Below are 55,771 nucleotides of genomic sequence, written 5' to 3' on the forward strand. Positions count from 1 at the left end.
GTTAGCTCGGGGGGCACATAACCCTGTGGCCGCTGGTTCAAACCGGGCCCCCGATACTGCACCGGAGACGGCCCCGGAGACAACCCACTCCGGGCCCTTCTCCGTTGCTGGGGGAAATCCCCAAGAACCGGTGGGCGCAAGCGGTTTGAGAGGTCTCTGTGTCGGGAAGTCGACAAACCTCCGAAGTGACTTCACTGGCTGCGGTATACCAGGTGTACGCGGGTTGCGGGTGGTGCGACGATGGGGCTTATGGGGGACATGACGAGGCTCAACGGTCCACCGGGGACCGGGGTGAGCCGGACCGGAGAAGCGGGCGCCGGCGACGCGGCGGCACTGAGCGTGCTCGGTGCCCAACTGCTGCGCCGCGGCGACCTGGACGGTGCCGAGCCGCATCTGCGCGCGGCCACCGCCGCCGGCGACCGCGCCGCGGCGAACAACCTCGGAGTGCTGCTGCACCAGCGCGGCTACCCGGACGAGGCGGCCGGCTGGTGGCGTATCGCCGCCGTGGCCGGATCGGCCGCGGCGGCGCACGCGTTGGGTCGGCACCACCGCGAGCGCGGCGATGAGCCCGCGGCGCACTACTGGCTGCGGCAGTCCGCCGAGTCCGGTCACGCGCTGGGGGCGTACGCGCTCGCCGATCTGTTGGAACACCGGGGCGAGGAGGGAGCCGAGGAGTGGTTCCGCTCCGCGGCCGAGCGGGGGCACCGCGAGGCCGCGTACCGGGTGGGGCGGATCGTGGCCGAGCGCGCGGGTCTGGACGCCGGCCGCGGCACCGGTGAGGGACGTGCGGATCTCCGTGGCGGCGCGGGGGCGCCCGCGGATCTCCGTACGCCCGCAGCCGATGGCGAGGAGCCGGACGAGGACGCCGAGAGCGCGGCCGAGCAGGCCGAGCAGTGGTATCTCCAGGCGGCAGCCCGCGGGCACCGCAGGGCGGCGCTGCGGCTCGGCGCGATTCTGGAGCGGCGCGGCGAGCTGAAAGAGGCCGGGCGCTGGTATCTCACGGCCGCCAAGGACGGCGAGGCGCGGGCCGCCTGCGCGCTCGCCTTCCTGCTGCGCGACGCGGGTGACGAGGAGAGCGCCGCGGTGTGGTGGAAGCGCGCGGCCGAGGGCGGGGACGGCGACGCCGCCAACGCGCTGGGCGCGCTGCACGCCGAGCGCGGCGAACGCCAGGCCGCCGAGCGGTGGTACAGGGTCGCGCTCGAAGCCGGCTGTGACAACGGTGCCTTCAACCTCGGGCTGCTCTGCGCCGCGCAGGGCCGCATCGCGCAGGCCGAGCAGTGGTATCGCAGGGCCGCGTACGCGGGGCATCGCGAGGCCGCCAACGCGCTCGCCGTGCTGCTGCTCCAGCGCGGCGACGGCGACGGCGCCGAGCCGTGGTTCTCCAAGGCCGCCGAGGCCGGGAGCGTGGACGCCGCGTTCAACCTCGGCATCCTGTACGTGGGCCGCGGCGACGACCGCACGGCGCGCACCTGGTATGAGCGCGCCGCGTCCGCCGGACACGCGGAGGCCGCGCTCCAGGTGGGCATCGCGCTGCTGCGGGAGGGCGAAGAGCAGGAGGCCGAGCGGCAGTTGAGGTGCGCGGCGGGCGGCGGCAGCGTCGAGGGAGCGTTCCGCCTGGGGTCGCTGCTGGAGCGGCGCACCCCGCGCGAGCAGCCGGCCGCAGGCCAGCCCTCGGGAGGCGCACGCGCCGAGTACGAGGAGTGGTACGAGCGCGCCGCCGAGCAGGGTCACCGCAGGGCCCAGGTCCGCCTGGGCATGGTGGCCGCCTCCCGGGGCGAGGTCGTGGACGCGGCCCGCTGGTATCGCGCGGCGGCCGAGGCGGGCAGCGCGCACGGTGCGTTCAACCTCGGGCTGCTGCTGGCCCGCGAGGGCGGCGAGCCGGAGGCGGCGCTGTGGTGGCGGCGCGCGGCGGAGGCGGGGCACGGGCGTGCCGCGCTGCGCCTCGCGCTGATCCACGCGCGTCGCGGCGAGCTGGCCGAGGGTCAGCAATGGTGCGCGCGCGCCGTGGAGTTGGGCCCGGCCGAGGTGGCCGAGCGCGCGGCGCGGCTGCGTGAGGCGCTGGGTACGGAGCTGACGGCGTAGGGGAGGTGCGCACGGGGCGACTCGTGCGCACCTCCCCGCCGGTCTCCGTACGGCCCCGCCGGTCTCCGCGCGGCGTTGCGCACGAGGTGGCAGTGGCGCATCGGCACGGAATTTGCACTGGTCGTCGGCCTGTGGTTAAAGTAGAGACACATCAACGGCGCGGGGTGGAGCAGCTCGGTAGCTCGCTGGGCTCATAACCCAGAGGTCGCAGGTTCAAATCCTGTCCCCGCTACTGATGACTGGGGCCCGGATCTTCGGATCCGGGCCCCAGTTCTGTTTGCGGACCGTGCGCCCGCGGCCTTCACGGCTTGTGGCCGACGGCCTCCGCGTACAGCTTGCGGTCCACGAGCCGCTCCTCGGGGAGCGGGCGTCCCGTGGTGACCCCGGCGTCCTTGTACGCCTTCTGCAGGCGGGCCGTCGTGCCCTTGCGGATCTCCCAGTCCACGCGCAGCGACGGCACCGAGGTGAGCACCTTCGGGTCCTGCTTCAGCAGCCGCGAGAGCTCGGCGACGAAGGCGGGATCCTTCTTGTAGTCGCCCTTGAAGTAGGTGTTCACGGTGCGGATGTAGCCGCGCAGCAGGGCGACCCCGGCGTCCACGTCCTCGCCGAGGAGGTTCGGGCCGTAGAGGGCGCCGCCCAGGGGTTCGCCGACGGGCTGGCCGCCGAGGAAGGCGTACCGGCCGTCGCCGTGCACCTTGCGCCAGACCGGGTCGAGCAGCCAGGCGGAGTCGGCGCCGCCGCCCTTGAGCGCGGTGAGGACGTCGGAGGAGCCGAGCTGCTGGAAGGTGACGGACTTCATGTCCGCGCCGTGCCGGGCGAAGATGCGGTCCATCGGGTACGCGATGACCGAGCCCTTGCCGATCATCGTGCCGATCTTCCGGCCCTTCATCCTCGCCGAGGCGGCGGTCTCGCCCTTGCGCAGCTTCACCCACAGCCCGCTCTTGGAGGACGGGTCGGGGGAGAAGTTGCCCGCCACCCAGCGGATGTCGAAGCCGCCGTTGATGCCGTTCACGACCGCCGCCTCGGGGGCCGCCCACAGGGCGTCGATCTCTCCCTTGGCCAGCAGCGGCAGTGCCTCGGGGGTGGGCAGCACGCGGATGTCCACGTCCAGGCCCTCCTTCGCGAACTCGCCCTTCCGCACGGCGAGTCGGAGCGGGGCCACGTACTCGGCGCTCAGGGTGCCGGTCGCGATCGTGAGCCTGCGCTTCTTCTTGAGCGGGCGCGGGGCCGGCGCCCCCTTGTCGCAGCGGGCCGGGGCGCGGTCGCGGGCCAGGTCGGCCGGGTCGGTCCAGGACCGCTCGCCGCAGCCCCGTACGGGGGTGATCTCGCGGGGGGCGGTGCTGATGGCGCCGCCGCCTTCACCGGCGGCGCTGCACCCGGCGAGCAGGAGCAGCGCGGCCAGGGCGGCCAGGGCACGAGGGCGCACGAGTACCTCCGTAGGGCAGGGGTGGCTTCGGTACGGGGCCGGCTTCCGTAAGGCGGGGGCGGGGCTCAGGACTGGCCGCGGCCGCGGTCGCGCGGGGCCCAGGGGGTGAGGAACCGGCCCGCCAGGCGCACCAGTTCGGAGAAGAGGACGCCCAGCAGCGCGACGCAGACGATGCCCACGAACATCACGTCGTTCTGGAACAGCGCGCGCGAGTCGAAGATCAGGTGGCCCAGCCCGTCGGTCGCGGCGATGGACTCGGAGGCGACGATCACCAGCACCGCGACGCCGGCCGCGATCCGCGCGCCGACCAGCACCGAGGGCAGCGACGCCGGGAGCAGCACGTGCCGGAACATCTGCCAGTGCCCGGCGCCGAACACCCGCCCCGCGTCCCGGTGTCCGTCGGGGACGGCGAGCACCGCGGCCATGGTGGAGATCCACACGAAGAAGAAGACCGTCGCGGCGACCAGCGCGATCTGCGGGCCCTCGCCGAGTCCGAACATGTTCAGGAAGATCGGCAGCAGCGCCAGCTTCGGCACCACGTACAGCGCGTCCAGCATGGGCTCCAGCGCGGCGCGCACCAGCGGCAGCGAGCCCATGAGCAGGCCGAGCAGCCATCCCGACGAGGTGCCGAGCAGGTATCCGGCGAGGACGCGCTTGAGTGTGGCCCACGTGTCGGGCCACAGCTCGCCGTCCGCCGCGCGCTGCCAGCCGTCCGCGAGGATCGCCGAGGGGGCGGGATAGACGCGCGCGTCGATCCAGTTCCGGGTGGCGGCGAGCTGCCACAGGAGGATCAGTACGAGGGGTACCGCGAGGGCGAGGGTGAGTTCGAGCGCCCGGCGCCTGCGGTACGTCCGCTCGGGGGCGGTCTCGGCGGGGCCCGGCCGGCGTACGAGAAGGGACTGCTGACCGCCTGCCGCCGCGCCCTTCGCCGGTTCCGTGGTGTCCGTGCTCACGTGGTGGCCTCCGTCCGTGCCGCCTGCGTGCGTACCGCGTCACCGACCTCGCCGCGCAGGAGCTCCCACAGCTCGTCCTTGAGCGCGGTGAACCCCGGGGCCGAGCGGACCTCACCGGTGCGCGGGCGTCCGAAGGGAGGGCGCCGCTCGGCGATGATCCGCCCGGGGCGCGCCGACATCACCAGCACGCGGTCGCCGAGCACCAGGGCCTCTTCGAGGCTGTGCGTGATGAACAGGGTGGTGGTGCGGGTGGACTGGGTGAGCGCGAGCAGCTCGTCCTGGAGGATGGTGCGGAGCTGGGCGTCCAGGGCCGCGAACGGCTCGTCCATCAGCAGCAGTTCGGGCTCGACGGCGAGCGCCCTGGCGATGGCCACGCGCTGCCGCATCCCGCCGGAGAGCGCCGCGGGGTAGGCGCCGGCGAACTCGGCGAGCCCCAGCCGCTCCAGCCACTCGCGGGCCCGCGCGTCGGCCTCGCGGCGGCGCACCCGCCGCACGTCCAGGCCGAAGCGCACGTTGGCCTGCACCGTTTTCCAGTCGTAGATCCCGTAGTCCTGGAAGATCATGGCCGCGGGATGCCGCGCCTCGGTGCGTACGGTCAGCTCGCCGCCGGAAGGGCGCAGCAGGCCCGCGGCGATGCGCAGCAGCGTGGACTTGCCGCAGCCCGAGGGGCCGACCAGGCAGACGAACTCGCCGGGCGCGACGTCCAGTTCCAGCGGCCCGAGCGCGTCGAGGCGCCGGGAGCGCCGCCCGAAGCTCCGGGTGAGCGCGGTGGCGCTGAGCTTCGGCCGGCCCTCCGGTCTGTCGGATGCGGTGTCGCCTGAGGTGTCCATCGCCGGGACGATATGACGACCCGTCAGCTAAGGGAAGAGGCGTGCACGGGCGCGGCAGCGGGCGGGGTACGGGGCGGTGCCGGACGCGAAAAGGGCCCGCACCTCAGGGGTGCGGGCCCGACGCCCCGTACGGGCGCGTGCGGTCGGTCGGGTCAGGAGCCGCGGCAGTCCGGGCAGGTGCCGCGGTAGGTGACCTCGGCGTCGGCGATGGCGAAGCCGTACCGCTCGGCCTCGGGGAGGCTGGCGATGGGGTCGCCCATGGGGTGGACGTCGCGGATCGCGCCGCACTTCGAGCACACGAGGTGCTGGTGGGAGTGGCGGGCGTTGGGGTCGTACCGTTTCGCGCGGCCGTCCGTGGCGACCTCGATCACCTCGCCGATGGTGACCAGCTCGCTGAGCGTGTTGTAGACGGTGGCCCGCGCGATCTCCGGCAGTTTCTCGGACGCGCGCGCGTGCACCTCGTCGGCGGTGTAGTGCACGTGGTCGCCGTCGAGCACCTCGGCGACGACTCGCCGCTGCGCGGTGAGCCGCCAGCCGCGATCGCGGAGTCGTTCCAGCAGGTCACTCATGCCCTCAGGATAACAAGTCCGGTCCATAGGCAGAACCCGTATGGGATTCGTCTTCATCTTGACTTGGACAATGTCCAATGTAGGATCGTGTTCGGCGTAGCCAAGGACAGGCTTGAGGCACAGGAGGCGCACGTGACGGTGCAGGAAGAGACCACCGGACCGCTGACCACGGAGGCCGGCGCTCCGGTTGCCGACAACCAGCAGACCCAGACCGCCGGTGTCGGGGGCCCCGCGCTCATACAGGACCAGCTGCTGCTGGAGAAGCTCGCGCACTTCAACCGCGAGCGGATCCCGGAGCGGATCGTGCACGCCCGCGGCGCGGGTGCGTACGGCAAGTTCACGGTCACCGGGGATGTGACCAAGTACACCCGCGCGAAGTTCCTCTCCGAGATCGGCAAGGAGACCGAGGTCTTCCTGCGCTTCTCGACCGTCGCGGGGAACCTCGGCGCGGCCGACGCCGTGCGCGACCCGCGCGGCTTCGCGCTGAAGTTCTACACCGAGGAGGGCAACTACGACCTCGTCGGCAACAACACCCCGGTGTTCTTCATCAAGGACGCCATCAAGTTCCCCGACTTCATCCACACCCAGAAGCGCGACCCGTACACCGGTTCCCAGGAGCCGGACAACGTATGGGACTTCTGGGGCCTGTCGCCGGAGTCCACGCACCAGGTGACCTGGCTCATGGGCGACCGCGGCATCCCGGCCTCGTACCGGCACATGGACGGCTTCGGCTCGCACACGTTCCAGTGGACGAACGAGTCCGGCGAGGTCTTCTGGGTGAAGTACCACTTCAAGACCGACCAGGGCATCAAGAACCTCACCCAGGCCGAGGCCGACAAGCTCGCCGGTGAGGACCCCGACAGCCACCAGCGGGACCTGCGCGAGGCCATCGAGCGCGGCGACTACCCGAGCTGGACCGTCGGCGTGCAGATCATGCCAGCGGCCGACGCGGCGAACTACCGCTTCAACCCGTTCGACCTGACCAAGGTGTGGCCGCACGAGGACTACCCGGTCATCGAGTTCGGGAAGCTGGAGCTCAACCGCAACCCGCGCAACATCTTCGCCGAGGTCGAGCAGTCGATCTTCTCCCCGCACCACTTCGTGCCGGGCATCGGCCCCTCGCCGGACAAGATGCTGCAGGGCCGCCTCTTCGCGTACGGCGACGCGCACCGCTACCGCGTCGGCATCAACGCCGACCACCTGCCGGTGAACGAGCCGAAGGCGGCCGAGGCGCGCAGCCACGGCCGGGACGGCGTGATGTACGACGGCCGGCACGGCGGCGCGAAGAACTACGAGCCCAACAGCTTCGGCGGCCCGTTCCAGACGAACCGCCCGCTGTGGGAGCCCACCGCGGTCTCCGGCGTGACCGGTGACCACGAGGCGCCCTCGCACGCCGAGGACGACGACTTCGTGCAGGCGGGCAACCTCTACCGGCTGATGTCGGAGGACGAGAAGAAGCGTCTGATCGACAACATCTCCGGCGGGCTCTCGCAGGTCTCGCGCGAGGACATCGCGCAGCGCGCGATCGAGAACTTCCGCAAGGCGGACGAGGACTTCGGCAAGCGGCTGGAGGCCGCGGTCCAGGCCCTGCGCGGCTGACGAGACACCGCTCGCCGAATGAACCCGGAGGGACCGGAAGCCCGCGCGGCTCCGGTCCCTCCGGTGTTGTCACACCGCCATCTCCTCGGCGCGCGGCGCACGCTCAGTGGCCCCGGCCCAGCAGCGCACGATGTCGCGCACCGACACGATGCCCACCGGTTCCTTCTCATCGAGCACGATCAGGTGCCGGAAGCCGCCGCGGGTCATGGCGTCGGCCGCCTCCTGGAGCGTCCAGCTTCGCGCGGCGAAGACCACGTCGGTCGTGGTGTGGGACTCCGCCGTCTCGCGGTCCGGATTCTGTCCGGCGCCGAGGGAGTTGAGGATGTCGCGCTCGGTCAGTATGCCGAGGTTGCTGTCGTCGGGGTCGAGGACGACGGCCGCGCCGACCCGGCGGGCCGACATCAGCTCTGCGGCCTGGCGGAGGGTGTGGGCGGGGCCGATGGTGAGCACCACGGTGCTCATGGCGTCAACTACGCGGGTGGTCATGGCCGTTGGCCACCTCCTAGACGGGCTTGGCGGAACTGCTCCTGCTGGACCAGCGAGGGGGCTGACCAGCGGTTCGGCTGGAGAAGCAATTCACAAGCGCACAAGCGGTCGAGCCTTCATGTTCACACCTGGCCCGGGCCACAACAAGGGGCGCGCGAATCGCCCGGCCGCGAACGGCGGGATACGCGCGCCCCTGGAAGGTGAATGGCCGTCAGTCGCCGGGCGCTCGGAGGCAGTGCGTGCGCCCCGGGAATCGGGTTCGCGTCAGGCCGTCAGATAGCCGAGCAGCCTGTCGTGCAGCAGGCCGTTGGAGGCCGCGGCGTTCCCGCTGTTCGGGCCGCGGTTGCCGTCCAGGCCCGTGAAGGTGCCGCCGGCCTCCTCGACGATCACCGCGTTCGGCGCCATGTCCCAGAGCGACAGCTCCGGTTCGGCGCACATGTCCACCGAGCCCTCGGCGACCATCATGTACGGCCAGAAGTCGCCGTAGCCGCGGGTCCGCCAGCAGTCCCGGGTCAGGTCCATGAAGCCGCCGAGCATGCCCCGCTCCTCCCAGCCGGTCAGCGAGGAGTACGCGAAGGAGGCGTCCTGGACCTCGGCGACCTGCGAGACCTGGAGCCTGGTCGCCTTCTGGAGGCTGCGGCCCGTGTAGGCGCCGCTGCCCTTCGCCGCCCACCAGCGGCGGTTGAGCGCCGGCGCCGAGACCACGCCGACCACCGGCCGGTCGCCGCCCTCACCCAGCTCCATGAGGGCGATGAGGGTGGCCCAGACCGGGACGCCGCGCACGTAGTTCTTGGTGCCGTCGATGGGGTCGATGACCCAGCGCCGCGGGCCGTGCCCCTCGGTGCCGAACTCCTCGCCCAGCACCGCGTCCCGGGGTCGGGTGCGCTGGAGCGAGGTACGGATCAGCTCCTCGGCCGCCTTGTCGGCCTCGCTCACCGGCGTCATGTCGGGCTTGGTCTCGACCTTGAGGTCGAGAGCCTTGAACCGCTCCATGGTCGCGGCGTCGGCGGCGTCGGCCAGCACGTGGGCGAGACGCAGATCATCGTGGTAGTCCAGCATGTGCGAACAGTATCGATCCGCCAGGGGCGCAGCCACAGCAGACGGGGCGTGAGGCGGTCCTGCGGGGGCCGACGGAGTGCCATGGGCATGCCCATTCGGGAAGTGCGTGACGTATTGACACCGCCTGGCGGTGCGTCAATTCTGTCCGGCACCCCAGCCGTCGGGTACGGGAGGCGACGATGCCGACTGCGCGCGAGTCCCTGCTCGAAGCCGCGCACTCCGCGGTGGCCACACAGCCCTGGACGAGTGTGCGGATGGTGGACGTCGCCGCAGCCGCTGGGGTGTCCCGGCAGACCCTCTACAACGAGTTCGGCAGCAAGGACGGCCTGGGCGCCGCCCTCGTCAACCGGCTCGTCGAGGGCTTCCTGGACGGCGCCGCGCGCTCGGCCGTCGAGGCGGGCCGCCGCGGCGCCGACCCCGCCACCTGCTGTGCGGCGGCCGCCGCGTGGATGCTGCGCACCGCGCGCGGCGAGCCCATCGTGCGGGCCGCGCTGACCGGTTGCTGGAGCACCCGCATGCCGCTGCCCGCCTCGCCGCAGCACTCGCCCTCGGGGAGCGCGGCCGCCCCGCCGGGTGAGCCGGGACGGCTGGCCGCCGTGCTGCGCGACCGTACGGTCTCCGGGCTCGCCTCCGGCGGCGCCCCGCTGCCGCCCGCGCTGTCACCGGCCGCGCTCTCGCCCGCGTACGACGCCGGGCTGCGGGTCGCACTCTCGTACGTGGTGGCGCCCGCCGACGCCCCGGACGACGAGACCTGCGGGCGGGTCGGCGACGTCGTACGGGCGCTGCTGGCCGCGGACGGCTGAGCGCAACGGGCCGCGGCACACGCGCCGCTGAGGGACGGTCAGTGCGCTCCGCCGGAGAGCTGGAGCCCCACCACGCCCAGGATGACCAGCGAGATGGAGACCAGCTTGAGCGCGGACACCACGTCGCCGAGGAAGATCATCCCGTAGATCGCGGTGCCGGCCGCGCCGATGCCGGTCCACACCGCGTACGCGGGGCCGACGTCCAGGCGCTTCAGCGCGAGGGTCAGCAGACCGAAGCTGCTCAGCGCGAAGACGCAGAACAGGACCGTCGGCCACAGCCTGGTGAAGCCGTGCGACAGCTTGAGACAGACGGCGAAGCCGGTCTCGAGGAGTCCCGCGAAGACGACCAGGAACCAGGCCATGGTTGATGTGCCTCCCGTTGGGTGCTGCTCGTTTGTGTGAGTATGCACTTAACGCGGGGACGTGGCGGGTCAATCCCCTTCGCGGCGTTCGCGCGTCGCCAGCAGGCGGCGCAGCGAGTGCAGCCTCGCCGGGTCGGCGTGGCCGTCCGCGACCCACTGGTCCAGCGCGCAGTCCGGCTCGTCGTGGCTGCACGCGCGCGGACACCCCTCGGCCCCCGGCTCCAGGTCCGGGAACGCGTGGATGACGCGCGCCGGGTCCACATGGTTGAGCCCGAAGGACCGTACGCCCGGGGTGTCGATGACCCAGCCGTTCGCGCCGTCGGGGGAGGGCTCGTCCTCGGTGTCCTCGGCGTCCTCCGCTTCCGGCGGGTCGGGCAGCGGGAGCGCCAGCGCCGAGGTGGTGGTGTGCCGGCCGCGCCCGGTCACCGCGTTGACGTGCCCGACCGTGCGGCGGCGCTCCGGCACCAGGGCGTTCACCAGGGTGGTCTTGCCGACCCCGCTGTGACCGACCAGCGCGGTGCTGCGGCCGTACAGCAGCGCGCGTACCCTCTCCGCCGCTTCGCCGTCGTCCAGCTCGGCGCGGCTGGTGACCACGGTCCGCACGCCCAGCGGCTCGTACGCCTCCAGCATCGGTCCCGCGTCCGCCAGGTCGGACTTGGTCAGCACCAGCAGCGGCTCCAGGCCCGCGTCGAAGGCGGCGACCAGGCAGCGGTCGATCAGCCGCGGGCGCGGCTCGGGGTCGGCCAGCGCGGTCACGATGGCGAGCTGGTCGGCGTTGGCGACGACGATCCGCTCGTACGGGTCGTTGTCGTCCGCCGTCCTGCGCAGCGCGGAGGAGCGCGGCTCCACCCGCACGACGCGGGCCAGCGTGTCCTTGGCGCCCGTGAGGTCGCCGACCAGGGCGACCCGGTCACCCACCACGACGCCCTTGCGGCCGAGTTCGCGCGCCTTCATCGCGGTGATCGTGCGGCCCTCGACGAGGCAGGTGATCCGCCCGCGGTCGACGGTCACCACGAAGCCCTCGGCGGCGTCCTCGTGCTTGGGGCGGGTGTGGGTGCGCGGACGGCTGCCCTTGCGGCTCGGGCGTACCCGGATGTCGTCCTCGTCGGTGTGCTTGCCGTAGCGGCGCATCGCGGGAGCCCTCTCAGGCTCTCTCTCCGGCCGGACTCGGCACCGGCGAGCCGTCCCCCGCACCGTCGTCCCCGGCCCCGCCGAGCATCCCGGCCCACAGCTCGGGGAAGTCGGGGAGGGTCTTGCCTGTGGTGGCGATGTTCTCCACGCGCACGCCCTCGACCACCAGGCCCAGCAGCGCGCCGGCGGTGGCCAGCCGGTGGTCGTCGTACGTGTGGAAGACGCCGCCGTGCAGCGGGCGCGGGCGGATGCGCAGGCCGTCCTCGGTCTCGGTGACGTCGCCGCCCAGGCCGTTGATCTCCTTGGTCAGCGCGGCGAGCCTGTCCGTCTCGTGCAGCCGCAGGTGCGCGACGCCGCGCAGCACGGACTCGCCGTCAGCGAGCGCGGCCACGGCGGCGATGCCCGGGGTCAGCTCGCCGACCTCGCTCAGGTCCACGTCGATGCCCTTGATCCGGCCGCCGCCGGTCAGGGTCAGGCCGCGGTCGTCGAGCTCGCAGGAGCCGCCCATCGCGGTGAAGATCTCGCGCAGCGCGTCGCCGGGCTGCGTCGTGTGCTGCGGCCAGTCGGGGATGGTGACCCGGCCGCCGGTGATCAGCGCCGCGGCGAGGAAGGGCTGCGCGTTGGAGAGGTCGGGCTCCACGGTCAGGTCGCGGCCCAGCAGCGCGCCGGGGGTGACCCGCCACACGTCGCGCTCGCCGCCGTCCTCGGGGGCGTCGACCTGGGCGCCTGCCTGGCGCAGCATGTCCACGGTCATCCGGATGTGCGGCAGCGAGGGCAGGGCGCCGCCGGTGTGCCGGACCTCCACGCCCTGGTTGAACCGCGGCCCGGACAGCAGCAGGGCGCTCACGAACTGGCTGGAGGAGGACGCGTCGACCTCCACGGCGCCGCCGTCCAGCGAACCGCTGCCGTGCACGGTCATCGGCAGCGCGCCGCGCCGGTCGTCCTCGACGCGGGCGCCGAGCGCGCGCAGGGCGTCGATCACGCCGTGCAGCGGGCGCTCGTAGGAGCGCGGGTCGCCGTCGAAGCGGACCGGGCCGTCGGCCAGCGCGGCGACCGGCGGGAGGAAGCGCATCACGGTGCCCGCGTTGCCCACGTCGACGGTGGCCGGGCCGTAGAGCCCGTCGGGGATGACGCGCCAGGACTCGCCCGCGCCGCCGGGGGTGCCTGAGGAGGGGGCGGGCGAGGAGTTGGAGGACACCGTCTCCTCGATGTCCGCACCGAGCGTGCGCAGCGCGTCCGCCATCAGCAGGGTGTCGCGGGAGCGCAGCGGGCGGCGCAGCCAGCCCGGCTCGGAGGCGAGCGCGGCCAGCACCAGGCCGCGGTTGGTGACCGACTTGGACCCGGGCACGGTGACGGTCGCGTCGACGGGGCCTGACGCGAGCGGAGCGGGCCAGAGAGCTGCGGCTTCGGTGTGGTCGGTCATGCCGCCCACTTTAGTGGTTCGGCCGGGGGCACCATCTTGATCAAATACGGCGAAATACCGTCGAAACATGGCACTGATAGCGGGCCGGGCGCGCTGTGCGCTGCGCCCGCGGCCCGCACCGGCCGGCCTCCTCGGGGCCCGACTCAGAGCCCGAGCAGCCAGCGTCCCCCGCCGAGCAGCGAGCACAGCGCCACCGCGTGGAAGAGCAGCAGCCAGGCGGCGGCGGGGAGGTGGGTGAGCCGGGCGAGCTGGTCGGCGTCCGAGTCGGGCGCACCGTGGCCGCCGCGCATCCCGCGCGGGCGCCGCTTGCGCTGCAGCTCGAAGACCGGCCGTACGCCGCCGAGCAGCAGGAACCACACGACCCCGTACGCGAAGGCCGCCTGCACCTCGGCCCCCGTCAGCCAGGAGACCAGCAGGAAGGCGCCGCCGGCGACCACGACGGTGAGCACCCCGTAGGCGTTCCTGATCATGACCAGCATCAGGAGGAGCAGGGCCGTGGCGCTCCACAGCAGCAGCGTGATGTGGTTCGCGGCCAGCAGCCAGGCGCCGCCGAGGCCCAGGAGCGGCGGCGCCGTGTAGCCGGCGGCCGCGGTGAGCACCATGCCGATGCCGTGCGGCTTGCCCCGCGAGACGGTCAGGCCCGAGGTGTCGGAGTGCAGTCTGATGCCGTCCAGGCGGCGGCCCGAGAGCAGCGCCACCAGCCCGTGGCCGCCCTCGTGCGCGATGGTGACCGCGTTCCGCGAGAGCCGCCATATGCCGTGCGGGATCACGGCGGCGAGGGCCACCAGGCCGGTGATCACGACCAGCCACTGGTCCGGGTCGGGCTGGGTGCCGAAGACCCGGTCCCAGATGTCGGTGATATTCGCGGTGTCCATCGCTTCCTTGTCTCCCGCCGCCGTCTGCCGGCCGTTCCGTTGCCGTGCGCGCCGCCCGTTGCCGTCTGTTGCTGGAGCGCCGCCGTGCCCGCAGGTGTTTCTCCGCGGCCCCGCTGCACCGGGGACGCTTCCGTACGCGCGTCCGGTTTCCTGCCCTCCCGGGACGCGCGCCGTGGCAGTGTGGCAGCTATGTGCGGGAGGTTTGCAGCGAGCCGGCGGCCGGAGGAACTGGCCGAGCTGTTCGCGGTGGAGAAGTGGGAGCCCGACGAGGCTCCGGCGCAGGACTGGAACGTGGCGCCCACGAAGGAGGTGTACGCGGTCCTCGACCGCCCTCTCAAGGGCTCGGGCGACCCGCGTCCCGTCCGGCAGATGCGGCCGCTGCGCTGGGGGCTGGTCCCCTCGTGGGCGAAGTCACCCGACATGGGCGTGAAGATGATCAACGCACGCGCCGAGACGGTGCACGAGAAGTCCTCGTACCGCAAGCCGTTCACCGCCCGGCGCTGCCTGCTGCCGGCCGACGGCTACTACGAGTGGGTCACGGCGAAGGGCGAGCTCGCGCTGGAGCAGGAGGGCAGGAAGAAGCGGCCGCGCAAGCAGCCCTACTTCGTGACCCCGGCGGACGGCTCGGTGATGGCGATGGCCGGGCTGTACGAGTTCTGGCGGGACAGGACCCTGCCCGACGACCACCCGCGCGCCTGGTGGGCGACCTGCACCGTGATCACCACGGAGGCCGAGACCACCCCGCTGGCCGGTGCCCCGCGCGAGGGCGGCCCGCAGGCGCTGGCCGACATCCACCCGCGCATGCCCCTGATGCTCACCCCGGACCGCTGGAGCGACTGGCTGGACCCGGCGCGCACCGACCCCGAGGAGCTGCGCGGCCTGCTGGTGCCCCCGCCGCCCGGCACCCTGCGCGCGTACCCGGTCTCCACGGAGGTCAGCAACGTGCGCAACAACAGCCCCGAGCTGGTGCGGGAGCTGGACGGTCCCGAGGTCGGCACGCTGTTCTGAGCGGAGCCGCTGTGCCGGGGCCGTCGTGCCGGACCGCCTTGTTGGGATGCGCGGCGCCGTGTCGCGTCGGGGCTCCGGTGGGTGAACTCCCGTACGGGGCACGGCAGGATGCCCCCATGAGCGACCACAGCGACCACACCGGCACCCCCAGCAAGCAGCTCGTGAGCACCCCCGCCGGGGACGCGCGGATCACCTGGCACTCCGCGCGGGAAGCGCGCGCCGTCCTGGCGCTGGGCCACGGCGCCGGCGGCGGCATCGAGGCGCGGGACCTGCGGGCGCTCGCCGCGGCGCTGCCCGCGCGCGGGTTCACCGTCGCGCTGGTCGAGCAGCCCTGGCGCGTGGCAGGCAAGAAGCTCGCGCCCGCGCCGAAGACCCTGGACACGGCGTGGAGCGCGCTGTGGCCCGCGTTGCGCGGGGCCGGCCTCCCGGTGGTCGCCGGGGGCCGCAGCGCCGGAGCCAGGGTGGCCTGCCGTACGGGGGCCGAGCTGGGCGCCCACGCGGTGCTCGCGCTCTCCTTCCCGCTGCACCCGCCGGGCAAGCCGGAGAAGTCCCGCGCCGAGGAGCTGACGGGGACCGGGCTGCCGGTGCTGGTGGTGCAGGGCGGGCGCGATCCGTTCGGGAAGCCGGAGGAGTTCCCCGCGCTGCCCGCGGACGACGGGCTGCTCGAAGTCCCGTACGGGGACCACGGTTTCGCGGTGCCCAAGAGCGCGGGCGTCACCGAGGAGGAGACCCTCGCGGTGATCACCGAGGGGGTGGGGGAGTGGCTCGGGAAGCGGTTCTCCTGAGGTGGGAGGCCGCGCGGGAGGCCGTGGTCCCGGGGTCTCCCGGGGCCGGTGTGAGCACGGGTGGCTCAACTCACCACCGGGGCGCGGGAGACGGACGCGGGGTCAGGGAATGCGCCACCGCGTGCCGGTGTTGTCGCCCACAGCAGGACGAGCACCACGTACGTCGCGATCGGGGCCACGGTCGGGACGAGCAGCCACGATGAGCACGAGATGAGGGAGCCGCCCGTATGGGTTCTGTCGCTTGCCCGCAGCGTCCCCAGGCCGCTGACCTGGACTGGGCCACGCTGGCGCTCGCCGGTGGCGCGATGTTTCCGGCGGCACGGACAGCGGATCGTCGTCTATTCTCCGATTCGAGCGGTTCCGCGACCGGAGCCGCAGTGACATCGGAGGAGGTGGGTCCGGTCGCCGGGACCGAGGACGGCACAGGCGCCGAGCAGGAGACCGAGGCGGAGACCGAGGCGCAGCGCAGCGCGCGCTTCGAGAGGGACGCGCTGAACTACCTCGACCAGATGTACTCGGCCGCCCTGCGCATGACCCGCAATCCGGCCGACGCCGAGGACCTGGTGCAGGAGACGTATGCCAAGGCGTATGCGTCCTTCCACCAGTTCCGCGAGGGCACCAACCTCAAGGCGTGGCTGTATCGCATCCTGACCAACACCTTCATCAACTCCTACCGCAAGAAGCAGCGCGAGCCGCAGCGCAGTGCCGCCGAGGAGATCGAGGACTGGCAGCTGGCGCGGGCCGAGTCGCACATGTCGACCGGACTCCGCTCGGCCGAGGCCCAGGCGCTCGACCACCTGCCGGACTCCGACGTGAAGGAGGCCCTCCAGGCCATCCCCGAGGAGTTCCGCATCGCCGTCTATCTGGCGGACGTCGAGGGCTTTGCCTACAAGGAGATCGCCGACATCATGGGGACACCCATCGGCACGGTGATGTCCCGGCTGCACCGCGGACGCCGTCAGCTCCGCGACATGCTGGAGGGCTACGCGCGCGACCGTGGCATGGTCCCGGCGGGCGCCGGCGGCCGTGGCGAAGCGCCGCACGACCGGAAAGGCTCGGACCAATGAGTTGCGGAGAGCCGCACGAGACGGACTGCTCTGAGGTCCTGGACCACCTGTATGAGTATCTCGACCGCGAGATGCCGGACAGCGACTGCGAGAAGTTCAAGGAGCACTTCGACGAGTGCTCGCCCTGCTTCGAGAAGTACGGCCTGGAGCAGGAGGTCAAGAAGCTGGTCAAGCGCTGCTGCGGCCACGACGACGTGCCCTCGGACCTGCGGGCCAAGGTGATGGGCCGGATCGAGACGATCCGCGCCGGCCAGCCGGGCCCCTCGGAGGACGAGCGGGACCCGCGCCCCGAGGCGTCCGGCGAGGGCGAGGCGGCCGGGGCCGGGCACGTCGAGGCCGAGCACGCCGAGGCGGACCGCCCGGCGCGCTGACCCTGGGTGACGGCGAAGCGGTCGCACAGGTGCCTCAACTCCGGCCGCTTTTCCCGTGATCCACCCGCGCCTCACCCGATCGTGTGAGGCGCACCCCTCCCTTACGGGGTAATGCGTTCATGCGCCCACGCCCCTGAACCCCGCCGTCATATCCTCCCCACCTGCTGTACGGGGAGGAGGCTCACGATGCGTGCACGACGGGCGGGGCTGCCGGGACGGGCGCGCGCCGCCATCGCGGGCGCCCTCTGCGCATGGGCCTGGTGCGCGGCGCCCGCCGTCCTGGACTTCCGGCACACCGAGTGGTCCGTGCTGCTCCCCGTCGCGGGGCTCTACGCGCTGTGCGAGTACATCCCGCGCTGCCCCCTGATGGGCCATCGCGTGCCGAGCAATGTGGGCGCCTTCTTCCCCATGCTGCTGACCGGCGTGTTCCTGCTCCCGCCCGAGGCCGCGGCGCTGCTGCCGCTGCCCGGCGCCCTGCTCGGCACGGTCGAGCGGCGGCACGCGGGGGCCCGCAGGCTGTGGCACACCGCCCAGCTCGGCCTCGCCGCCTGCGCGGCCGCCCGCGCGCAGACCCTGCTCAGCGGCGGCGCGGCGGACCTCAGCGGGCCGCGGGCGCCCGGCGCGCTCCGCGACTTCCCCGGCGCGCTGCTCGCCGCCGCCGTCGCCGCGCTGGTCTTCTGCGCCGTGGTCACCGCGCTGGACGGCGCCATCCTGGTGACCGCCGAGCGGCGCCCCGTCCGCACGGCCTGGCGCGGGCAGATGCTCAGGGCCGCGGTGCCGCATCTGGTGCACGGCACGGCCGGGCTGATGATGGCGGTGCTCTGGCGCAGCCCGTACGGCCCCGTGGCCGCCCTGTTCGTGCTGCTGCCCATGTGCATCTGCTGCTGGATCTTCGCGCAGTACCACCGCGAACGGGTCGCGCACCAGGCCACCATCCGCGCCCTCGTACAGGCCGTGGACATCAAGGACCGCTACACCCGCGGGCACGGCGAGCGGGTGGGCCGGGCCTCCGCGATGATCGCCCGCGAGCTGCGCATGGGCGAGGACCGCACCGAGCTGCTGCGGCTCGCGGGGATCCTGCACGACGTGGGCAAACTCGGCGTCCCCACCCGGGTGTTGCGCAAGGACGGACCGCTCACGCCCGAGGAGCGCCGGGTGATCGAGCTGCATCCGGAGTACGGCCACGAGATGGTGCGCGGCATCGGCTTCCTCGACGAGGCGCGCTCCGCGATCCTGCACCACCACGAGCGCCTGGACGGCAGCGGCTACCCGTACGGGCTCTCCGGGGGCGACATCCCCGAGGTGGCCCGCGTGGTGGCCGTCGCCGACGCCTTCGACGCGATGACCTCCACCCGCAGCTACCGGCGCGGCCGCCCCGTGCCGGCGGCCGTCGAGGAGCTGCGGCGGTGCGCGGGGACGCAGTTCGACCCCCGGATGGTGCACGCGCTCGCCGACGCGCTGGACGCCTACGGCTGGTCGCCCGCCGTCACCGCCGACCCCGAGCCGCTGCCGCCCCCGCGCGAGCCCGCGTCCCAGCACGCCGAGGAGTACGCGCAGGCCCCGGAGACCACCGGGCGGAAGGCGTGAACATGCTGGTCGGCGCCGTGTACGGGGCGGCGGCCTCGCTCACCGTCGTGGCGCTCTCGTTCACCGCCTGGCGCGGCCTCGAACAGCCCCGGCTGGCCCTGGCGTTCGGCCTCGTCATCGCCGTCGGCGAACTGGTGCGGGTGCGGCTCCCCGGCACGGGCCCCAGCGACCGCCCGGGCGGCCCGGCCACGGCGGGACCCGTCGGCACGGCGGGCGCGCTCGCCTATGCGCTGCTCGGCGAGGTCGCGGGGGAGCCCAGCACGCACGGCAGCCTCCAGTGCGTCGCCGTCACCGTGGTCGCCGCGCTCGCCGGTCTTGCCCCGCACCTGGCCGTGGCGCGGCCCGAGCGGCGCGGGCCCGCGCTGGACCACGCGGTGCGCGGCGTGCTGTCCGTGGGCTTCGCCGCCACCTGCTTCCAACCCCTCTACAACACCGGCACCTTGGACCGCTGGTTCGGCATCGGCCCGTACTACGCGCTGGCGCTGCTCGCGGTGACCCTGCTCACCGGGCTGTGCGACGCGGTGCTCGGCGCCGTACTCGCGGCCGGCCGTACGGGGCGCAGGTTCGGGCCGCTGCTGCGCGATCAACTCGGGGCCCGGGTGGGCGTGGTGCCCGCCGTCTCCGCCACCGGCGCCGTGCTGGCGCTGGCCGTGGCGGTGGTCGGGCTCTGGGCGCTCCCGGTGTTCTGCGTGCCGCTGCTGCTCACGCAGTTCTCCCTCCGCCGCTTCGCCGGGGTGCGGGCCACGTACCGCCAGACCATCGCGTCCCTCGCCCGCGCCACCGAAGTGGCGGGACACACCCCGCACGGGCACGCGCGCAGGGTGGCGGCGCTGAGCGTGGCCACCGGGCGCGAGCTGGGCCTGGGCGAGCCCGAGCTCACCGTGCTGGAGTACGCGGCGCTGATGCACGACATCGGCCAGCTCTCCCTCGTCGACCCCGTGGAGGGCGGCGCGACGGAGCCGCTGGAGGACTCCGAGCGGCGGCGCATCGCGCTGCTCGGGGGAGCGGTGGTGCGTCAGACCGGTGTCGCCTCCGAGGTGGCCCTCGTGGTGGAGCGGCAGGCCGATCCGTACCGCGAACAGCCGCTGCCCGCGCGGATCGTGCGCGCGGCGAACGCGTACGAGGACATGCTCTCGGCGGAGCCGGGGAAAGGAATAGAGGGTTCGCTGCGCGTGCTGGAGCGACTGCGGCTCGACAGCGCGTGCAGCTACGAACCACGGGTGGTGGAGGCGCTCGCCCGCGTCGTGTCACGGGGTGCGGATGCCTGACCGCCGGGTAGTGAGCGAACGTCCCGGTGGGCATGGTTGGATGCGAAGAGGGGAACCGCGGAAAGCGCGCGCAACAGGACACACGCAGCACATACGCAGCACACAGCCGTACGACGGCGGCCGGCGGCCGCGGGCGCACGGCCACGGCGGTCGAGCAGGCGAGCACGGCAACAGGCGGGAATCAGGCGGGAACATCGTGAGGATCTTCGGCAAGGTGCGGCACCGGCCCTCCGCCTCCTGGCGGCAGGCCACGGACCGCGCGTTCACGCTCATCGGCGACGGGCGCTACGAGGACGCGGGCGCGCTGCTCACCCGTGCCGCCGATCTGGAGCCGTGGCTGTCCGAGTCCTGGTTCAACCTGGCGCTGCTGCACAAGTTCCGGCACGACTGGGAGCAGGCGCGGGCCGCCGGGCTGCGCGCGGTCGCGCTGCTGGACCGCGAGACCGGCGCCCCCGACTGGTGGAACGTGGGCATCGCGGCGACCGCCCTCCAGGACTGGCCGCTGGCACGGCGTGCCTGGCAGGCGTACGGGCTGCGGGTGCCGGGCCAGGCGCAGAGCGCCGCGGCTGCGGCCGAGCCCAGCGGGATGCAGCTCGGCAGCGCCGCCGTACGGCTCTCCCCCGAGGGCGAGGCCGAGGTCGTCTGGGGCCGCAGGATCGATCCCGCCAGGCTGGAGATCCAGAGCATCCCGCTGCCCTCCTCGGGGCGCCGCTGGGGCGAGGTGGTCCTGCACGACGGCGTGCCGCACGGTGAGCGCACGACCACGGCCGGTCCCTCCTACCCGGTCTTCGACGAGATCGAGCTGTGGGCGCCGTCCCCGGTGCCGACCTGGGTCGTGCTGCTGGAGGCCGCGAGCGAGGCCGACAGGGACGCGCTGGAGCGGCTGGCGGCGGACGCGGGCTTCGCGGCCGAGGACTGGTCCTCGTCCGTGCGGCTGCTGTGCCGGTCCTGTTCGGAGAGCCGGATGCCCACCGACGAGGGCGACGGCTCGGCCCACCTGGACCCGCACGACCACAGCAGGCCGGGCCAGCCGGGACCGCTGGGCCACATGACGGCGGGCGGCCCCGGGCAGGTGTGGGTGCCCGAGCGCGAGTGCGGGCTCGCGGCGCCGGCCTCGCTGGTGCGGGGGCTGCTGGACGGCTGGGTCGCGGACAGCCCCGACACCCGGGAGTGGCGCGACCTGGAAGAGGTCTGCTGAGCGCACACGGGGCCTGCGGCAGACCCGGCGCCTTCCGGCGCCCCGTACCCTGTAGGGCGACGATTCTTCAATTCGCTGGTCGGTTCTCCGGCCGGTCAGGTCAGTGGCAGGAAGGCGTACGGCGGCATGGTGCGGCAGCAGGAGAAGAACGCGGGCGTCGGCGAGTTCATCGACGACACCCAGGACTGTGAGGCGCGGGAGACCGCGCACCGGGAGCGCGGCACCTCGCGGCCCATCACCGTCGTCGGCAACCCGGTGCTGCACAAGGAGTGCAAGGACGTCACCGAGTTCGACGCGGAGCTCGCGGCGCTGATCGACGACATGTTCGCGAGCCAGCGCACGGCCGAGGGCGTGGGCCTCGCGGCGAACCAGATCGGCGTCGACCTCAAGGTCTTCGTCTACGACTGCATGGACGACGAGGGCGTGCGGCACGTGGGCGCGGTGTGCAACCCGGTGCTGGACGAAGTCCCCGCCGAGCGGCGCGTGCTGGACGACTCCAACGAGGGCTGCCTGTCCGTGCCGACCGCCTACGCGCCGCTGGCCCGGCCCGACTACGCCGTGGTGCGGGGCCAGGACGCCGAGGGCAAGCCGGTCGCCATCGAGGGCACCGGCTACTTCGCGCGCTGCCTCCAGCACGAGACGGACCACCTGTACGGCTACCTCTACATCGACCGCCTCTCGAAGCGCGAACGCAAGGACGCCCTGCGCCAGATGGCCGAGGGCACGCCCCGCTATCCCACGGTCCCCAACGAGTGATCGCCGCGCTGCCCGGCAGCGCGAAGAGCCCGGGACCCCCCTCCGGTCCCGGGCTCTTCCGCGTCTCAGGAGGCGCCGGCCGTCAGAACTCGTCGTCGAAGGAGACCGAGCCCTCGACCGCCACCTGGTAAGCGGAGGCGCGGCGCTCGAAGAAGTTGGTCAGCTCCTGGACGTTCTGCAGCTCCATGAAGGAGAAGGGGTTGTGCGAGCCGTAGCGGACCGGGAAGCCCAGGCGGGCGAGGCGCTGGTCGGCGACGGCCTCCAGGTACTCCCGCATGGACTCGGTGTTCATGCCGGGCAGCCCCTCGCCGCACAGGTCGCGCGCGAACTGGAGCTCCGCCTCCACGGCCTCCTCCAGCATCGCGGTGACCTGCTTCTCGAGCTCGTCGTCGAAGAGCTCGGGCTCCTCCTGCCGGACCGTGTCCACGACGTCGAAGGCGAACGACATGTGCATGGACTCGTCGCGGAACACCCAGTTGGTGCCGGTGGCCAGGCCGTGCAGCAGGCCCCGCGAGCGGAACCAGTACACGTACGCGAAGGCCCCGTAGAAGAACAGGCCCTCGATGCAGGCCGCGAAGCAGATCAGGTTGAGCAGGAAGCGGCGGCGGTCCTCCTTGCTCTCCAGCCGGTCCATCTCCTCGACCGAGTCCATCCACTTGAAGCAGAACTGCGCCTTCTCGCGGATCGACGGGATGTTCTCGACGGCGGCGAACGCCTCCACCCGCTCGTCGTGGTCGGGCAGATAGGTGTCCAGCAGCGTCAGATAGAACTGGACGTGCACGGCCTCCTCGAAGAGCTGCCGGGAGAGATACAGCCGCGCCTCGGGCGAGTTGATGTGCTTGTAGAGCGTGAGCACGAGGTTGTTCGCCACGATCGAGTCGCCGGTCGCGAAGAACGCCACCAGCCGGCTGATCATGTGCTGCTCGCCCGGCGTCATCTTGGCGAGGTCGGCCACGTCGGAGTGGAGGTCGACCTCCTCGACGGTCCAGGTGTTCTTGATCGCGTCCCGGTAGCGCTCGTAGAAGTGCGGGTAGCGCATGGGGCGCAGGGTCAGCTCGAAGCCGGGGTCGAGCAGATTCTGCGTACCGGTGGTGGTCGTGTCGTCGGCGGTCGGCATTACTGGCAGGCCTCGCAGGACTCGGGGTTTTCCAGGGAGCAGGCGGCGGCTTCCTCGTCCGCCTGCTGGACGGGCAGGGTGGGCGCGGCGGTCGGGGCTGAGTCGCCGGCCGCGGTCCGTGTGCCGCCGCCCGCCGCCTGCGCGATGCGCGTGGCGGGACGCGAGCGCAGGTAGTACGTGGTCTTGATGCCCTGTCGCCAGGCGTACGCGTACATCGAGCTGAGCTTCCCGATGGTCGGCGCGGCCATGAACAGGTTGAGCGACTGGCTCTGGTCGAGGTACGGGGTGCGGGCCGCGGCCATGTCGATGACGGCGCGCTGCGGGAGCTCCCACGCGGTGCGGTACAGCGCGCGCACCTCCTCGGGGACCCACTCCAGGTCCTGCACCGAGCCGTTGGCGTCCCGCAGGGCCTCCAGCGCCTGGCCGTCCCACAGCCCGTGCCGCTTCAGCTCCTCCACCAGGTACGCGTTGACCTGGAGGAACTCACCGCTGAGGGTCTCGCGTTTGAAGAGGTTGGACACCTGCGGCTCGATGCACTCGTACACGCCCGCGATGGACGCGATGGTGGCCGTCGGCGCGATGGCGAGCAGCAGCGCGTTGCGCATGCCCGTCTGAGCGATGCGCGCGCGCAGCGCCTCCCAGCGCTCCGGCCAGTGCGGCGCCGCGTCCGCGTAGTGGTCGGGGTGCAGGACGCCGCGCGCGGTGCGGGTGTGCTCCCACGCGGGCAGCGGGCCGTGCCGCTCGGCGAGATCGGCCGACGCCTCGTAGGCGGCGAGCATGATGCGCTCGGAGATCCGCGTGGACAGCTCGCGGGCCTCGGCCGAGTCGAAGGCGAGCCGCCGCCGGAAGAACACGTCCTGCAGCCCCATCAGGCCCAGACCGACCGGCCGCCAGCGGGAGTTGGAGGCTCCGGCCTGGCCCGTGGGATAGAAGTTGATGTCCACCACGCGGTCCAGGAAGGCCACCGCGGTGCGCACGGTCGCGTCCAGGCGCTCCCAGTCCAGCTCGCCGTCCTCGTCCAGGTGCGCGGCGAGATTGACCGAGCCGAGGTTGCACACGGCGGTCTCGGAGTCGTCGGTGACCTCCAGGATCTCGGTGCACAGGTTCGAGGAGTGCACCACACTGCCCGGCTCGGCGGTCTGGTTGGCCGTGCGGTTGGAGGCGTCCTTGAAGGTCATCCAGCCGTTGCCGGTCTGCGCGAGGGTGCGCATCATCCGCGAGTACAACTGCCGCGCGGGGACGCGGCGTACGTACCGCTCCTCGGCCTCCGCCTTCCGGTACGCCGCGTCGAACTCCTCACCCCACAGGTCCACCAGCTCCGGCGCGTCAGCGGGGGAGAACAGCGACCATTCCGCATCGGCCTCCACACGGCGCATGAACTCGTCCGGGATCCAGTGCGCGATGTTGAGGTTGTGGGTGCGCCGGGCGTCCTCGCCGGTGTTGTCCCGCAGCTCCAGGAACTCCTCGACGTCCGCGTGCCAGGGCTCCAGGTAGACGCAGGCCGCGCCCTTGCGCCGGCCGCCCTGGTTGACCGCGGCCACCGAGGAGTCGAGGGTGCGCAGGAACGGCACGATCCCGTTGGAGTGCCCGTTGGTGCCGCGGATCAGCGAACCGCGGGCGCGGATGCGGGAGAACGGCAGCCCGATGCCGCCCGCGTGCTTCGAGAGCCGCGCGACCTGGTGATACCGCTCGTAGATCGAGTCCAGCTCGTCCAGCGGGGAGTCCAGCAGATAGCAGGAGGACATCTGCGGGTGCCGGGTGCCGGAGTTGAACAGCGTGGGCGACGAGGGCAGGTACGAGAGCGAGCTGGTCAGCCCGTACAGCTCGGCCACGTCGTCGAGGGCGCGCTCGGAGTCGTCCTCGGCCAGACCGCAGGCCACCCGCAGCAGGAAGTGCTGCGGCGTCTCGATGACCTTGCGGGTGGTGGGGTGCCGCAGCAGATAGCGGGAGTGCAGCGTACGCAGGCCGAAGTAGCCGAACCTGTCGTCCGCGCCGTCCGCCACCGCCCGCTCCACCAGCGCGTCGAGCCGCTCGGCGTGCAGCCGCACGAAGCGGGCCGTCCCGTCCGCGATCAGCCCCTCGCCGTGCCCGGCGGCGACCGAGGCGGAGAAGGAGTCCGCGCCCTGCGAGGCCGCCTCCTCCCGCACCGAGAGGGTCAGCAGCCGCGCGGCGAGCCGCGAATACTCCGGCTCCTCTGCGGTCAGGCCAGCGGCCGTCTCGGTGGCGAGGCCGTGCAACTCGGCGTAGTCCGCGCCGGGTTGCCGCCCGCGGCGCACGGCGGCGGCGATCCGCTCGGGGTCGGTGGCGGGCAGGCCCTCGGTCAGCTCTCCGAGCGTGCGCAGCAGGCGTTCCTCGGGGCGCCCGGGGTCTGAGCCGGGCTCCTTGTCACAAGGACCGGCCGCGCCGGAGGATGCGGCGGGTGCTGCTGGTGCGATGGTCACGGACGTGCTCTCCCTCGCGTGGCGGGGGCCGCGACGGGTGGTGCACGAGGCCGCGGGGGCGTGCGGTGCCACCAGGGCAGGGCACAACGGGGCACACCCCACGACGTCCACCGGCCCAACCCACGAAGCCCGGACGACATTTCCCACTGCCGGCAGGCACTCGGACTCGCGCGGGCCGGCCCTCATACGGGCATGAGGGGCCCACGCTCACCGTTGCGGGACAGTTCCGGATTCGCACCGGATTCCCCTGCGGCGACAGCGAACACGAGCATACATGTTGTGTTGGCTTGTGCGGCCCACCCCATATCTTGTGTCGCGGGTCAAGCGATCTTTCCGCGGGCCACGCCTGTGCGGCCCGGGGACACGGCTCCGGCCACAGCTCCGGCGACGGCTTCAACTCCGGCTCCGGCTCCCGCTCCGGCTACAGCTCCAGTGCGTACGTCATCAGCCTCACGTCCGGCACCGGGCTCCAGTCGCGCTCGGGGGTGCGGGTGAAGCCCAGCCGCTCGTACAGCCGGTGGCCCGCCCTCATCCGCTCGCCCGTGGACAGCACCAGGCGCCGCACCCCCAGCAGCCGCGCGCGGTCCATGCAGGCGCGGACCAGTGCCTCGCCGGTGCCGCGGCCGCGTCCCTCGGAGCGCACGGCGAGCATCCTGAACTCCGCCTCGTCGGGCGCGGATATCTCCGCCAGCCGCGTGCCGTGCGGGACGAAGACCACGCTGCCCAGCACGGGGCCGCCCTCGCGCGGGACGGCGACCAGCATCTCGCCCGCGCCCTCCCGCGACCGCGCGTCCCGCAGCGTGTCCAGATAGGGGTCGCCGGGGTCGAGCAGGCCGTCCGACGCGTAGGCCCCGGCGGTCAGCTCGCCGATCTCGTCCAGCTCCTCCGGACGCGCGCTCCTGATGGTGATGTCCATGGGAGCAAGCATGAAGCCCCCCACTGACAATCGCCGCGAACGGCGGCCGCCAGTGGGGCACTTGGGGTCTCATGCGCAGGTCACCGCGTCAGCGGTCACGCGCGAGCAGCCACGCACGCTCGCTCACTCCCGCTGCGCAGCCGCCAGCTCCGCCCTCTCCTCCTTGGTGGAGATCAGCCCGTCGGGCGCGGTGATCCGCGACTCCTCGTACGGCGCCTCCTGCAACTCGGAGGGGATGCCCGCCCGTTGCAGCCGCAGCGACTTCACACACGTGCGGGCCGCGTCCGCCAGGACCACCACGACCAGCAGCGCGAAGAGGGCCGACAGCACGCCGTCCACCGTGGTGTTGGTGACGATGGTGTGCATGTCGTCCATGGTCTTGGCGGGCGGGAGCACCTTGTTCTGCGCGATGGCCGCCTGGGTGTCCGAACGCTGCTGGAAGAAGCCCACCTTCGGATCGGAGGAGAACACCTTCTGCCAGCTCGCGGTCAGCGTGACCACCGCGTCCCAGACCAGCGGAATCCCGGTCACCCAGGCCCACTTGAGCCGCCCCGACTTGATCAGCAGCGTGGTGGCGACGGCCAGCGCGACCGCGGCGAGGAGCTGGTTCGCGATGCCGAACAGGGGGAAGAGCTGGTTGATCCCGCCCAGCGGCTCGTGCACGCCGACCCACAGGAAGTAGCCCCACAGGGCCACCACGACGCCGCTGGTCAGCCAGATCCCGGGCTGCCAGCTCACGTTGCGGAACTTCGGGATCACGTTGCCGAGCGTGTCCTGCAGCATGAAGCGCCCCACCCGGGTCCCCGCGTCCAGCGCGGTGAGGATGAACAGCGCCTCGAACATGATCGCGAAGTGGTACCAGAACGCCTTCATCCCGGCGCCGCCGAACGCCTGGGAGAAGATCTCGGACACGCCGACCGCCAGCGTGGGCGCCCCGCCCGTGCGCGAGAGCAGCGAGTGTTCCTCGACGGCCTTGGCAGCGGCGGCCAGTTGGTCGGGCGAGATGTGATAGCCGAAGCCCGCGACCGCCTGGGACGCCGACTGCACGGAGTCGCCGATCACGCCCGCCGGAGCGTTCATCGCGAAGTACAGGCCCGGGTCGATGATGCTGGCCGCGACCAGCGCCATCACGGCGACGAAGGACTCCATCAGCATCGCCCCGTACCCGATCATCCGGATCTGGGTCTCCTTCTGGATCATCTTCGGGGTGGTGCCCGAGGCGATCAGCGAGTGGAACCCGGAGAGCGCGCCGCACGCGATGGTGATGAAGACGAAGGGGAAGAGCGAGCCCGCGAAGACCGGTCCCGTGCCCTTGGTGGCGAAGTCGGTGACCGCGTCCATCTTCATGCCGGGCAGCGCGACGACCACGCCGACCGCCAGCAGCGAGATGGTGCCGATCTTCATGAAGGTGGACAGGTAGTCGCGCGGCGCGAGCAGCATCCAGACCGGGAGTACGGAGGCGATGAAGCCGTACACCAGCATCCAGACCACCAGGGTGCCCGGCTCCAGCGTGAAGGTCTCCGCCCAGGAGGACTCGGCGACCCAGTTGCCCGCCACGATCGCGAGGAGCAGCAGCGCGACGCCGATCAGCGACACCTCGCTGACCCGTCCGGGGCGCAGCACGCGCAGGTACACGCCCATGAAGAGCGCGATCGGGATGGTCATCGCGATGGAGAAGGTGCCCCAGGGCGACTCGGCGAGGGCGTTCACCACGACCAGGGCCAGCACCGCGAGCAGGATGATCATGATGGCGAACACCGCGAGCAGCGCGGCCGCCCCGCCCACCGGGCCGATCTCCTCGCGCGCCATCTGGCCCAGCGACTTGCCGTCCCTGCGCATCGAGAAGAACAGGGTCACCATGTCCTGCACGGCGCCCGCGAAGATCACGCCCGCGATGATCCAGATGGTGCCGGGCAGATAGCCCATCTGCGCGGCCAGGACGGGCCCCACCAGCGGTCCCGCGCCGGCGATCGCGGCGAAGTGGTGCCCGAACAGCACCCGCCGGTCGGTGGGATGGAAGTCCACGCCGTTGTTCAGCCGTTCGGCGGGCGTGGCCCGGTTCCTGTCCGCCTTGAGCACGCGGGTCTGGATGAAGCGCGCGTAGAAGCGGTAGGCGATGGCGTACGAGCCGAGCGCCGCGGCCACCATCCAGGCGGCCGAGACGTCCTCGCCGCGGGCGAGCGCGAGCACCGCCCAGGCGCAGGCGCCGACGAGCGCGACGGCGGTCCAGACGACGACGGTACGTGGTGCGACGGTGCGCTGTGCGGTGGTACGCGGTCTCTCGGTAGGCACTCCGGCGGCCCCCTCTCGGCCCGAAGGATCACTCACTCACGACGATCCGGACCGTAGAGCACGCGAGAGACCCGCGCCACACCCCGTAAGGGCTCAACACGGTCACATCGCGGGCCTCTTGAGGTTGGCGACGAACTTGTAGCGGTCGCCGCGGTACACCGAGCGCACCCACTCCACCGGTTCGCCCGAGGTGTCCAGCGAATGCCGGGAGAGCATCAGCATCGGCAGCCCCACGTCGGTGGCCAGCAGCCCGGCCTCGCGCGGGGTGGCCAGCGAGGTCTCGATCGTCTCCTCGGCCTCGGCCAGGTGCACCCCGTACACCTCGGCCAGCGCGGTGTAGAGCGAGGTGTACTTGACCAGATTCCGCCGCAGCGCCGGGAAGCGCTTCTGCGACAGGTGGGTCGTCTCGATGGCCATCGGCTCGCCGCTCGCCAGCCGCAGCCGCTCGATCCGCAGCACCCGGCCGCCCGGCGGGATGTCCAGCAGCGCGGCCAGCCGGTCGTCGGCCGTGACATAGCCGATGTCCAGAAGCTGCGAGGTGGGCTCCAGGCCCTGCGCGCGCATGTCCTCGGTGTACGAGGTGAGTTGGAGCGCCTGGGAGACCTTCGGCTTGGCCACGAAGGTGCCCTTGCCCTGGATGCGCTCCAGCCTGCCCTCGACCACCAGCTCCTGGAGCGCCTGCCTGACCGTGGTGCGCGAGGTGTCGAACTCGGTGGCCAGAGTGCGCTCGGGCGGCACGGGCGTGCCCGGCGGGAGCGTCTCGGTCATCTCCAGCAAGTGCCGCTTCAGGCGGTAGTACTTGGGGACGCGGGCGGTGCGTCCCGCTCCGTTGCCCCCGGCGGTCTCCGCTTCCGCGGACGCTGCTGAGGCGGTAGAGGCCGCGCCCCCGTCCGTACCCATGGCACGCCTTCCCGAGTCGTGTGCTGCTGCCGTCACCGGCTCCTCCCACGCGTAGTCCGCCCTGACCGTCGGCTCCTGCCGTCCACCCGGTCCTGACCGGCCTGCGCGGCTCACATCGTGGCACGGGCGCGGCCGTTCGGGGCGTCCCGGCTCAGATGTCGGTCCGGTAACGGAAGCGACAGCGAGCTTTATACACCGTTGACACCCCATTAGGTCTAGGCCAAGCTGCCGACTGGTCTAAACCAATAGAGCCACATCAGTGTGCAGGGGAGGATGCTGTGAAACGTGGGCTCATGGCCGCGGTGGGAGCCGTGGCGCTGACGGTGAGTGTTGCGGGCTGTGGGTCCGACGACGGCCAGAAGGGCGGCGGGGGAGCCGAGAGCTTCAAGGGCAAGACGCTCACCGTCTGGGCGATGGACGGTTCCACGCCCAAGCAGTGGGAGAAGGACGTGCGTGCCGCCTTCGAGAAGAAGACCGGCGCGAAGCTCAAGCTCGAAGTCCAGCAGTGGAACGGCATCCAGCAGAAGATCACCACGGCGCTCTCCGAGTCGGACCCGCCGGACGTGATCGAGGTCGGCAACACCCAGACCCCGGCGTACGCGAAGACCGGCGGGCTCCTGGAGCTCGGCGACCTCAAGAAGGGCCTGGGCGCCGACTGGACGCCCTCGGTGAACAAGTCGGCCGTCTACCAGGGCAAGCAGTTCGCCGCCCCGTGGTTCGTGGCCAACCGCACCGTGATCTACAACAAGAAGATCTGGGCGCAGGCGGGCCTCAAGGGCACCCCGAAGACCCGCGCCGAGCTCTTCAAGGCGTTCGACGCCATCGAGAAGAAGACCGACGCCGAGCCCGTCTACATGCCGGGCCAGAACTGGTACTTCTTCGACGGCCTGCTCATCGGCAACAAGGCCCAGCTCGTCAAGAAGCAGGGCGGCAAGTGGGTCTCCAACCTTTCCGACCCCAAGGTGGGCGAGGCCATGGAGGTCTACAAGAAGTACGCCTCGTACTCCAAGGCCCCCAAGGACAAGGACGAGGCCACCCCCGAGCAGGGCAAGGTCTTCGCCAAGGGCAAGACCGGCGCCTTCATCGGCATGGGCTGGGAGGTGGCCACCGCCGTCCAGGCCAACCCGAAGATGGAGAAGGACATCGGCTCCTTCACCATCCCCGGTGAGAAGGCCGGCACCCCCGAGGGCGTGTTCCTCGGCGGCTCCAACCTCGCCATCGCCGCGGGCAGCCAGAAGCAGGAGCTGGCCAAGGAGTTCCTGAAGATCGCCCTCTCCGACAAGTACGAGGGCGCCCTGGCCAAGGAGAGCGGCGTCATCCCGAACAAGCGCGCCCTGGAGGCCCAGCTCAAGGGCAACCCGGTCGCCGAGGCCGCGGCGCCCGCCGTGCCCGGGGGCGGCATGACCCCGCTGATCCCCGAGTGGGGCGCGGTGGAGAACCCGCCGAACCCGATCAAGACCTACATGACCGCCGTACTGAAGGGCCGCCCGCACGCGGAGGCCGCGAAGTCCGTACAGGCGGAGTTCGACAAGCGGCTCGCGCAACAGCAGTAGCCGCACGGCGCGTGACCGGCGTGCGTCTGGGACGTGGGCGCCCGCCGGTCACGCATGCGGGTTCGGCGGACCTCGACTCACGGAGTAGACATGTCAGTTCAGGCCGGTGAGGCGCCGCCGGTGCAGAGGGCGCCGCAGGAGGCCGGGCCACCGGGCCCGCCGGGGGAGCCGCGGCGGAGCGGCAGGGCGCTGCCCTACCTGCTGATGCTCCCCGCGCTCGCGGTCACCGCCGCGCTGCTCGGGTGGCCCATGGTGCGGAACGTCGTGCTGTCGTTCCAGAACCTCAACATGACGCAGCTCATCCAGCACCTCACCGAGTGGAACGGCGTCGGCAACTACGCCGACGTGCTCGGCGGGTCCGACTTCTGGCGGGTGACGCTGCGCTCGGTGCTGTTCACCGCGGCGAACGTCGTGCTCATCATGGTGGGCGGCACCCTGGTGGGCCTGCTGCTCGCGCGGCTCGGCAGCAAGATGCGGCTGCTGCTCTCGGTGGGCCTCGTACTCGCCTGGGCCATGCCGATCATCGCCGCGACCACCGTCTACCAGTGGCTGTTCGCGCAGCGCTTCGGCGTCGTCAACTGGGTGCTGGCCAAGCTCGGCTTCGCGTCCATGGCCGACTACAACTGGACTGGCAGCCAGCTCTCCACGTTCTTCGTGGTGTCGCTTCTGATCGTCTGGACGTCGATTCCGTTCGTCGCGATCAACCTGTACGCCGCGACCACCACGATCCCGCGCGAGCTGTACGAGGCGGCCGCGCTGGACGGCGCCGGGGCCTGGAAGAGCTTCGCCTCCGTGACGATGCCGTTCCTCAAGCCGTTCCTGCTGGCCACGACGTTCCTCGAAGTCATCTGGATCTTCAAGGCGTTCCCGCAGGTCTTCGCCGTCAACGAGGGCGGCCCGGACCGCCTCACCGAGACGCTGCCGGTGTACGCCTTCGTCGAGGGCGTCGGCAACCAGCACTACGGCATGGGCGCCGCGATCTCGGTGCTCACCATCCTGGTCCTGCTCGGGCTCATGTCGTACTACCTGCGCATCGTGCTGCGCCAGGAGGACGCGGAGGACATGGACGCCGGCACCGCCGAGAACGAAGGGAAGTCCGCACGGTGAGCCGCTCACTCCTCGGCCGGATCTGGCCGAACGCGACCGCCCTCGTGCTCTTCGCGTTCTTCGTCTTCCCGGTCTACTGGATGTTCAACACGGCGCTGAAGCCCAACGGCGACATCATCAGCGAGACCCCCGTCTGGTTCCCCGACAGCCCCACACTGGAGCACTTCCGCACGGCGATCGCGGCGGAGAACTTCTGGACCCTCGTGCGGAACTCCGTCACCGTCACGGCGCTCGCCGTGCTGCTCTCCCTGACGATCGCGCTGCTCGCGGCGTTCGCGCTGGCCCGCATGCGCTTCCGCGGCCGCAAGAGCCTCATCCTGACCTTCATGATCGCCCAGATGGCGCCCTGGGAGGTCATGGTGATCGCGATCTACATGCTGGTCAGGGACGCCGACATGCTCAACAGCCTGATCCCGCTCACGCTCTTCTACACGGTCATGGTCCTGCCGCTCACGCTGCTCACGCTGCGCGGCTACGTGGCGGCCGTGCCCAAGGAGCTGGAGGAGTCGGCGATGGTCGACGGGTGCACCCGCGTCCAGGCGTTCGTGAAGGTCATCTTCCCGCTGCTGGCACCGGGGCTGATGGCCACCTCGCTGTTCGGCTTCATCACCGCGTGGAACGAGTTCCCGATGGTGCTGATCCTCAACAAGAACGCCGAGGCGCAGACGCTCCCGCTGTGGCTGTCGAAGTTCCAGACCGCGTTCGGCGACGACTGGGGCGCCACCATGGCCGCCGCCTCGCTCTTCGCCATCCCCGTCCTGCTGCTCTTCGTCTACCTCCAGCGCAAGGCGGTCAGCGGACTCACCTCCGGCGCAGTGAAGGGATAGTGCGCACATGACGACCCTCGCCCGCGACGCCTCCACCCTCACCAGGGACGCGCTCGCCGTACTCCAGCCCGGCTTCACCGGCACCGAGGCGCCCGCGTGGCTGCTGCGCCGGCTCGGCGAAGGGCTGGCGGCCGTCGGCCTGTTCGGCCGCAACATCGCCTCGCCCGAGCAGCTCGCCGCGCTCACCGCCGAGCTGCGCGCCGCGCGCCCCGACGTGCTGGTCGCCATCGACGAGGAGGGCGGCGACGTCACCCGTCTCGAATCCCGTACGGGCTCCTCGTTCCCCGGCAATCTCGCGCTCGGCCGCATCGACGACCCCGCGCTCACCCGCCGGGTCGCTCGCGAACTCGGCGCCCGCCTCGCCGGCTGCGGCGTCAACCTCAACTGGGCGCCCTCGGCCGACGTCAACTCCAACCCCGACAACCCGGGCATCGGGGTCCGCTCCTTCGGCGCCGATCCCGAGCTGGTCGCCCGGCACACCGTCGCGTACGTGGAAGGGCTCCAGGACGCCGGCGTCGCCGCCTGCGTCAAGCACTTCCCCGGGCACGGCGACACCGCAGAGGACTCCCACCTCGCGCTGCCCCGCGTCGACGCCGACCTCGGCACCCTGCACGCGCGCGAACTGGTCCCCTTCCGCGCCGCGATCGCCGCGGGCAGCAAGTGCGTGATGAGCGCGCACATCCTGCTGCCCGCGCTCGACGCGGAGCGCCCGGCGACCCTGAGCGCCGCCGCGCTCACCGGGCTGCTGCGCGCGCCCCGCGACCGGGGCGGACTCGGCCATCAGGGCCTGATCGTCACCGACGCGCTGGAGATGAAGGCGATCGCCGACACCCACGGCATCGAGCGCGGCGCGGTCCTCGCGATCGCCGCGGGCGCCGACGCGCTGTGCGTCGGCGGACACCTGGCGGACGAGGACACCGTGCTCGGCCTGCGCGACGCGCTCGTACGCGCCGTCCACGAGGGCGAGCTCCCCGAACACCGCCTCGCCGAGGCCGCCTCCCGCGTCCGCGCCCTCGCCGACTGGGCGGCGGCCCAGCGCAGGGCCGAGTCGGCCGCCGCACACGAGGACAGCGGCACGGGACTGCGCGCCGCGCGCCGCGCACTGCGGGTGACCGGGGCCCGGGAGCCCCTCTCCGCGCCGCCGTTCGTCGCCGCCTTCACCCCGTACGCCAACATCGCGGTCGGTGACGAGACCCCCTGGGGCGTCGCCGCCGAGCTGGAGCACCTGCTCCCCGGCACCGCCACCGCCTCCTACGGCGCGGCCGAAGCCGGTGACCCGCAGGCCCTCGCCGCCCGCCTGCTCGCGGACGCGGGGGAGCGCCGCGTCGTGGCGGTGGTACGCGACGAGCACCGGCACCCGTGGATGGCCGGGGCCCTGCGCGCCCTGGTCGCCGCGCGCCCCGAAACGGTCGTGGTGGAGATGGGCGTCCCGCAGGCCCCGCCCTCCGGCGCCCTGCACATCGCCACGCACGGCGCCGCACGGGTCTGCGGCCGCGCGGCAGCGGAGGTGATCGGGGGCGCACAGGAGGACGACTAGAGCCGTACGCCGTCGAAGGGGCCGGTACGTCGCCGACGTACCGGCCCTCGCGCATGCCCGCGCGTACGCGCACGAAAAACGCGGGCTCCCAGGGGAACCCGCGTGAGAAATGCCGCGGGCCGCGGCGCCTGGGCGGGACCCTCAACCCTCCCGGCACCGCAGCCCGGACCTCCAAGACCCCGGCGCGGTCAGGGCAGAGAGCGCCGCGGTCTCGTTCTGCCCTCCTGTGCGGGGAGGGCAGAAGTCTGTTGTCTTCGCTGCTTGTTCAATTGTCCCGGTGCAATTGTGGACTAGACCACTCGGGGGTGTCCAGGCGGCGTACGCGGCGCATTCCACGCACTTCGCCCAACTCCACGTCTTGAACGGAAGCGATGCCCTGCGGCGACCGCTGTCGTAGATTCTTGCGCACACCGGTGCTCCCCGTCAGCCCCGTGCGGACATCCGTTTGCGCGCCGCCGGTAGGCTCGCGCACGTGCCCTCCATGAACGACCTCGTACGCCAGCACACCGCTCTCTCGGATCTCGACCTGGAGTGGCTGCACCTGCTGGTCTCCGAGTGGCAGCTGCTGGCCGACCTCTCCTTCGCCGATCTCGTGCTGTGGGTGCCCACCAGGGACGGCAGCCGCTATGTGTCGGTCGCCCAGATGCGCCCCAACACCGGGCCCACCTCGTATCAGGACGACATGGTCGGCCACCTCGTCCCGCGGGGCCGCCGCCCGCTGCTGGACGCCGCGCTGGACGAGGGACGGATCGTGCGCGAGGGCGATCCGGAGTGGCGCGAGGAGGTGCCGGTGCGGGTCGAGTCGATCCCGGTACGCCGCGAGGGCCGGGTGCTCGGCGTCATCGCCAGGAACACCAACCTGCTGACCGTCCGCACGCCCTCACGCCTCGAACTCACCTATCTGCAGAGCGCGTCCGACCTCGCGCAGATGATCGCCGCCGGCGCCTTCCCGTTCCCCGGGCAGCAGCTCGACATCGACCACATCCCGCGCGTCGGCGACGGCCTGATCCGCCTCGACGCCGACGGCGTGGTGCTCTACGCGAGCCCCAACGCGCTCTCGGCCTACCACCGCCTCGGCTTCACCCTCGACCTCGTCGGCGTACACCTGGGCGAGGCCACGGGCCAACTCGCCCCGTCCCGCGCGCCGGTGGACGAGGCGCTGGTCAAGATGGCCAGCGGCTGGGCCCCGCGGGGCGCCGAGGTCGAGGCCAACGACTGCGTCGTCCAGCTCCGCGCCATCCCGCTGAAGCCCAAGGGCGCCCGCATCGGCTCGCTGATCCTGCTCCGCGACATCACCGAAGTGCGGCGCCGCGAGCGGGAGTTGATGACCAAGGACGCCACCATCCGGGAGATCCACCACCGGGTGAAGAACAACCTCCAGACGGTCGCCGCGCTGCTCCGCCTCCAGGCCCGCAGGATGGACTCGGACCGCGGCAAGGAGGCGCTGAACGAGGCGGTGCGCCGGGTCGGTTCGATTGCCATCGTGCACGAGACGCTGTCCCAGACCCTCGACGAACGTGTCGAGTTCGACGAGATCGCCGACCGCGTGCTCGCGATGGTGGCCGAGATCTCACCGGGCCGCGTGAAGGGCCACCGCACGGGCCACTTCGGGGTGTTGGGCGCCGACGTCGCCACCCCGCTGTCGATGGTCCTCACCGAGGTCCTGCAGAACGCCTTGGAACACGGCTTCGGTACGGGCTACCCCGACACCGGCGAACAGGGCACCGTCGAGGTCGGCGCCGTGCGCGGCGGCGGTTCCGGCAGGGAGGAGGCCCGGCTGCTGGTCACCGTCCAGGACAACGGCCGCGGCCTGCCCGAGGGCTTCGACCCCAAGAGCGCCGGCAATCTGGGCCTGCAGATCGTACGGACGCTGGTGGAGGGCGAGTTGGGCGGCACCTTCGACATGCTGCCGGCCCCGGACGGCGGCACCCGCGTCGTCTTCGACCTCCCCGTACCGGCCGAACAGCGCCCGGGCCGCGAGCAGCCGGAGCACTGAGCGCGCACCCCGCGGGGCGCGCCAGGACAGCAACAAGCCCCGGTCCCATCGAAAGGGAACCGGGGCTCAGTCGAGCACTGCGCGCTGCGAACTCGGGGGAGCAGCTTGGGCAGCGCCTGGGTGCCGTCCTCAGGCGGACGCGGCGTTGTTCCGCGCCCGGTTGCGAGCGGCGCGGCGCTTCATGGCACGGCGCTCGTCCTCGCTGAGGCCACCCCAGACACCGGAGTCCTGGCCGGACTCCAGGGCCCACTGCAGGCACTGCTCCATCACGGGGCAGCGGCGGCAGACGGCCTTGGCTTCCTCGATCTGCAGCAGCGCAGGACCGGTGTTGCCGATGGGGAAGAACAGCTCGGGGTCTTCCTCGCGGCAAACGGCGTGGTGACGCCAGTCCATGGCTGCTACCTCTCCTCTGTTGCGGGCTCGTTGCTTGTGAATGTGAACGCTTTCACGAATCCCTCCGCAAGGGAAGGGGAACCGCTCGTTTGTGATGCGGGTCCCACTGGAACTGAGGAGGGGGATTCGAGCTCTCAAGGGGGCCGCCGAAGAGGGGCCGTCCCGATCGCCATGAAGAGACTCGCAAACCTCGGCGACGGATACAACCCCTTCCGGAAAGTTTTTTTTGAATCCTTGGTGTCGCCTGGCTCACAGCGGTACTTCCAGGGGGTGGACCCTGGTCTAAACGTTCGAGTAGAAGGACTTTAGGCCCTTCCGCTTACACAATCACACGCAGTGCACGCCGTACGCCTGTGAAGCGCACGCCGGTACGCACTCCCAGGTGGTCACCGTCCATCTGAAACGGCAGTGACACCTGCGATTGCAAGGTGAAGTCCGTCAGGTCGTGCAGGGACACCGCGTGCTTCCCGTGCGGGCCGCGTTCGGGCGAGGACGTGAGCAGCTGGCTCGCGTACCGGCTGACGGCGGCCGGGGTCAGCCGGCTGAGTCCGAGCACGTCGAGGGCGGTGTCGAAGGAAGCGGAGGGCGAGGAGTAGAGCGGCCTGTTGCCCAGGAAGGTCCACGGCGCGGTGTTGCTGACTATCGACAGCACCAGCCCCTCGACGGGGTCCTCGCCGGGGCGGGTCAGCGTGATGGTGCCGCCGCGCCGGTGCTGCTCGTTGAGGAACTGCCGTACGACCTGCCGCACATAGAGGGCGTGGGTCGAACGCTTGCCGCGCTCGCGGTGCTGCTCGACCCGCCCGACGACACCCGCGTCGAAGCCGAGCCCGGCCGTGAACGTGAACCAGCGGGGCGGCACCTCCGCGTCGTCGGTGCCCGGGACGCCGGAGGCGAGGCCGAGGCCGACGGTGCGCTCGCGGCCCTCACGCAGCGCGTCCAGCAGCGCGCCGGTGGCCTCGACGGGGTGGTTCGGCATGCCCAGGGCTCTGGCGAAGACGTTGGTCGAGCCGCCGGGGACGACGGAGAGGCGGGGCAGGCGGTCAGGGTCGGGGCCGTCCTGCAGGAGCCCGTTGACCATCTCGTTGACGGTGCCGTCGCCGCCGAGTGCGATCACCAGATCGGTCTCGCCGCCCTCGGCGGCCCGCCGTGCGAGGTCGCGTGCGTGCCCCTTGTACTCCGTGGTGACGACCTCCAGCTTGAGGTCGCTGGCGAGGGCGTGGGCGATGACGTCACGCGTCCGCGCGCTGGTGTCGGTGGCTGCCGGGTTGACCACGAGAAGTGCGCGCATGGGGGCAGGTTACCCACAGGTCCTGTGGAGGTGGTCCCGAGAGTCCCCCTCTGCGCGGTGGCTACCCTGGCCGGTGTGAGTGACAAGCCTGTTCCCGTACCCGTGAACCCCTCGGCCGCGCAGCGGCCCCGGCGCCTCGTGGCGGCCGCCGTGCTGACCGCGCTGGAGGGGGTGGTCGTCCTCGGGTTCGGGCTCTATTCACTGGTGCTGCTGTTCACCGACAAGCCCGACCAGATGACGCAGGCCGTGACCATGGCCGTGACCGTGCTGGCGCTGAGCGTGCTGCCGCTGGCCGCCGCGCGCGGGCTGTGGCTGCTGCGCCGCTGGAGCCGCGGCCCGGCGATGATCGTGCAGCTGCTGGCGCTTCCCGTGGCGTGGCAGTTCGCGCAGAACGGCGGGGCGTACGTGGCGCTCGCCGTGGTGCTCGCGGCCGCCGCCGTGGCGGTGCTGGCCTGCGTGGTGAACCCCACCGCGACCGAGGCGCTGGGCGTGGGGCCGCGGGAGGACTGAGAGCGGGAGAGCCGGGTGGCGGCCCGGCCCCCGCGGGCCTGCTCCTCGACCGGCCGGGCCTACTCCTCGACCAGCAGCTTGTCGCGGAGCTGGGCCAGGGTGCGGGCCAGGAGGCGGGAGACGTGCATCTGCGAGATGCCGACCTCCTGCGCGATCTGCGACTGGGTCATGTTGCCGAAGAAGCGCAGCAGCAGGATCTTCTTCTCCCGCGGCGGGAGCTCCTCCAGCAGGGGCTTCAGCGACTCCCGGTACTCCACGCCCTCCAGCGCGTCGTCCTCGGCGCCGAGGGTGTCGGCGACCGCGGGGGACTCGTCGTCGGTGTCCGGCACGTCCAGCGAGAGCGTGCTGTAGGCGTTCGCCGACTCCAGGCCCTCCAGCACCTCCTCCTCGGAGATGGAGAGCCGCTGCGCCAGCTCGTGCACCGTGGGCGCGCGGCCGTGCCGCTGGGAGAGCTCGGCGGTGGCCGAGGTCAGCGAGAGCCGCAGCTCCTGGAGGCGGCGCGGCACACGGACCGCCCAGCCCTTGTCGCGGAAGTGCCGCTTGATCTCGCCCACGACCGTCGGCGTCGCGTACGTGGAGAACTCCACGCCGCGCTCCGGGTCGAAGCGGTCGACGGACTTGATCAGGCCGATCGTGGCGACCTGGGTGAGGTCGTCCAGCGGCTCCCCGCGGTTGCGGAACCTGCGGGCCAGGTGCTCGACGAGCGGCAGGTGCATCCGCACGAGCTGGTTGCGCAGCTCGGCGCGCTCCGGCGAGTTCTCCGGGAGCTTGCGAAGCTGCATGAAGAGGGTGCGCGCACCGGCGCGGTCCTGCGGGTCGAACTGCCCGGCCGCGCGCACCGGCTGTTCGCCCGTCCCGTGCTGCTCGTGCTGCTGGTCCATCGCGTCCGCCCGCTCTGCCTGCTCCGATAGCTGACTGCTGGGGTCGGCCGGGTGCGGCCGCGCCTGCTCAGGGACGCCGGGACCGGCCGCCGCCCCGTTGCGGCCGATCCACATCTCCCTCGCCTCGTGCTCGGTCACGATGCTCCGGGACCCGCACCGCGCTTCTTGTGCAGGCTGATGCTCACCGTGCGGTCCTCGGAGACCGCCGAGTCGACCTCGCCGGCCAGCGCGGAGAGCACCGTCCAGGCGAAGGTGTCCCGCTCCGGGGCGCGGCCGTCGGTCGTCGGCGCGGAGACGGTGACCCGGAGCGAGTCGCCGACGAGCCGGAAGACGCAGCTGAGGACGGATCCGGAAACGGCCTGCTGGAGCAGGATCGCGCACGCCTCGTCCACGGCGATCCGCAGATCCTCGATCTCGTCGAGGGTGAAGTCCAAGCGGGCCGCGAGGCCGGCGGTGGCCGTACGCAGCACCGACAGATAGGCACCCGCTGCGGGCAGCCGGACCTCCACGAAGTCCTGCGTGTCCTGCTCCGCGGGCTCGCCTGCGATCTGGGACACCCTCACCTCCAAGGGGACGCAAGCCCGTTGGGCTCGTTTCGCTGTTACGAATGCGCCGGGGGCCGCCGCCGTTCCGCGGACCGGTGTGCTTCCGCGGGACTGGCCCCGGAGGACCGCGGGCCGGCACGGTGGATCGTTCGCCTGTGACGCTATCGCGATCCGCGACGCGATGTCGCCCGTGCGGATCACTGGTGCACCACCCCGAAGACGTCACCCATAGTAAACATAAGGGCACGATCCGTGGCTAGGGGTGGGGAACCCCAATTCCGGGATGATTACGCTCCGTTGATGTTTTTGGGGGATCGCGGTGGTGCGAAATCTTCGGCACTCCTCCCGTACCCAGTCCTAGGGGCGTTAATAGTGCGCCCGGGGCGGATTCTCTGGCAAGTACGCAGGGTGAGCGAATTTCCGGAGCGTGCGCTTCCGTTCGCACAGAGCGACAGCGAAGGCGTCACGCAACGTCGCGGATTCTGTCAGGCGGTGATGACCGCGGCGATCCTGCTGCCCGGGGCGAAGGCGCCCTCGCGTGCGAGGGAGGTCAGCGCGTACAGCAGCTTGGCCACGTACACGCGCTCGGTTTCCGGCAGTCCGTGCCGGGCCGCGAAGTCGGTGGCGAAGGCGTCCAGTTCCGGGGTCGTGCGGGCGTAGCCGCCGCAGTGGAAGCGGCCGTCCACCGTCCACGTGCCGCGCGGCCCGCCGAAGGCCTCCCGCTGCAGCCGCTCCGTCTCGTGCGCGAGGAAGTCGCCCCTGAGCACCGGTATGCCGAGCGCCCGCTGCCCCGGGCCGAGCCCCGCCGCGAGGCCAGCGAGGGTGCCGCCCGTGCCGCATGCGACGGCCGCCACCTCGGCGCGCCCGCGCAGCTCCCGGCCCAGCTCCGCGCAGCCGCGCACGGCAAGGGCGTTGCTGCCGCCCTCGGGGACCACGTACGCCTCCTCGCAGCCGAGGTCGGCGCACAGCTCGCGCTGGTACGCGGGGTCGGCGCGGCGGCGGTAGTCGGCGCGGGAGACGAAGCGCAGCCGCATGCCGTCCTCGGCGCACTGCCGCAGTGAGGGGTTGAGCGGCCTGTGCGCCAGCTCCTCGCCGCGTACGACGCCGAGCGTGGACAGGCCCAGGAGGCGGCCCGCCGCCGCCGTGGCGCGCAGGTGGTTGGAGTAGGCGCCGCCGAAGGTGAGCAGGGTGCGGCGGCCGGCGTCGAGGGCCGCGCGCAGATTGGGCTCCAGCTTGCGCCACTTGTTGCCGGGCAGCGCCGGATGGATCAGGTCGTCCCGCTTGAGCAGCAGCCGCACCCCGTACGCGGTGAAGCGCGGGTCCTCCAGCTCCTGGAGCGGGGACGGCAGCCGCGGGCCGAGGGCGGCGGGGGAGGAGGCGGGCGCGGACACGCTTCCGATTCTCCCGCACCCGCCGCCGGAGGCCCGCGGGCCCGGTGCTCACTTCAGCCGCGACTCGATCTTCTCGCGCATGTCGTCCATGGTGAAGCCGCGCGGATCGGACTTCTCCGCCGTCCACTCCAGGTGGCCGATGACGGAGCGGGAGTTCCAGCCGTGGTGCCTGCACAGCGCGGCGGCCGCGCGCGCGATGGCGTCGAGCTGCTCGGGCGGCCAGGGGTCCTCGCCGTTGCCGAGGTTCTCGCACTCGAAGCCGTAGAAGTAGCGGTTGCCGTCGGTGTTCATCTCGTTGGGGCGGGGCGGCTTCCGCTCGGCGATCACCGCGTCGAGCACGTCGTCGTCGCCCAGACCCGCGTGGTTGGCCCGCCCGTGGCCCACCAGGTGAACCGTTCCGTCCTTGGTGATGACCCCGTGGCACAGCGGCCCCGGCAGCCCGGCGCGGCCGTCGTAGCAGAGGTCGACGGTCTCCTTCGCGCCGTTGGTGGCGGTGTGGTGGATCACCACGCCGTGCACCGGGCCCCAGGGGCCCTTCTGGTTGCGGTTGTGGTTCCGCCAGTCGCGGACCTCCTCGACCTTCACGCCCTCCTTCTGGAGTGCTTCGACCAAGGCGTTCGCGGTGATGGGTGTGGCCATGCTGCCCCCGTCTCCCTGAACTTCGTATCGCCGTTCGGTTGTTGCCGTCGCGCCGTTGATGCCCGGCGCGCCGCGCCCTTACTCGGCCGCGGCGCCCCGCCCGGACGGTGCCGGACGGGGCCGCGGCGCGTGTGCGGCCGCACCAGTGTGGACTTTCACGGCGGCTTCGCGCCCGGTTATCGCGCATCCGTCCCCCGCACCGGGAACCGCAGCAACAGGGCCTGTACGCAGTGCTCTCCGGCGTACGGGCGGAGCAGCCGCGGCATGCGGTCGCGGGCGCGGCGCGCACGCCCCGAGCGGACCAGCGAGCAGTCCTCGAGGAAGACCTGCCACGCCGTGCACGCCTCCTCCAACTCTCCAGAGGCGAGCAGCAGTTCGGCCAGCTCGGCGTGGCTCAGCGCGCGGGAGCGGCGCTCGCCCTCGGGGCGCTGCCGCAGCGAGGAGCGCAACTCGCCGATGGCGCCGGCGCGGTCGCCCAGCTCGGCGCGGACCTTGCCGGCCTGGTAGAGCAGCGCGGCGTCCTGGTAGGCGCCGACCGGTTCGCCGTTCGGGCTCTCCGGGCCGCTGGTCAGGTCGGCCGGCGCACGGGCGAGTTCGTGCTCGGCGCGGCCCAGCGTCCGCACAGCGCGGTCCCGTTCGCCGCCCGCCGCCTGTGCCACGGCGAGGCCCGCGTACAGGAAGGCGCGCGCCGAGGGCTCGGCGCCGGACGGCGCCGCCTCGCACGCGGACTCCGCCAGCGCGAGGCTGTGCGCGGCGTGCCCCAACTGGTGCGCCTGGGTGCTCAGCGCGCGCCGCGCCAGGGCCACGCCCTCGGGGTCGCCGCCCTCCTCCGCGAGCTCGGCCGCGGTGAGGAAGGCGCGCTGGGCGAGGCCGTGCCGCTGCTCGTCCGCGTACACCCTGGCCAGCAGGTAGCTCAGCCGGGCCGCGCCCGCCAGCAGTTGCGCGTGGTGCGGGCCGTCGCCGCCGGTGCGCAGCCTGCGGACCAGGCCGCTCAGGTACGCGGCGAGCGGGGTGCGGATGTGGCCGCCGCCGTGCCGGTCGGCCTGCTGGGCGAAGAAGCGCACGTGTTCGCGCACCGAGGCCACCTCGTCGGGGCTCGTGCGGCGCACCGTGTGGGTGGGGCGCGGGGTGGCGGCCGAGGCCGGCGCGGGGCCCGGCGGCCTCAGCTGGGGCACCGCCGGGCTCGGCGCTCCGGGCGCGCCGGGCGCACCCGGAGCGGGCGAACCGGCGCGCGGGGCGGTGCCGCACTGCGCTCCCTGTGCGCCGTGCGCCGGAGGTGAGCCGGGGGCCGGGCCGGAGTTCGGGCCCGAGCCTGAGCTTGAGCCCGAGCCGGGTCCGGGGGTGGAGCCCGCGCCGGATCCTGAGCCGGGTCCCGTACCCGGCCCCGCGCCCGACCCCGCGCGGGGATGGCGGGGGCGGGTGAGCAGGGTCAACTGGTAGGGCGCTGCGGGCGGTTGGGCCGCCCGGGGCGGGCCGACGACCGGCCTGGTCAGCGCGGCGACGCGGTCGGCGGGGTGCGCGGAGCGCGCGCCGCGGCGCTGCGGGCTGTCGCCCATGCCGAGCTCCGCGACGGCGACCGGGCGCCCCAGCTTGCGGGACAGCGCCTCGGCCATGAGCAGCCGCACCCGGGGCGCCGGGCGGCTGCCGCGCAGCCACTGGGCGACCGAGGTGCGGTCGTAGCGCAGGTGGACGCCCGCCTCGGCGCCCAGCGCCGCGATGGCCCTGGCGAACGCCTCCTGGGTCCACTCGGTCTCCCGCAGGAGCGCGCGCAGCGCGTGGTTGGGGGTTCTGGTGCGGCGGTCAGATGACGGCATGACCTATGCCGTACCGGTCTCGAATCGGGTCGTTCACGGGGGAGTTCCTCCTCATGTCGGCGTACGGGGGTGCCGTGGGCGGCATTGCGTACGGGGGTGTACGGAATGCATCCAGCCAACCGCACACGGTCCGGGGGCGGGAGCATGTGCCGCTCGCATGCGTGGGCGGGGTTTTCACACCCCGTGTGAACCGGAGTCGGTTACTCTGCGAAACAGGGAGTTGGATGGACCGGAGGGCGGCACCACGCAATGGAGCCCAACAGTCAACTGGACGCGCTGCTAGAGCAGTCGGGGATATCCCGGGCCGGTCTTGCGGCGCGCGTGAACCGTCTCGGAAGAGAGGCGGATGTCACTCTGCGTTACGATCACACGGCCGTCGGACGATGGCTCAAAGGGCAGCGTCCGCGCGGCAGGGTGCCGGAGATGATCTGCGAGATCCTCGGCGGGCGCCTGGGCAGGACCCTCACCCTCGCCGACATCGGCATGGCGGCCCCGGGGCCCGGCGGCTCGCCGGCGCCGCAGGGCGCGGGAGACCCCGGCGACGGGGTGGGGCTCGGACGGTTCCTGGAGCGCGCCGCGGTCTTATGGCGCTCGGACCAGCTCCACGCCGAGCAGGGCGGACCGCCCCTGCTGGCCGGGGCGTCCGCCATCGCCCCCGTATGGGAGTGGGAGAACCCGCCGGAGGACCTGGACGTCTCGCACGACGGCGACCGCGAGGTCACCGAGGAGGACGTCGAGATCCTCACCGCGGCGCGCAGCCACTACGAGCACCTCTACAGGAACGCGGGCGGCGTGGCCACGCGGGCGCGCGTCACCGGCTTCCTCACCGCCGGTGTGGCGCCGCTGCTGCGCGGCGGGTACGGCGACGCGACGGGGCGGCAACTGCACCGCGCCGCGGGCTCGTTGGCCGCCGTGGGCGGGATCTGCGCGTACGACGCCGACGCCCAGGGACTCGCGCAGCGCTACTTCCACCAGGCGCTGCGGCTCGGAAAGGCCAGCGGCGACCGGCTGTTCGGCGGGTACGTGGTGGCGCTGCTCGTCAATCAGGCGCTCTTCCTCGGCGACAGCCGCCGGGCCATCGCCTGCGCCGAGGCCGTGCTGCGGACCGCGGGGCCGCACGCCAGCCCCGCGCTCGCGACCGACCTGTACGCGATGCAGGCCATGGCGTACGCGCGGCTCGGCGACCGGCGCAGCGCGCACGCGTGCATGCGCTGGGCTGAGGCGTACTCGGAGCGGATCAGGCCCGAGGAGGAGCCGGTGGAGACCGGGTACGTGCAGCCGGGGCTCGTCGAAGTGCGGCTCGCCGAGTCCCTGCTGGTGCTCGGCGAACTGGACGCGGCCGAGAAGTACGCGAAGGAGGCGGCCAGGGCGCCGGCCCATGTGCGGGGCCGGGTCAACAGGCTGGCCACCCTCACCGACGTGGAGCTGCGCAGCGGCGATCCGGAGCGGGCCGCGGCGACGGCGGCCGAGATGGTCGGCCATGCGCAGGGCATCGAGTCGCAGCGGCTGCGGGGACGGATGCGCGGGGTGCGGGACCACCTGCTCCAGCACCCCGGCACGTCGGCGGCCGAGGCCGCCGAGCTGATCGAGGACGCGCTGCGGGTGCCGCTCTAGGCACCCCGCGCGCGGTGCCCCGCGCGGCTCCCGGCACCTGCGGGTGCCCGCGGATGCCTCGTCGGGGCCGGTTGCCGCCCCCTGTGCGCTCTGTCTGCGGGGCGCGGCAGCGTGCTGGGATGTGCCCAACTTTCGCCTGGAAGGGGGCACATACGTGAAATGGAAAAACCTGGGTGAGCGGACCGTGTACGAGAACCAGTGGCTGAAGGTCAACCTGGCCGATGTGGAGCTGCCCGACGGGCGCCACCTGGACCACTATCTGATCCGGCTCAGGCCCGTGGCGATGGCCACCGCGGTCAACGAGCGCAACGAGGTGCTGATGCTGTGGCGGCACCGCTTCATCACGGACAGCTGGGGCTGGGAGCTGGCGGCCGGAGTGGTGGAGGAGGGCGAGAGCCTGGAGGCCGCCGCGGCGCGCGAGATGCTGGAGGAGACGGGCTGGCGCCCCGGCCCCCTGGCGCACCTGATGACCGTCGAGCCCGCGAACGGGCTGACGGATGCGCGGCACCACATCTACTGGGCGCAGGAGGCCGAGTTCGTGGGCCATCCCGAGGACGACTTCGAGTCCGAGAAGCGCGAGTGGGTGCCGCTCAAGGAGGCGCCCGACCTGATCGCGGCCGGCACCGTGCCGGCCGCGAACACGGCCGCGGCACTGCTGATGCTGTACCGCCTGCGCTTCCTGTGAGCGGGGCGCTGTGAGCAGGGCGCCGTGAGCGGGGCACCGTGAGCGGGGCGCGGCGCCCCGGACCGGGCCCGGGGCCCCGGGGGTCTACTTCCCGAAGGGGCCGCCGCCCGCCGTGCCGCCGCCGCGCAGGAACGCGTCGCCGTGCTCGGCGATGTGCTGCTCCACGGCCACGAGCGCCTGCTGCACGTCGGCGGGGGTCCCGGCGCCGCGCTGCTCCGCGTAATACGCCGCACCCAGCTTGCGCAGCAGGTCGTTGCCCGTGCGCTGCGCCTGCACCTCTTCGACCTTCTCCTTGCCCTGCGCGAGGCCCTTCTGCGCCTGCTCCTTGGCCCTGTCGAGGAAACCTGCCATGGTGCTGCCTCCCGTGCTGATCGGTGCGGGATGTGCGGATGGTCGTACGGGACGAGGGCGCGTCGGGGAGTGCCTCCGGAGTGCCCTCACTTCGGCAACGTATGCCGTGATCAGGCGGTTCCCCGGCGCTCCGCGCCGAGCAGGTCGCAGGCCAGCGCCGCGAGCTGCTCGATCGCCGGGTGCCCGGGCGTGTCGCGCCAGGCGAGCAGCACCGGTACGGAGGGGACGCCGGTCAGCGGCCTGTAGGCCACCCCGGGGTGCGGGTGCAGTTCGGCGGTGGCGGTGGTGGAGACGCCGACCGCGTTGCCCGCCGCGATGGCGCCCAGCCAGTCGTCGGTGTTGGCGACGTGCACGGTGCGTGCGGGCCCGGGCCGGAGGCAGGCCGGCCACAGCGCGGGGGTGGTGAGCCCGGAGACCGTGTTCAGCGCGACGGGGTACGGGGCGAGGTCGGCGAGGGTCAACGGGTCCTGCCGCGCGGCCAGTTCGCCGTCCGCCGGGACCGCTGCCACCCGCTCCTCGTCCAGCAGCCGGCGGGTGCGCAGGCCGCGGGTGTGCTCCGGCGCGGGGTCGCGCAGCACCGCGGCGTCCACCTGGCCGCTGCGCAGCCCCGCCGTACGGTCGTCGATGCGCAGCAGCTCCAGCGGGGTCTCCGGGTGCTCGGCGCGCCACCTGCGCAGCAGGGGAGTGGTGTGCCGGCCGAGCGCGGACCAGGCGTGGCCCAGGCGCAGCGGCCAGTGGTGCAGCCGGGCCGGGTCCAGCGCTTCGTCGACGGCGGCGACCGCCGCTGCCGCCTTCTCGCGGAACGCGGTGCCCTCGGCGGTCAGTTCGAGGTGGTGCGTGCTGCGGTCCACGAGGCGGGTGCCGAGGTGTTCCTCGAGCTGGCGGAGGGTGCGGGAGAGCGCGGGCTGTCCGGTGCGGAGGCGGGCGGCGGCGCGGTCATGCCTGCCGAGCATAGCCGCAGGCGGAACGGCATTTCACGCGCCGCAACCGCCGCTCTACCGTGGGCTCCATGAGCTCCGCCGACCCCGCCGCAGCGCCTGCCTCCGCGCCCGACGCGTCCCCCGCTCCCTCTGTTCCTTCGACTTCTGTACGTACGGAGGCTGCGGGCTCCGGTCGTACGGGGGCGGGGCGCGGGCCGCGGGCGCGGGCCGGGGCGATCGGGATGGTGGTGGGGAGCGCGCTGTCGCTCCAGTTCGGGTCGGCGGTCGCGGCGGGGCTGTTCCCGCGGGTGGGGGCGCTGGGCATGGTGGCGCTGCGGCTGATCTTCTCCGCGGTGCTGATGCTGGTGGTGTGCAGGCCGCGGGTGCGGGGGCACTCGCGTACGGACTGGGCCGTGGTGGTCGGGCTCGGGGTCGCGCTGGGCACCATGAACTCGCTCTTCTACCAGGCCATCGACCGGATTCCGCTGGGTGCGGCGGTCACCCTGGAGCTGCTCGGGCCGCTCGTGCTCTCGGTCGTCGCGTCGCGGCGGCTGCTCAGCCTGGTGTGGGCGGGGCTCGCGCTGGCCGGCGTGTACCTGCTGGGCGCGGGCGGCTTCGCCTCGCTGAACCTCGCCGGCGCGGCCTTCGCGCTCGCGGCCGGGGCGATGTGGTCCGCGTACATCGTCTTCAACTCCCGTACGGGGGCGCGGTTCCCGAAGGCGGACGGGCTGGCGCTGGCGATGGGGGTCGCGGCGGTGGTGAGCGCGCCGTTGGGCGTGGTGAGTGCGGGGGGTGCGTTGCTGGACCCCGTGACGCTGGGGCTGGGCGCGGCGGTCGCGGTGCTGTCCTCGGGCATCCCCTACACCCTGGAACTCTTCGCCCTCCGAACGCTGCCGGCGGGCACCTTCGCCGTCCTCATGAGCCTGATGCCGGTGGCGGCGACGGCGGCGGGCTTCACGGTGCTGGGGCAGCGCATGACCGCCTTGGAGCTCGGCGGCATCGCTTTGGTCATCCTGGCCAGCGCGGGGGCGGTCCGCACGTCACGTTGAGCCCGCGCGTGTGGTCGCGCGCCGTTTGCGCGTCCGGCCCCGCGCGCGTGGTCGCGAACCGTTTGCGCGTCCGCCCTTGCCCGCTGCCGCGGGCTGCCGCGTCGGCGGTTGGCGCGAGCCGCGCTGTCTCCGCCGGACGGCCGCCGCTGGGCTGCTTGCCGCTGCGGCGGGAAAGAGGTGTGGGCTGGGATGGCCCTTGGTCGTCGCAGGGGGACTGCGCCCCTCCCTATGTCCGCCGCAGCGGGACGTGCGTCGAGCGGGTGTCGTCGGCGGTTGGAGCGCGGGCCGGGCTGTCACCGCCGGGCGGCTGCCGCTGCGGCGGGAGGGGGTGCGGGGCTGCAAGCCCCAGACCTGGTCGTATGGGTTGCCGTGCCCGTGCGAGAGCACGCGCCCGGCGGTGTCGCGCGGGCTTCCGCGTAAAGTGTCACGGTGCTGGAGATTGATGATCGGGTCCGGGCCGACAAGGCCTATCGGCTCGCCTGCGAAGGCGAGACCCTCCTGTGGCGCGGGGACTTCCACGGCGCGCGGCAGCTGCTCAAGGCGCTGCGGCGGAGAGTGGACCGCAAGCCGCCCAAGCAGGGCACCACGCCGCGCGAGACCTTCCACCTGTACCGCCAGGCCCAGGGCCGCAAGGCCAGGGTGCTCGGCATGCTGCTCGTGCCCCAGGACGGCGACTGGTCCGTCCCGCTCCGGCGCGCACCCGACGTGCGCGCCGCCTGCACCGCCGCGTACGGCCCCCCGCCCGGCGAACCCCGCACCGTCCCGCTCCGCGAACTCCTCGGCGTGATCGGCGCGTATGAGTGGCAGCGGAAGGGCGTCGAGATCCCCGCGCTCGACGGCGAGCGGATCCACCCCGTGTACGGGGTCTTCTCGCCGGTCAGGGGCGAGTACGTGGATCTCGTGGCCCGCGCAGAGCTGCCCGGCACGGGGACCGCGTACGACATCGGCACCGGCACCGGCGTGCTCAGCGCCGTGCTCGCCCGGCGCGGAGTGCGCCGCGTCGTGGCCACCGACCAGGAGGACCGCGCCCTGGACTGTGCGCGGATGAATATTGCACAACTTGGTGTGGGGGATTCTGTGGAGGTCACCCGAGCCGACCTCTTCCCGTATGAAAAGGGCGAAGAACCCCGCGCCGACGTCGCCGTGTGCAACCCGCCGTGGCTGCCGGCGAAGCCCACCTCGCCGCTGGAGCACGCCGTGTACGACCCGGGCAGCCGCATGCTCAGGGGCTTCCTGGAGGGGCTCGCCCCGCGGCTGGCCCCGGGCGGCGAAGGGTGGCTGATTCTCTCCGACTTGGCGGAGCGGCTGGGGCTGCGCAGCCGGGAGGAACTGCTCGGGTGGATCGGGGAGGCAGGACTGCGCGTCGCCGGGCGCGATGACATCAGGCCACGTCATCCCAGGGCCGCGGGCGAGGACGGCGACCCGCTCGCCGAGGCCCGCGCGGGCGAGGTCACTTCGCTCTGGCGTCTCGCCATCTAACCGGACAGATCCCCATTTGCGGCTGCGGTCAAGGGAGTTGAGGCTTCCTTTACGATCTTCGGACCCTTCCCGTCCCCCGATCGCAGGAGCAGCCCGGCAGTGCGAAGAGTCGAGACCGACGTCCTGGTCGTCGGCAGCGGTCCTGCGGGCGCCACGGCGGCGCTCGCGCTGAGCACGTACGGCGTGCCGAACCTCATGGTCACCCGGTACGGGGCGCTCGCGGACACCCCGCGCGCCCACATCACCAACCAGCGGACCATGGAGGTCTTCCGCGACCTCGGCGTCGAGGCCCAGGTCGTGGCGAAGGCCACTCCGCAGCGGCTCATGGGGAACACCACGTTCTGCACCAGCCTCGCGGGCGAGGAGCTGGGCCGGGTGCGCTCCTGGGGCAACGACCCGCTGATGCAGGCCGAGCACGAGCTCTCCAGCCCCAGCCGCATGTGCGACATGCCACAGCACCTGCTGGAACCGGTCCTCGTGAACGAGGCCGTGTCGCGCGGCACTTCGCTGCGCTACCAGACCGAGTACCTCTCCCACGTACAGGACGAGGAGGGCGTGACCGCGGTCGTCAGGGACCGGTTGCGGGGCGACACGTACGAGATACGTGCGAAATACCTCATCGGCGCCGACGGCGGGCGCAGCCGCGTCGCGGAGAACCTCGGGCTGCCCACGCAGGGCCGGATGGGCGTGGCGGGGGCGCTCAACATCGTGTTCGAGGCGGATCTCACGGAGTACACCGCGTACCGCCCCAGCACCCTGTACTGGGTGCTCGCGCCCTCGGCGACCGTCGGCGGGATCGGCGCGGGCGCGGTGCGCTGCGTGCGCCCGTGGAACGAGTGGATGGCGATCTGGGGCTACGACCTGGAGCAGGGCCCGCCCGCCGTGGACGAGGAGTACGCCACATCGATCGTGCACCGGCTGATCGGCGACGACAGCGTGCCGGTGAAGATCTCCTCGACCTCCACCTGGACCGTGAACCACCTCTACGCGGAGCGGTACGCGGAGGGCCGGGTGCTCTGCGCCGGCGACGCCGTGCACCGGCACCCGCCGTCGAACGGGCTCGGCTCCAACACCTCGGTACAGGACGCCTACAACCTGGCCTGGAAGCTCAAGCTGGTGCTGGACGGCTCCGCCGCACCCGCGCTGTTGGAGACATACGACACGGAACGCGCCCCCATAGGGCGGCAGGTGGTCGAGCGGGCCAACCGCAGCATCGCTGAGACATCCGCCATATTCGAGGCCCTGGACCTCCAGGACGTCGAGGACACCGGCGAGCTCGCGCGCCGCATGGAGGCCCGCAAGGAGCCCTCGGCGGGGGCCGAGGAGCGGCGCGGCCTGCTGCGCGAGGCGATCGCGTCCAAGGTGTACGAATTCAACGCGCACGGCGTCGAGATGAATCACAGGTACGATTCCGCGGCGGTGCTGCCCGACGGCACTCCCGAGGCCGGGTGGGAGCGCGATCCGGAACTTCACCACCAGCCCTCAACCAGGCCCGGAGCACGGCTTCCGCACGCTTGGCTGACGCGGGGGAGGGAGAACCTCTCCACCCTCGACCTCGGCGGAAGCGGAAGGTTCTGTATGCTCACCGGCGTCGGTGGCGACTGCTGGACCCGGGCGGCGGCAACTGCCGCCCGTGACCTGGGTGTTGAGATCGCCACCGCCGTCATCGGTCCCGGGCAGGAGTACGAGGACCCGTACGGCGACTGGGCGCGGCTGCGTGAGATCACCGACGCGGGCTGCCTCCTCGTGCGCCCGGACAACCACATCGCTTTCCGCTTCCCCGGCGCCGATCCCGGCGCGGAGAAGCTCGTTGCCGCTGCACTGCGGCACATCCTCGGCCGTGACTGAGACGCGGACGCGCTCACGATCCGGCCGGACAGGCGACAAGCAAGAGAGAAAGGCGGTCGGCATGGGCCTCTCGCTGCTGCGGCGCAAGTGGACCAAGAGCGGCGGCAGGGGAGCCGGGCTGCTGCCCGAGATCCCCCTGACAGCCGGAGTGTTGGCACTGGAGGCCGTCGACGCGGTCGGCCAGCCCCTGAACGGCGCCGACGTGTCGGTCAAGTCGAACGACAGCGGCCGGCAGGTGATGAAGGGCCGGACGGACCCGTTCGGCATGTTCACCGCAGCGCTGCCGCCCGGCACCTACAACGTGCTGGTCACCGTGGACGGGCTCCAGCCCGCACACCGGACCGTCGAGGTCGTGCGGGGCGAGGCGAGCGGTCTGGAGCGGGTGGCGCTGGAGAGCGCGCAGCCGCTGGACCCGCCGCAGCCCGGCATCTGGCTGTTCGACCCGCCGCACACCGCGATCCGGTTCATCGGCAAGCACGTCGGCATGGCCAGCATCCACGGCCGCTTCACCCGGTTCGACGGGGGCATCCGCGTGAGCGAGCGCCCCGAGGACACCTACGTCGAGTGCACCATCGACGCGTCCAGCATCGCCACGGGCAACAAGACGCGGGACAACCACCTGCGTTCGGCGGACTTCCTGGACGTGGAGAACTACCCGTACATCCACTTCGCGAGCAACCGCTTCGTGAACAAGTCGGGCAACAAGTGGACCGTGCACGGCACCCTCACGCTGCACGGCGTGAGCCGCTCGGTGGCCCTGGAGACCGACTACCTCGGCTCCGTCGAGGGCGGGTACGGCGAGGAGCTGCGCTGCGCGGCGCTGGCCCGCACCGAGCTGCACCGCGAGGAGTACACGCTGAACTGGCGGAACATGCTCGCCAAGGGCATCGCCATCGTCGGCCCCACCGTGCAGCTGGAGCTGGACATCCAGGCGATGCACCGCAACCAGGACACCCCGACTCCGCCGGAGTGAGGTGCCCCGCACGGGCCGCCGCCGGCGCCCCGTGCGCACGTCTCCGGCCCGCGCGCACCGCCCCCCGGGTGCGCGGGCCGGCCCTTTCCCCTTCCGTCCCTGCGGCCTCTTCCGTTACCCGCGCGGGGGTGTTTCCCGCGCCGTACGCTGGTACCCGCAGTGCGGACGGTGCTGTGAAGAACAACTGATGGAGCGGCGGAACATGGCGGAGGACCTGCTCAGAAGGAAGCTCGCGCACGGCTTCGCAATGCTCGACGCCGACGGTGACGGCTTCCTCACCGAGCGCGATCACGAGGTGATGGGCCGCAGGTCGGCGGCGGGCATCGGCATCGCCCCCGGCGACGACTGGGAGATCCGCCTCGAGGACGCGTACCGCGAGGTGTGGCGGCGGGCGCTCCAGCCGCACGCCGACGAGTCCGGACGGCTGGACGTGGACGGCTTCGTGGCGGCCGTGCAGGAGATCGCGAAGGACGCGCAGGCGGCCGAGGAGTCCTTCGGCCGGCTGGCCTCCGCGTACTTCGACGTCGCCGACCGGGATCTCGATGAGTTCCTGGACCTGGACGAGTACCGCGCCTTCGTCAACGGCATAACCCCGAGCCTGGATGACGAGGAGACCGCGCGCGGCTTCGCGCACATGGACACCGACGAGGACGGCGCCATCAGCCGTCCCGAACTGGTCGCCGCCGTCCTGGACTTCTGGACCGGCACGGAGCCCGGCGGCCCCGGCAGCCACTTCCTGGGCGACCCGTCACGCTACGGCGGAGACGCCTGAGCAGCGCGCACGAGCGCCGCACACACATCGGCCCGGCCCCGCACGATCTGCGGGGGCCGGGCCGCGTGTATGGAGGCGGGTCGCCTCGCGCGTCAGTCCTCGCGGCTGGTCACCTCGAGGAGGTGGAAGCCGAACTGGGTCTGCACCGGGCCCTGGACCTCGCGGAGCGGGGCGGAGAAGACGACCGTGTCGAACTCCTTGACCATCTGGCCCGGGCCGAACGAGCCGAGGTCACCGCCCTGCTGCCCGGAGGGGCAGGTGGAGTTCGCCCGGGCGAGCGCGGCGAAGTCCGCGCCGGCCTCGATCTGGGCCTTGAGCTCGGTCGCCTTGTCCTCGCTCGCGACCAGGATGTGACGTGCGGTTGCTGTAGCCATTTATTGCACCTTTCAATATCAAGACAGGTCTTCGTGAATCAGGATTGAACCCTCTCACAGGCGTTCAAGCGGCCCGTAAAAAGAGGTCCGCACCCGGCCCCGCCAGGGACGCCGCGTGCGGCGCCCTGCGGACCGGGTGCGGACCCGAGGACCAAGCGGTCAAGGAAACCGCAGGTCACAGGAGCTGAGGTTCGCTCAGCCCTTCTTGGTCTCCCAGAAGATCTTGTCGATCTGGGCGATGTAGTCCAGGGCCTTCTGGCCGGTGGCCGGGTCCGTGGAACCCTTCGCCGCGCTCAGGGACTTCAGCGCGTCGTTCACCAGCTGGTGCAGCTCCGGGTACTTCTCGAAGTGCGGCGGCTTGAAGTAGTCGCTCCACAGCACCGAGATGTGGTGCTTGGCGAGCTCCGCGCGCTCTTCCTTGATCGTGGTGGCACGGTCGCGGAAGTGCGGGTCCTCGTTGGCCTGGTACTTCTCCTGGATGGCCTTGACCGACTCGGCCTCGATACGGGCCTGGGCCGGGTCGTACACGCCGCAGGGCAGGTCGCAGTGGGCGCTGACCTCGACCTTGGGGGCGAACAGGCGGGAAAGCATGTAAGCCGTCCTTCCTCGTGATCGTCTTCTCACGTGCGAGATTACTCCGTGAGGGAAGGCTTTTCGCGTGTGCCCCCATGGGCTTACGACAAAAGTCCCGCACGGCGGACGGCCGGAGGCGGGAGGACCGGAGGCGGAGAACGGGATGAACGGGCAGCGGGCGCGGGCGAGCCGGGAGGACAGGAGCGCCGGAGAGGGCGGCGTGGGGCCGCTGAAGCGGATCGGTCTCGCCGAGGTCTACAACCCGTCGATGCTGCCGGCGCTGCGCCCGGGTGACCAGCTCGTGGTGCGCTACGGGGCGCCCGTGCGGCCCGGCGACGTGATCGTGCTGCGCCATCCGTTCCAGCACGACCTGCTCATCGTGAAGCGGGCGCTGGAGCGGCGCGCGGGCGGCTGGTGGGTGCAGGGCGACAACCCGCGGGTGCAGAACGACAGCCGCGAGTTCGGCGCCGTCCCCGATGAACTGGTCGTGGCGCGCGCCCTGTTGCGCGTCAGGCCGCCGCGCGGGATTCGCTCGTCCGTGTCATCCGCTGTGGGCTGGGCGCTGCAGTCGGTGCGGCCGACGGGGCGCAGGCGCGTACGCCGCGCCGCCGGTCAGTCCTCGCCGGTCTCCCGGCTCTCGCGCCGCTTGCGCGCCCGGTAGGCGGCGACGTTCGCGCGGGTCGCGCAGCGGTCCGAGCAGTAGCGGCGCGAGCGGTTCGTCGAGGTGTCCAGATAGGCGTTGCGGCACGGGTCGGCCTGGCAGATGCCGAGCCGTTCCACGCCGAGCTCGGTGAGGTGGAACGCCAGGCCCATGCAGGCGGTCGCGGCGTACCCCGCGGTGGCGTTCGCCGGGTGCTCGGCGAGGTGCATGTGCCAGCGCGCGCGGCCCGCGTCGTCCCGCTGCTCGTGTCCGGAGATCTGCGGGCTGGTGGGGTACTCCATGAGCAGCGAGTTGAGCAGGTCGACGGCGCGTACGTGGTCGCCCTCGGCAGCGGCGGTGAAGACGGCGCGCAGCCGGGTGCGGACGGCGCGCAGCCGGGTCACGTCCGCCTCGGTGGAGCGGCGCGCCGCCTGCTGGTTCGGGCCGAAGAGCTCGCGCACCGCCTCGACGGAGGTCAGCGAGTCGGTCCCGCGCCCGGGCTCCTCGGTGTTCACCAGGTGCACGGCCTGATCTGCGTAATAGCTGAGTTCCACGTGTGGTCCTAACGGCTGCGCGCCCTGCGGTGAGCAGGGGACTGGTAATGGCCAGTTGCAGTCGAGGGTATTACGTGGGGGTGCTCCGGCGCCGGGACATGTGCAGGGCCGTGCGCCGGGACATGCGCCGGGCGGTACGGAGCCGTCACTCCGT

The 55,771-nt window shown here is 72.3% G+C and carries 52 protein-coding genes, 1 tRNA gene and 1 riboswitch; of the genes, 26 read left to right on the forward strand and 27 right to left on the reverse strand.

Annotated elements, in window-relative coordinates; all coding sequences use genetic code 11:
- Positions 1-258: 258 nt before the first annotated feature.
- The gene (locus tag ABEE00_RS30245; protein WP_345749054.1) at positions 259-2,082 is read left to right on the forward strand and encodes a tetratricopeptide repeat protein; all 1,824 of its coding nucleotides are present in this window, start codon (positions 259-261) and stop codon (positions 2,080-2,082) included.
- A gap of 158 nt (positions 2,083-2,240) precedes the next feature.
- Positions 2,241-2,314: transfer RNA gene (locus tag ABEE00_RS30250), tRNA-Met, on the forward strand.
- A 69-nt stretch (positions 2,315-2,383) separates the two neighbouring features.
- Here the strand turns inward: ABEE00_RS30250 and ABEE00_RS30255 are convergent.
- From ABEE00_RS30255 to ABEE00_RS30270, 4 genes are all read right to left on the reverse strand, one after another.
- Positions 2,384-3,508, reverse strand: a complete 1,125-nt coding sequence (locus ABEE00_RS30255) for an ABC transporter substrate-binding protein (protein ID WP_345748931.1) — start codon at positions 3,506-3,508, stop codon at positions 2,384-2,386.
- A 65-nt stretch (positions 3,509-3,573) separates the two neighbouring features.
- On the reverse strand, positions 3,574-4,461 hold the full coding sequence (locus ABEE00_RS30260) for an ABC transporter permease (protein ID WP_345748932.1): 888 nt from the start codon (positions 4,459-4,461) through the stop codon (positions 3,574-3,576).
- The gene (locus ABEE00_RS30265; protein ID WP_345748933.1) at positions 4,458-5,291 is read right to left on the reverse strand and encodes an ABC transporter ATP-binding protein; all 834 of its coding nucleotides are present in this window, start codon (positions 5,289-5,291) and stop codon (positions 4,458-4,460) included. Before ABEE00_RS30265 ends, ABEE00_RS30260 begins: the two co-directional genes overlap by 4 nt.
- Positions 5,292-5,443: 152 nt before the next feature.
- A complete protein-coding gene (locus ABEE00_RS30270; RefSeq protein WP_345748934.1) occupies positions 5,444-5,860 on the reverse strand; it encodes a Fur family transcriptional regulator in 417 nt (138 codons plus the stop codon).
- Between the two features lie 132 nt (positions 5,861-5,992).
- Here ABEE00_RS30270 and ABEE00_RS30275 point away from each other — a divergent pair, with 132 nt between their 5' ends.
- Positions 5,993-7,459 carry a catalase gene (locus ABEE00_RS30275; RefSeq protein ID WP_345748935.1) on the forward strand — a complete coding sequence of 489 codons (1,467 nt, stop codon included), beginning with the start codon at positions 5,993-5,995 and terminating at the stop codon, positions 7,457-7,459.
- 69 nt (positions 7,460-7,528) lie between these two features.
- On the opposite strand, the gene ABEE00_RS30280 is transcribed toward ABEE00_RS30275, so the two are convergent.
- Positions 7,529-7,945, reverse strand: a complete 417-nt coding sequence (locus ABEE00_RS30280) for a CBS domain-containing protein (protein WP_345748936.1) — start codon at positions 7,943-7,945, stop codon at positions 7,529-7,531.
- Between the two features lie 264 nt (positions 7,946-8,209).
- Positions 8,210-9,004, reverse strand: a complete 795-nt coding sequence (gene hisN / locus ABEE00_RS30285) for a histidinol-phosphatase (RefSeq protein ID WP_345748937.1) — start codon at positions 9,002-9,004, stop codon at positions 8,210-8,212.
- A gap of 179 nt (positions 9,005-9,183) precedes the next feature.
- Here hisN and ABEE00_RS30290 point away from each other — a divergent pair, with 179 nt between their 5' ends.
- Complete coding sequence (locus ABEE00_RS30290) at positions 9,184-9,807, forward strand: TetR/AcrR family transcriptional regulator (RefSeq protein WP_345748938.1); 624 nt, start codon at positions 9,184-9,186, stop codon at positions 9,805-9,807.
- Between the two features lie 38 nt (positions 9,808-9,845).
- Here ABEE00_RS30290 and ABEE00_RS30295 read toward each other — a convergent pair whose 3' ends face one another.
- From ABEE00_RS30295 to ABEE00_RS30310, 4 genes are all read right to left on the reverse strand, one after another.
- Positions 9,846-10,169 carry a DMT family transporter gene (locus ABEE00_RS30295; RefSeq protein ID WP_345748939.1) on the reverse strand — a complete coding sequence of 108 codons (324 nt, stop codon included), beginning with the start codon at positions 10,167-10,169 and terminating at the stop codon, positions 9,846-9,848.
- A gap of 69 nt (positions 10,170-10,238) precedes the next feature.
- Complete coding sequence (rsgA, locus tag ABEE00_RS30300; RefSeq protein ID WP_345748940.1) at positions 10,239-11,300, reverse strand: ribosome small subunit-dependent GTPase A; 1,062 nt, start codon at positions 11,298-11,300, stop codon at positions 10,239-10,241.
- 13 nt (positions 11,301-11,313) lie between these two features.
- Positions 11,314-12,723: a 3-phosphoshikimate 1-carboxyvinyltransferase gene (aroA, locus tag ABEE00_RS30305; protein WP_345748941.1), complete on the reverse strand. Its 1,410-nt coding sequence runs from the start codon at positions 12,721-12,723 to the stop codon at positions 11,314-11,316.
- Between the two features lie 143 nt (positions 12,724-12,866).
- On the reverse strand, positions 12,867-13,598 hold the full coding sequence (locus tag ABEE00_RS30310) for a M50 family metallopeptidase (RefSeq protein ID WP_345748942.1): 732 nt from the start codon (positions 13,596-13,598) through the stop codon (positions 12,867-12,869).
- A 189-nt stretch (positions 13,599-13,787) separates the two neighbouring features.
- Here ABEE00_RS30310 and ABEE00_RS30315 point away from each other — a divergent pair, with 189 nt between their 5' ends.
- The 8 genes from ABEE00_RS30315 (at position 13,788) to def (ending at position 21,638) form a co-directional block, all read left to right on the forward strand.
- Positions 13,788-14,606, forward strand: a complete 819-nt coding sequence (locus ABEE00_RS30315; RefSeq protein WP_345748943.1) for an SOS response-associated peptidase — start codon at positions 13,788-13,790, stop codon at positions 14,604-14,606.
- Positions 14,607-14,722: 116 nt separating this feature from the next.
- On the forward strand, positions 14,723-15,391 hold the full coding sequence (locus ABEE00_RS30320; RefSeq protein WP_345748944.1) for an alpha/beta hydrolase family protein: 669 nt from the start codon (positions 14,723-14,725) through the stop codon (positions 15,389-15,391).
- A gap of 392 nt (positions 15,392-15,783) precedes the next feature.
- Complete coding sequence (locus ABEE00_RS30325; RefSeq protein WP_345749055.1) at positions 15,784-16,458, forward strand: sigma-70 family RNA polymerase sigma factor; 675 nt, start codon at positions 15,784-15,786, stop codon at positions 16,456-16,458.
- Complete coding sequence (gene rsrA / locus ABEE00_RS30330) at positions 16,455-16,829, forward strand: mycothiol system anti-sigma-R factor (RefSeq protein WP_345748945.1); 375 nt, start codon at positions 16,455-16,457, stop codon at positions 16,827-16,829. Before ABEE00_RS30325 ends, rsrA begins: the two co-directional genes overlap by 4 nt.
- 186 nt (positions 16,830-17,015) lie before the next feature.
- On the forward strand, positions 17,016-18,416 hold the full coding sequence (locus ABEE00_RS30335; RefSeq protein WP_345748946.1) for an HD-GYP domain-containing protein: 1,401 nt from the start codon (positions 17,016-17,018) through the stop codon (positions 18,414-18,416).
- Between the two features lie 2 nt (positions 18,417-18,418).
- On the forward strand, positions 18,419-19,684 hold the full coding sequence (locus tag ABEE00_RS30340; RefSeq protein ID WP_345748947.1) for an HD-GYP domain-containing protein: 1,266 nt from the start codon (positions 18,419-18,421) through the stop codon (positions 19,682-19,684).
- Positions 19,685-19,880: 196 nt separating this feature from the next.
- Positions 19,881-20,882, forward strand: a complete 1,002-nt coding sequence (locus ABEE00_RS30345) for a tetratricopeptide repeat protein (protein WP_345748948.1) — start codon at positions 19,881-19,883, stop codon at positions 20,880-20,882.
- A 126-nt stretch (positions 20,883-21,008) separates the two neighbouring features.
- Positions 21,009-21,638 (forward strand): peptide deformylase, encoded by a 630-nt coding sequence (gene def, locus ABEE00_RS30350; protein WP_345748949.1) that lies wholly within the window; start codon positions 21,009-21,011, stop codon positions 21,636-21,638.
- A gap of 82 nt (positions 21,639-21,720) precedes the next feature.
- Here the strand turns inward: def and ABEE00_RS30355 are convergent, their stop codons facing one another.
- The 5 genes from ABEE00_RS30355 to ABEE00_RS30375 form a co-directional block, all read right to left on the reverse strand.
- Positions 21,721-22,755: a ribonucleotide-diphosphate reductase subunit beta gene (locus ABEE00_RS30355; protein ID WP_345748950.1), complete on the reverse strand. Its 1,035-nt coding sequence runs from the start codon at positions 22,753-22,755 to the stop codon at positions 21,721-21,723.
- Complete coding sequence (locus ABEE00_RS30360) at positions 22,755-25,196, reverse strand: ribonucleoside-diphosphate reductase subunit alpha (protein WP_451918698.1); 2,442 nt, start codon at positions 25,194-25,196, stop codon at positions 22,755-22,757. Before ABEE00_RS30360 ends, ABEE00_RS30355 begins: the two co-directional genes overlap by 1 nt.
- 134 nt (positions 25,197-25,330) lie before the next feature.
- Positions 25,331-25,468: riboswitch (cobalamin riboswitch) on the reverse strand.
- A gap of 149 nt (positions 25,469-25,617) precedes the next feature.
- A complete protein-coding gene (locus ABEE00_RS30365; RefSeq protein WP_345748951.1) occupies positions 25,618-26,112 on the reverse strand; it encodes a GNAT family N-acetyltransferase in 495 nt (164 codons plus the stop codon).
- A gap of 123 nt (positions 26,113-26,235) precedes the next feature.
- Positions 26,236-28,404 carry a carbon starvation CstA family protein gene (locus ABEE00_RS30370; RefSeq protein WP_345748952.1) on the reverse strand — a complete coding sequence of 723 codons (2,169 nt, stop codon included), beginning with the start codon at positions 28,402-28,404 and terminating at the stop codon, positions 26,236-26,238.
- Positions 28,405-28,506: 102 nt separating this feature from the next.
- On the reverse strand, positions 28,507-29,304 hold the full coding sequence (locus ABEE00_RS30375; RefSeq protein WP_345748953.1) for a GntR family transcriptional regulator: 798 nt from the start codon (positions 29,302-29,304) through the stop codon (positions 28,507-28,509).
- A gap of 278 nt (positions 29,305-29,582) precedes the next feature.
- Between ABEE00_RS30375 and ABEE00_RS30380 the strand changes: the two genes are divergently transcribed.
- The 5 genes from ABEE00_RS30380 to ABEE00_RS30400 all read left to right on the forward strand — a co-directional run bounded on the left by ABEE00_RS30380 (position 29,583) and on the right by ABEE00_RS30400 (position 36,324).
- Entirely contained in the window at positions 29,583-30,857 is a 1,275-nt protein-coding gene (locus tag ABEE00_RS30380) for an extracellular solute-binding protein (protein WP_345748954.1), read from the forward strand.
- A 90-nt stretch (positions 30,858-30,947) separates the two neighbouring features.
- A complete protein-coding gene (locus ABEE00_RS30385) occupies positions 30,948-31,964 on the forward strand; it encodes a carbohydrate ABC transporter permease (protein WP_345748955.1) in 1,017 nt (338 codons plus the stop codon).
- A complete protein-coding gene (locus ABEE00_RS30390; protein WP_345748956.1) occupies positions 31,961-32,791 on the forward strand; it encodes a carbohydrate ABC transporter permease in 831 nt (276 codons plus the stop codon). The genes ABEE00_RS30385 and ABEE00_RS30390 overlap by 4 nt, the downstream gene beginning before the upstream one ends.
- A gap of 7 nt (positions 32,792-32,798) precedes the next feature.
- Positions 32,799-34,328: a glycoside hydrolase family 3 protein gene (locus ABEE00_RS30395; protein WP_345748957.1), complete on the forward strand. Its 1,530-nt coding sequence runs from the start codon at positions 32,799-32,801 to the stop codon at positions 34,326-34,328.
- 481 nt (positions 34,329-34,809) lie between these two features.
- A complete protein-coding gene (locus ABEE00_RS30400; RefSeq protein WP_345749057.1) occupies positions 34,810-36,324 on the forward strand; it encodes a PAS domain-containing sensor histidine kinase in 1,515 nt (504 codons plus the stop codon).
- 129 nt (positions 36,325-36,453) lie between these two features.
- Here ABEE00_RS30400 and ABEE00_RS30405 read toward each other — a convergent pair whose 3' ends face one another.
- Positions 36,454-36,717, reverse strand: a complete 264-nt coding sequence (locus ABEE00_RS30405) for a WhiB family transcriptional regulator (RefSeq protein WP_169441636.1) — start codon at positions 36,715-36,717, stop codon at positions 36,454-36,456.
- Between the two features lie 319 nt (positions 36,718-37,036).
- Positions 37,037-38,005 (reverse strand): diacylglycerol/lipid kinase family protein, encoded by a 969-nt coding sequence (locus tag ABEE00_RS30410; RefSeq protein WP_345748958.1) that lies wholly within the window; start codon positions 38,003-38,005, stop codon positions 37,037-37,039.
- Positions 38,006-38,080: 75 nt separating this feature from the next.
- Here ABEE00_RS30410 and ABEE00_RS30415 point away from each other — a divergent pair, with 75 nt between their 5' ends.
- Entirely contained in the window at positions 38,081-38,515 is a 435-nt protein-coding gene (locus ABEE00_RS30415) for a hypothetical protein (protein WP_345748959.1), read from the forward strand.
- 59 nt (positions 38,516-38,574) lie between these two features.
- On the opposite strand, the gene ABEE00_RS30420 is transcribed toward ABEE00_RS30415, so the two are convergent.
- From ABEE00_RS30420 to ABEE00_RS30440, 5 genes are all read right to left on the reverse strand, one after another.
- On the reverse strand, positions 38,575-39,534 hold the full coding sequence (locus ABEE00_RS30420) for an RNA polymerase sigma factor SigF (RefSeq protein ID WP_451918699.1): 960 nt from the start codon (positions 39,532-39,534) through the stop codon (positions 38,575-38,577).
- The gene (locus ABEE00_RS30425) at positions 39,531-39,953 is read right to left on the reverse strand and encodes an ATP-binding protein (protein ID WP_345748960.1); all 423 of its coding nucleotides are present in this window, start codon (positions 39,951-39,953) and stop codon (positions 39,531-39,533) included. The genes ABEE00_RS30420 and ABEE00_RS30425 overlap by 4 nt, the downstream gene beginning before the upstream one ends.
- Positions 39,954-40,426: 473 nt before the next feature.
- On the reverse strand, positions 40,427-41,332 hold the full coding sequence (locus ABEE00_RS30430; protein ID WP_345748961.1) for a 1-aminocyclopropane-1-carboxylate deaminase/D-cysteine desulfhydrase: 906 nt from the start codon (positions 41,330-41,332) through the stop codon (positions 40,427-40,429).
- Between the two features lie 48 nt (positions 41,333-41,380).
- Positions 41,381-41,971 (reverse strand): N-acetylmuramoyl-L-alanine amidase, encoded by a 591-nt coding sequence (locus ABEE00_RS30435; protein ID WP_345748962.1) that lies wholly within the window; start codon positions 41,969-41,971, stop codon positions 41,381-41,383.
- 176 nt (positions 41,972-42,147) lie between these two features.
- Entirely contained in the window at positions 42,148-43,785 is a 1,638-nt protein-coding gene (locus ABEE00_RS30440) for a tetratricopeptide repeat protein (RefSeq protein WP_345748963.1), read from the reverse strand.
- Positions 43,786-44,034: 249 nt separating this feature from the next.
- On the opposite strand from ABEE00_RS30440, the gene ABEE00_RS30445 reads away from it, so the two are divergent.
- Positions 44,035-45,399: an NsdA family TPR-like regulatory protein gene (locus tag ABEE00_RS30445; protein WP_345748964.1), complete on the forward strand. Its 1,365-nt coding sequence runs from the start codon at positions 44,035-44,037 to the stop codon at positions 45,397-45,399.
- 154 nt (positions 45,400-45,553) lie between these two features.
- Positions 45,554-46,084, forward strand: a complete 531-nt coding sequence (locus ABEE00_RS30450; protein ID WP_345748965.1) for an NUDIX hydrolase — start codon at positions 45,554-45,556, stop codon at positions 46,082-46,084.
- Between the two features lie 84 nt (positions 46,085-46,168).
- Here ABEE00_RS30450 and ABEE00_RS30455 read toward each other — a convergent pair whose 3' ends face one another.
- Positions 46,169-46,435: a hypothetical protein gene (locus ABEE00_RS30455; protein WP_345748966.1), complete on the reverse strand. Its 267-nt coding sequence runs from the start codon at positions 46,433-46,435 to the stop codon at positions 46,169-46,171.
- Positions 46,436-46,545: 110 nt separating this feature from the next.
- Positions 46,546-47,388 (reverse strand): LysR family transcriptional regulator, encoded by an 843-nt coding sequence (locus tag ABEE00_RS30460; protein ID WP_345748967.1) that lies wholly within the window; start codon positions 47,386-47,388, stop codon positions 46,546-46,548.
- A 209-nt stretch (positions 47,389-47,597) separates the two neighbouring features.
- Here ABEE00_RS30460 and ABEE00_RS30465 point away from each other — a divergent pair, with 209 nt between their 5' ends.
- The 5 genes from ABEE00_RS30465 to ABEE00_RS30485 all read left to right on the forward strand — a co-directional run bounded on the left by ABEE00_RS30465 (position 47,598) and on the right by ABEE00_RS30485 (position 53,476).
- Positions 47,598-48,404, forward strand: a complete 807-nt coding sequence (locus ABEE00_RS30465) for an EamA family transporter (RefSeq protein ID WP_451918700.1) — start codon at positions 47,598-47,600, stop codon at positions 48,402-48,404.
- Positions 48,405-48,833: 429 nt separating this feature from the next.
- On the forward strand, positions 48,834-49,883 hold the full coding sequence (locus tag ABEE00_RS30470; protein ID WP_345748969.1) for a class I SAM-dependent methyltransferase: 1,050 nt from the start codon (positions 48,834-48,836) through the stop codon (positions 49,881-49,883).
- Positions 49,884-49,982: 99 nt separating this feature from the next.
- On the forward strand, positions 49,983-51,731 hold the full coding sequence (locus tag ABEE00_RS30475; protein WP_345748970.1) for an FAD-dependent oxidoreductase: 1,749 nt from the start codon (positions 49,983-49,985) through the stop codon (positions 51,729-51,731).
- Positions 51,732-51,792: 61 nt separating this feature from the next.
- On the forward strand, positions 51,793-52,704 hold the full coding sequence (locus tag ABEE00_RS30480; RefSeq protein ID WP_345748971.1) for a YceI family protein: 912 nt from the start codon (positions 51,793-51,795) through the stop codon (positions 52,702-52,704).
- 202 nt (positions 52,705-52,906) lie between these two features.
- Positions 52,907-53,476 (forward strand): EF-hand domain-containing protein, encoded by a 570-nt coding sequence (locus ABEE00_RS30485; protein ID WP_345748972.1) that lies wholly within the window; start codon positions 52,907-52,909, stop codon positions 53,474-53,476.
- Between the two features lie 92 nt (positions 53,477-53,568).
- Here the strand turns inward: ABEE00_RS30485 and ABEE00_RS30490 are convergent, their stop codons facing one another.
- The gene (locus tag ABEE00_RS30490; RefSeq protein WP_345748973.1) at positions 53,569-53,850 is read right to left on the reverse strand and encodes a peptidylprolyl isomerase; all 282 of its coding nucleotides are present in this window, start codon (positions 53,848-53,850) and stop codon (positions 53,569-53,571) included.
- Between the two features lie 195 nt (positions 53,851-54,045).
- Positions 54,046-54,441: a superoxide dismutase, Ni gene (sodN, locus tag ABEE00_RS30495; protein ID WP_345748974.1), complete on the reverse strand. Its 396-nt coding sequence runs from the start codon at positions 54,439-54,441 to the stop codon at positions 54,046-54,048.
- Positions 54,442-54,586: 145 nt separating this feature from the next.
- On the opposite strand from sodN, the gene sodX reads away from it, so the two are divergent.
- Complete coding sequence (gene sodX, locus ABEE00_RS30500; RefSeq protein ID WP_451918701.1) at positions 54,587-55,084, forward strand: nickel-type superoxide dismutase maturation protease; 498 nt, start codon at positions 54,587-54,589, stop codon at positions 55,082-55,084.
- Here sodX and ABEE00_RS30505 read toward each other — a convergent pair.
- On the reverse strand, positions 55,036-55,617 hold the full coding sequence (locus ABEE00_RS30505; RefSeq protein WP_345748975.1) for a CGNR zinc finger domain-containing protein: 582 nt from the start codon (positions 55,615-55,617) through the stop codon (positions 55,036-55,038). The genes sodX and ABEE00_RS30505 overlap by 49 nt on opposite strands.
- Between the last annotated feature and the right edge of the window lie 154 nt (positions 55,618-55,771).

The sequence above is a fragment of the Streptomyces odontomachicola genome (assembly GCF_039605595.1).
GTDB lineage: Bacteria > Actinomycetota > Actinomycetes > Streptomycetales > Streptomycetaceae > Streptomyces.

Bases quoted from the DNA above. Each gene is read 5' to 3' on its own strand.
- ABEE00_RS30245 (WP_345749054.1), top strand. From the start codon at position 259: ATGACGAGGCTCAACGGTCCACCGGGGACCGGGGTGAGCCGGACCGGA.
- ABEE00_RS30265 (WP_345748933.1), bottom strand. From the start codon at position 5,291: ATGGACACCTCAGGCGACACCGCATCCGACAGACCGGAGGGCCGGCCG.
- ABEE00_RS30270 (WP_345748934.1), bottom strand. From the start codon at position 5,860: ATGAGTGACCTGCTGGAACGACTCCGCGATCGCGGCTGGCGGCTCACC.
- ABEE00_RS30280 (WP_345748936.1), bottom strand. From the start codon at position 7,945: ATGACCACCCGCGTAGTTGACGCCATGAGCACCGTGGTGCTCACCATC.
- hisN (WP_345748937.1), bottom strand. From the start codon at position 9,004: ATGCTGGACTACCACGATGATCTGCGTCTCGCCCACGTGCTGGCCGAC.
- ABEE00_RS30290 (WP_345748938.1), top strand. From the start codon at position 9,184: ATGCCGACTGCGCGCGAGTCCCTGCTCGAAGCCGCGCACTCCGCGGTG.
- ABEE00_RS30295 (WP_345748939.1), bottom strand. From the start codon at position 10,169: ATGGCCTGGTTCCTGGTCGTCTTCGCGGGACTCCTCGAGACCGGCTTC.
- rsgA (WP_345748940.1), bottom strand. From the start codon at position 11,300: ATGCGCCGCTACGGCAAGCACACCGACGAGGACGACATCCGGGTACGC.
- aroA (WP_345748941.1), bottom strand. From the start codon at position 12,723: ATGACCGACCACACCGAAGCCGCAGCTCTCTGGCCCGCTCCGCTCGCG.
- ABEE00_RS30310 (WP_345748942.1), bottom strand. From the start codon at position 13,598: ATGGACACCGCGAATATCACCGACATCTGGGACCGGGTCTTCGGCACC.
- ABEE00_RS30315 (WP_345748943.1), top strand. From the start codon at position 13,788: ATGTGCGGGAGGTTTGCAGCGAGCCGGCGGCCGGAGGAACTGGCCGAG.
- ABEE00_RS30320 (WP_345748944.1), top strand. From the start codon at position 14,723: ATGAGCGACCACAGCGACCACACCGGCACCCCCAGCAAGCAGCTCGTG.
- rsrA (WP_345748945.1), top strand. From the start codon at position 16,455: ATGAGTTGCGGAGAGCCGCACGAGACGGACTGCTCTGAGGTCCTGGAC.
- ABEE00_RS30335 (WP_345748946.1), top strand. From the start codon at position 17,016: ATGCGTGCACGACGGGCGGGGCTGCCGGGACGGGCGCGCGCCGCCATC.
- ABEE00_RS30340 (WP_345748947.1), top strand. From the start codon at position 18,419: ATGCTGGTCGGCGCCGTGTACGGGGCGGCGGCCTCGCTCACCGTCGTG.
- def (WP_345748949.1), top strand. From the start codon at position 21,009: ATGGTGCGGCAGCAGGAGAAGAACGCGGGCGTCGGCGAGTTCATCGAC.
- ABEE00_RS30355 (WP_345748950.1), bottom strand. From the start codon at position 22,755: ATGCCGACCGCCGACGACACGACCACCACCGGTACGCAGAATCTGCTC.
- ABEE00_RS30365 (WP_345748951.1), bottom strand. From the start codon at position 26,112: ATGGACATCACCATCAGGAGCGCGCGTCCGGAGGAGCTGGACGAGATC.
- ABEE00_RS30375 (WP_345748953.1), bottom strand. From the start codon at position 29,304: ATGGGTACGGACGGGGGCGCGGCCTCTACCGCCTCAGCAGCGTCCGCG.
- ABEE00_RS30385 (WP_345748955.1), top strand. From the start codon at position 30,948: ATGTCAGTTCAGGCCGGTGAGGCGCCGCCGGTGCAGAGGGCGCCGCAG.
- ABEE00_RS30395 (WP_345748957.1), top strand. From the start codon at position 32,799: ATGACGACCCTCGCCCGCGACGCCTCCACCCTCACCAGGGACGCGCTC.
- ABEE00_RS30400 (WP_345749057.1), top strand. From the start codon at position 34,810: ATGAACGACCTCGTACGCCAGCACACCGCTCTCTCGGATCTCGACCTG.
- ABEE00_RS30405 (WP_169441636.1), bottom strand. From the start codon at position 36,717: ATGGACTGGCGTCACCACGCCGTTTGCCGCGAGGAAGACCCCGAGCTG.
- ABEE00_RS30410 (WP_345748958.1), bottom strand. From the start codon at position 38,005: ATGCGCGCACTTCTCGTGGTCAACCCGGCAGCCACCGACACCAGCGCG.
- ABEE00_RS30435 (WP_345748962.1), bottom strand. From the start codon at position 41,971: ATGGCCACACCCATCACCGCGAACGCCTTGGTCGAAGCACTCCAGAAG.
- ABEE00_RS30440 (WP_345748963.1), bottom strand. From the start codon at position 43,785: ATGCCGTCATCTGACCGCCGCACCAGAACCCCCAACCACGCGCTGCGC.
- ABEE00_RS30445 (WP_345748964.1), top strand. From the start codon at position 44,035: ATGGAGCCCAACAGTCAACTGGACGCGCTGCTAGAGCAGTCGGGGATA.
- ABEE00_RS30455 (WP_345748966.1), bottom strand. From the start codon at position 46,435: ATGGCAGGTTTCCTCGACAGGGCCAAGGAGCAGGCGCAGAAGGGCCTC.
- ABEE00_RS30460 (WP_345748967.1), bottom strand. From the start codon at position 47,388: ATGCTCGGCAGGCATGACCGCGCCGCCGCCCGCCTCCGCACCGGACAG.
- ABEE00_RS30465 (WP_451918700.1), top strand. From the start codon at position 47,598: ATGGTGGTGGGGAGCGCGCTGTCGCTCCAGTTCGGGTCGGCGGTCGCG.
- ABEE00_RS30480 (WP_345748971.1), top strand. From the start codon at position 51,793: ATGGGCCTCTCGCTGCTGCGGCGCAAGTGGACCAAGAGCGGCGGCAGG.
- ABEE00_RS30485 (WP_345748972.1), top strand. From the start codon at position 52,907: ATGGCGGAGGACCTGCTCAGAAGGAAGCTCGCGCACGGCTTCGCAATG.
- ABEE00_RS30490 (WP_345748973.1), bottom strand. From the start codon at position 53,850: ATGGCTACAGCAACCGCACGTCACATCCTGGTCGCGAGCGAGGACAAG.
- sodN (WP_345748974.1), bottom strand. From the start codon at position 54,441: ATGCTTTCCCGCCTGTTCGCCCCCAAGGTCGAGGTCAGCGCCCACTGC.
- sodX (WP_451918701.1), top strand. From the start codon at position 54,587: ATGAACGGGCAGCGGGCGCGGGCGAGCCGGGAGGACAGGAGCGCCGGA.